The organism is Ruminococcus sp. OA3 (assembly GCF_022440845.1).
Lineage (GTDB): Bacteria > Bacillota > Clostridia > Lachnospirales > Lachnospiraceae > Ruminococcus_G.
In genome coordinates this window covers 1,094,147-1,151,817 of record NZ_JAKNTO010000001.1, presented here as the reverse complement: position 1 = coordinate 1,151,817, position 57,671 = coordinate 1,094,147, and the positions used below count along the sequence as shown (strand labels likewise).

General features: G+C 48.6%; 37 protein-coding genes, 4 tRNA genes, 3 rRNA genes and 2 riboswitches (1 of these 46 cut by a window edge). Of the genes, 6 read left to right on the top strand and 38 right to left on the bottom strand.

The window, feature by feature from the left end:
- Window positions 1-140: 140 nt before the first annotated feature.
- The 14 genes from MCG98_RS05255 to tsaE all read right to left on the bottom strand — a co-directional run bounded on the left by MCG98_RS05255 (window position 141) and on the right by tsaE (window position 11,302).
- A 23S ribosomal RNA gene (locus MCG98_RS05255) occupies window positions 141-3,034 on the bottom strand.
- A 308-nt stretch (window positions 3,035-3,342) separates the two neighbouring features.
- Window positions 3,343-3,415 (bottom strand) — tRNA-Ala (locus MCG98_RS05250).
- A 157-nt stretch (window positions 3,416-3,572) separates the two neighbouring features.
- Window positions 3,573-3,646: transfer RNA gene (locus MCG98_RS05245), tRNA-Ile, on the bottom strand.
- A 93-nt stretch (window positions 3,647-3,739) separates the two neighbouring features.
- Window positions 3,740-3,857, bottom strand: a 5S ribosomal RNA gene (gene rrf / locus MCG98_RS05240).
- A gap of 289 nt (window positions 3,858-4,146) precedes the next feature.
- Window positions 4,147-5,777 (bottom strand): 16S ribosomal RNA (locus MCG98_RS05235).
- Together the 16S, 23S and 5S rRNA genes with 4 tRNA genes alongside form the textbook arrangement of a ribosomal RNA operon.
- A 251-nt stretch (window positions 5,778-6,028) precedes the next feature.
- Window positions 6,029-6,118 (bottom strand) — tRNA-Ser (locus MCG98_RS05230).
- Between the two features lie 234 nt (window positions 6,119-6,352).
- Window positions 6,353-6,438 (bottom strand) — tRNA-Ser (locus MCG98_RS05225).
- A gap of 214 nt (window positions 6,439-6,652) precedes the next feature.
- Window positions 6,653-7,354, bottom strand: coding sequence for a 2-C-methyl-D-erythritol 4-phosphate cytidylyltransferase (gene ispD, locus MCG98_RS05220; protein WP_240300744.1), 702 nt, complete (start codon window positions 7,352-7,354; stop codon window positions 6,653-6,655).
- Window positions 7,354-8,385 (bottom strand): tRNA (adenosine(37)-N6)-threonylcarbamoyltransferase complex transferase subunit TsaD, encoded by a 1,032-nt coding sequence (tsaD, locus tag MCG98_RS05215; RefSeq protein ID WP_240300743.1) that lies wholly within the window; start codon window positions 8,383-8,385, stop codon window positions 7,354-7,356. The genes ispD and tsaD overlap by 1 nt, the downstream gene beginning before the upstream one ends.
- Before the next feature lie 5 nt (window positions 8,386-8,390).
- The gene (locus MCG98_RS05210; RefSeq protein WP_240300742.1) at window positions 8,391-9,302 is read right to left on the bottom strand and encodes a ribonuclease Z; all 912 of its coding nucleotides are present in this window, start codon (window positions 9,300-9,302) and stop codon (window positions 8,391-8,393) included.
- Window positions 9,303-9,354: 52 nt separating this feature from the next.
- The gene (locus tag MCG98_RS05205) at window positions 9,355-9,603 is read right to left on the bottom strand and encodes a hypothetical protein (protein ID WP_240300741.1); all 249 of its coding nucleotides are present in this window, start codon (window positions 9,601-9,603) and stop codon (window positions 9,355-9,357) included.
- Window positions 9,604-9,716: 113 nt separating this feature from the next.
- On the bottom strand, window positions 9,717-10,151 hold the full coding sequence (gene rimI, locus MCG98_RS05200) for a ribosomal protein S18-alanine N-acetyltransferase (protein ID WP_240300740.1): 435 nt from the start codon (window positions 10,149-10,151) through the stop codon (window positions 9,717-9,719).
- Window positions 10,148-10,867 carry a tRNA (adenosine(37)-N6)-threonylcarbamoyltransferase complex dimerization subunit type 1 TsaB gene (gene tsaB, locus MCG98_RS05195; protein WP_240300739.1) on the bottom strand — a complete coding sequence of 240 codons (720 nt, stop codon included), beginning with the start codon at window positions 10,865-10,867 and terminating at the stop codon, window positions 10,148-10,150. Before tsaB ends, rimI begins: the two co-directional genes overlap by 4 nt.
- Before the next feature lie 3 nt (window positions 10,868-10,870).
- Complete coding sequence (gene tsaE, locus MCG98_RS05190; protein ID WP_240300738.1) at window positions 10,871-11,302, bottom strand: tRNA (adenosine(37)-N6)-threonylcarbamoyltransferase complex ATPase subunit type 1 TsaE; 432 nt, start codon at window positions 11,300-11,302, stop codon at window positions 10,871-10,873.
- A gap of 193 nt (window positions 11,303-11,495) precedes the next feature.
- On the opposite strand from tsaE, the gene MCG98_RS05185 reads away from it, so the two are divergent.
- Window positions 11,496-12,014 (top strand): peptidylprolyl isomerase, encoded by a 519-nt coding sequence (locus tag MCG98_RS05185; protein WP_240300737.1) that lies wholly within the window; start codon window positions 11,496-11,498, stop codon window positions 12,012-12,014.
- On the opposite strand, the gene MCG98_RS05180 is transcribed toward MCG98_RS05185, so the two are convergent.
- Window positions 12,011-12,685, bottom strand: coding sequence for a YigZ family protein (locus tag MCG98_RS05180; protein ID WP_240300736.1), 675 nt, complete (start codon window positions 12,683-12,685; stop codon window positions 12,011-12,013). The genes MCG98_RS05185 and MCG98_RS05180 overlap by 4 nt on opposite strands.
- A 137-nt stretch (window positions 12,686-12,822) precedes the next feature.
- Between MCG98_RS05180 and MCG98_RS05175 the strand changes: the two genes are divergently transcribed.
- Window positions 12,823-15,519 (top strand): PBP1A family penicillin-binding protein, encoded by a 2,697-nt coding sequence (locus MCG98_RS05175; protein ID WP_240300735.1) that lies wholly within the window; start codon window positions 12,823-12,825, stop codon window positions 15,517-15,519.
- Window positions 15,520-15,760: 241 nt separating this feature from the next.
- Here the strand turns inward: MCG98_RS05175 and MCG98_RS05170 are convergent, their stop codons facing one another.
- The 4 genes from MCG98_RS05170 to ftsH form a co-directional block, all read right to left on the bottom strand.
- Window positions 15,761-16,696 (bottom strand): ROK family glucokinase, encoded by a 936-nt coding sequence (locus tag MCG98_RS05170; protein WP_275891251.1) that lies wholly within the window; start codon window positions 16,694-16,696, stop codon window positions 15,761-15,763.
- Entirely contained in the window at window positions 16,696-17,631 is a 936-nt protein-coding gene (gene hprK / locus MCG98_RS05165) for an HPr(Ser) kinase/phosphatase (RefSeq protein WP_240300733.1), read from the bottom strand. The genes MCG98_RS05170 and hprK overlap by 1 nt, the downstream gene beginning before the upstream one ends.
- 170 nt (window positions 17,632-17,801) lie before the next feature.
- Window positions 17,802-19,661, bottom strand: coding sequence for an excinuclease ABC subunit UvrC (uvrC, locus tag MCG98_RS05160; protein WP_240300732.1), 1,860 nt, complete (start codon window positions 19,659-19,661; stop codon window positions 17,802-17,804).
- Between the two features lie 2 nt (window positions 19,662-19,663).
- Entirely contained in the window at window positions 19,664-21,637 is a 1,974-nt protein-coding gene (ftsH, locus tag MCG98_RS05155) for an ATP-dependent zinc metalloprotease FtsH (RefSeq protein ID WP_240300731.1), read from the bottom strand.
- A 197-nt stretch (window positions 21,638-21,834) separates the two neighbouring features.
- Here ftsH and MCG98_RS05150 point away from each other — a divergent pair, with 197 nt between their 5' ends.
- Together MCG98_RS05150 and MCG98_RS05145 are read left to right on the top strand one after the other, a co-directional pair.
- Window positions 21,835-23,313, top strand: a complete 1,479-nt coding sequence (locus MCG98_RS05150) for a DUF1846 domain-containing protein (RefSeq protein WP_240300730.1) — start codon at window positions 21,835-21,837, stop codon at window positions 23,311-23,313.
- Between the two features lie 90 nt (window positions 23,314-23,403).
- Window positions 23,404-25,014, top strand: coding sequence for a CTP synthase (locus MCG98_RS05145; RefSeq protein WP_240300729.1), 1,611 nt, complete (start codon window positions 23,404-23,406; stop codon window positions 25,012-25,014).
- Between the two features lie 136 nt (window positions 25,015-25,150).
- On the opposite strand, the gene MCG98_RS05140 is transcribed toward MCG98_RS05145, so the two are convergent.
- Both MCG98_RS05140 and galE read right to left on the bottom strand, forming a co-directional pair.
- On the bottom strand, window positions 25,151-25,540 hold the full coding sequence (locus tag MCG98_RS05140) for a 4Fe-4S binding protein (RefSeq protein WP_240300728.1): 390 nt from the start codon (window positions 25,538-25,540) through the stop codon (window positions 25,151-25,153).
- 132 nt (window positions 25,541-25,672) lie between these two features.
- Window positions 25,673-26,689: a UDP-glucose 4-epimerase GalE gene (gene galE, locus MCG98_RS05135; RefSeq protein WP_240300727.1), complete on the bottom strand. Its 1,017-nt coding sequence runs from the start codon at window positions 26,687-26,689 to the stop codon at window positions 25,673-25,675.
- A gap of 168 nt (window positions 26,690-26,857) precedes the next feature.
- On the opposite strand from galE, the gene MCG98_RS05130 reads away from it, so the two are divergent.
- Window positions 26,858-27,790, top strand: coding sequence for a LysR family transcriptional regulator (locus MCG98_RS05130; protein WP_240300726.1), 933 nt, complete (start codon window positions 26,858-26,860; stop codon window positions 27,788-27,790).
- Window positions 27,791-27,795: 5 nt separating this feature from the next.
- Here the strand turns inward: MCG98_RS05130 and MCG98_RS05125 are convergent, their stop codons facing one another.
- The 17 genes from MCG98_RS05125 to MCG98_RS05045 form a co-directional block, all read right to left on the bottom strand.
- Window positions 27,796-28,647 carry a leucine-rich repeat domain-containing protein gene (locus MCG98_RS05125; protein WP_240300725.1) on the bottom strand — a complete coding sequence of 284 codons (852 nt, stop codon included), beginning with the start codon at window positions 28,645-28,647 and terminating at the stop codon, window positions 27,796-27,798.
- Between the two features lie 19 nt (window positions 28,648-28,666).
- On the bottom strand, window positions 28,667-31,090 hold the full coding sequence (locus MCG98_RS05120) for a transglutaminase family protein (protein WP_240300724.1): 2,424 nt from the start codon (window positions 31,088-31,090) through the stop codon (window positions 28,667-28,669).
- A 13-nt stretch (window positions 31,091-31,103) separates the two neighbouring features.
- On the bottom strand, window positions 31,104-32,273 hold the full coding sequence (locus tag MCG98_RS05115) for a DUF58 domain-containing protein (protein ID WP_240300723.1): 1,170 nt from the start codon (window positions 32,271-32,273) through the stop codon (window positions 31,104-31,106).
- A gap of 10 nt (window positions 32,274-32,283) precedes the next feature.
- On the bottom strand, window positions 32,284-33,213 hold the full coding sequence (locus tag MCG98_RS05110) for a MoxR family ATPase (RefSeq protein ID WP_240300722.1): 930 nt from the start codon (window positions 33,211-33,213) through the stop codon (window positions 32,284-32,286).
- 34 nt (window positions 33,214-33,247) lie between these two features.
- A complete protein-coding gene (locus MCG98_RS05105) occupies window positions 33,248-33,940 on the bottom strand; it encodes an ECF transporter S component (protein WP_240300721.1) in 693 nt (230 codons plus the stop codon).
- Entirely contained in the window at window positions 33,843-35,627 is a 1,785-nt protein-coding gene (locus tag MCG98_RS05100; RefSeq protein ID WP_240300720.1) for an ABC transporter ATP-binding protein, read from the bottom strand. The genes MCG98_RS05105 and MCG98_RS05100 overlap by 98 nt, the downstream gene beginning before the upstream one ends.
- Window positions 35,600-36,481 carry an energy-coupling factor transporter transmembrane component T gene (locus MCG98_RS05095; RefSeq protein ID WP_240300719.1) on the bottom strand — a complete coding sequence of 294 codons (882 nt, stop codon included), beginning with the start codon at window positions 36,479-36,481 and terminating at the stop codon, window positions 35,600-35,602. Before MCG98_RS05095 ends, MCG98_RS05100 begins: the two co-directional genes overlap by 28 nt.
- Window positions 36,474-37,040: a DUF4430 domain-containing protein gene (locus MCG98_RS05090; RefSeq protein WP_240300718.1), complete on the bottom strand. Its 567-nt coding sequence runs from the start codon at window positions 37,038-37,040 to the stop codon at window positions 36,474-36,476. Before MCG98_RS05090 ends, MCG98_RS05095 begins: the two co-directional genes overlap by 8 nt.
- 2 nt (window positions 37,041-37,042) lie before the next feature.
- Window positions 37,043-38,998: a prenyltransferase/squalene oxidase repeat-containing protein gene (locus tag MCG98_RS05085; RefSeq protein ID WP_240300717.1), complete on the bottom strand. Its 1,956-nt coding sequence runs from the start codon at window positions 38,996-38,998 to the stop codon at window positions 37,043-37,045.
- A complete protein-coding gene (locus MCG98_RS05080; RefSeq protein ID WP_240300716.1) occupies window positions 38,998-41,148 on the bottom strand; it encodes a DUF4430 domain-containing protein in 2,151 nt (716 codons plus the stop codon). The genes MCG98_RS05085 and MCG98_RS05080 overlap by 1 nt, the downstream gene beginning before the upstream one ends.
- Window positions 41,148-45,884, bottom strand: coding sequence for an InlB B-repeat-containing protein (locus MCG98_RS05075; RefSeq protein WP_240300715.1), 4,737 nt, complete (start codon window positions 45,882-45,884; stop codon window positions 41,148-41,150). The genes MCG98_RS05080 and MCG98_RS05075 overlap by 1 nt, the downstream gene beginning before the upstream one ends.
- Window positions 45,885-45,977: 93 nt before the next feature.
- A riboswitch (cobalamin riboswitch) is annotated at window positions 45,978-46,177 on the bottom strand.
- A gap of 107 nt (window positions 46,178-46,284) precedes the next feature.
- Window positions 46,285-53,001: an Ig-like domain-containing protein gene (locus MCG98_RS05070; RefSeq protein ID WP_240300714.1), complete on the bottom strand. Its 6,717-nt coding sequence runs from the start codon at window positions 52,999-53,001 to the stop codon at window positions 46,285-46,287.
- Between the two features lie 146 nt (window positions 53,002-53,147).
- Window positions 53,148-53,337, bottom strand: a riboswitch (cobalamin riboswitch).
- A gap of 132 nt (window positions 53,338-53,469) precedes the next feature.
- A complete protein-coding gene (iolG, locus tag MCG98_RS05065) occupies window positions 53,470-54,489 on the bottom strand; it encodes an inositol 2-dehydrogenase (RefSeq protein ID WP_240300713.1) in 1,020 nt (339 codons plus the stop codon).
- A gap of 207 nt (window positions 54,490-54,696) precedes the next feature.
- The gene (locus MCG98_RS05060) at window positions 54,697-55,167 is read right to left on the bottom strand and encodes a YbaK/EbsC family protein (RefSeq protein WP_240300712.1); all 471 of its coding nucleotides are present in this window, start codon (window positions 55,165-55,167) and stop codon (window positions 54,697-54,699) included.
- Window positions 55,168-55,192: 25 nt separating this feature from the next.
- On the bottom strand, window positions 55,193-55,867 hold the full coding sequence (locus MCG98_RS05055) for a DUF3786 domain-containing protein (protein WP_240300711.1): 675 nt from the start codon (window positions 55,865-55,867) through the stop codon (window positions 55,193-55,195).
- Between the two features lie 14 nt (window positions 55,868-55,881).
- Complete coding sequence (gene greA, locus MCG98_RS05050; RefSeq protein ID WP_240300710.1) at window positions 55,882-56,385, bottom strand: transcription elongation factor GreA; 504 nt, start codon at window positions 56,383-56,385, stop codon at window positions 55,882-55,884.
- On the bottom strand, window positions 56,382-57,470 hold the full coding sequence (locus MCG98_RS05045) for an endonuclease/exonuclease/phosphatase family protein (protein ID WP_240300709.1): 1,089 nt from the start codon (window positions 57,468-57,470) through the stop codon (window positions 56,382-56,384). The genes greA and MCG98_RS05045 overlap by 4 nt, the downstream gene beginning before the upstream one ends.
- 147 nt (window positions 57,471-57,617) lie before the next feature.
- Here MCG98_RS05045 and MCG98_RS05040 point away from each other — a divergent pair, with 147 nt between their 5' ends.
- On the top strand, window positions 57,618-57,671 hold the 5' portion of the coding sequence (locus tag MCG98_RS05040) for a GGDEF domain-containing protein (RefSeq protein WP_240300708.1). The gene runs 1,626 nt beyond the window's last position; the window shows 54 of its 1,680 coding nt (coding positions 1-54); the start codon lies at window positions 57,618-57,620; its stop codon lies off the right edge, out of view.

Below are 57,671 nucleotides of genomic sequence, written 5' to 3'. Positions count from 1 at the left end.
TACACTATTACATCCATCCACGCTTCTACCGTCTTCTTTCGGGTCATTCGATCTCCGCTTCTCTTCCTTCCTTCTGCTTATGCAGGGGAAGTTCGATCTCGCTTTGCTCTATCGAACGACCTTCGCACGCTTTGCGTGCTCAGGTCAAACCCTCGACCGATTAGTAGCAGTCAGCTCCATACATTGCTGCACTTCCACCTCTGCCCTATCTACCTCGTCGTCTTCAAGGGGTCTTACTACTTTACGTATGGGATATCTCATCTTGAGGGGGGCTTCACGCTTAGATGCCTTCAGCGTTTATCCCTTCCCGACTTGGCTACCCGGCCATGCTCCTGGCGGAACAACCGGTACACCAGTGGTCAGTCCAACCCGGTCCTCTCGTACTAAGGTCAGCTCCTCTCAAATATCCTACGCCCACGCCGGATAGGGACCGAACTGTCTCACGACGTTCTGAACCCAGCTCGCGTACCGCTTTAATGGGCGAACAGCCCAACCCTTGGGACCTACTACAGCCCCAGGATGCGATGAGCCGACATCGAGGTGCCAAACCACTCCGTCGATGTGAACTCTTGGGAGTGATAAGCCTGTTATCCCCAGGGTAGCTTTTATCCGTTGAGCGATGGCATTCCCACTTAAAACCACCGGATCACTAAGTCCTACTTTCGTACCTGCTCCACCCGTCGGTGTCGCAGTCAAGCTCCCTTCTGCCTTTGCACTCTGCGAATGGTTTCCAACCATTCTGAGGGAACCTTTGAGCGCCTCCGATACCCTTTCGGAGGCGACCGCCCCAGTCAAACTCCCCACCTGACATTGTCCCCCAGCCGGGTCACGGCTGTTGGTTAGAAATCCAATACTGCAAGGGTGGTATCCCAACATTGACTCCACACAAACTGGCGTTCGTGTTTCTTCGTCTCCCACCTATCCTGTACATGCAATACCGAATCCCAGTATCAAGCTGGAGTAAAGCTCCATGGGGTCTTTCCGTCCTGGCGCAGGTAACCAGCATCTTCACTGGTACTTCAATTTCACCGGATGCATTGTCGAGACAGTGCTCAAATCATTACGCCTTTCGTGCGGGTCGGAACTTACCCGACAAGGAATTTCGCTACCTTAGGACCGTTATAGTTACGGCCGCCGTTTACTGGGGCTTAAATTCAAAGCTTCGCCTTGCGGCTAACCTCTCCTCTTAACCTTCCAGCACCGGGCAGGCGTCAGCCCATATACCTCACCTTTCGGTTTTGCATAGACCTGTGTTTTTGCTAAACAGTTGCTTGAGCCTATTCTCTGCGGCCATCTTTCGATGGCACCCCTTCTCCCGAAGTTACGGGGTCATTTTGCCGAGTTCCTTAACAATGCTTCTTCCGTCGGCCTTAGGATTCTCTCCTCATCCACCTGTGTCGGTTTACGGTACGGGTACACGGTAAACAATAGCGGCTTTTCTTGATACATGGCTCATGCACTTCCCTACTTTATTTCGGTCCGCATCACGCCTTCGGATTGTAAAGCGGATTTGCCTGCCTTACTCCTACCTCGCTTGCCCCTGGATTCCATTCCAGGGCTGCACTTTCCACATATGTCCCCACAGTTCTGTTACCTTGCAGTACAGGAATCTCAACCTGTTGTCCATCGACTACGGCTTTCGCCCTCGCCTTAGGCCCCGACTTACCCAGAGCAGATCAGCTTTACTCTGGAAACCTTGGATATTCGGCCGAGAGGATTCTCACCTCTCTCTCGCTACTCATTCCGGCATTCTCTCTTCAAGACTCTCCACGGCTCCTTACGGTACCGCTTCTTCGCGTCTTCAATGCTCCTCTACCGATGGTATTGCTACCATCCCACGGCTTCGGTGTTGTGTTTCAGCCCCGGACATTTTCGGCGCAGGACCTCTCGACTAGTGAGCTATTACGCACTCTTTGAATGTATGGCTGCTTCTGAGCCAACATCCTAGTTGTCTTCGAAATCCCACATCCTTTTCCACTTAACACACACTTTGGGACCTTAGCCGGTGGTCTGGGCTCTTTCCCTTTTGACTATCCAACTTATCTCGTATAGTCTGACTCCCATGAATCATCTTACTGGCATTCGGAGTTTGATATTCTTCGGTAAGCTTTGACGCCCCCTAGGAAATTCAGTGCTCTACCTCCAAAAGACTCTCATGAGGCTAGCCCTAAAGCTATTTCGAGGAGAACCAGCTATCTCCGGGTTCGATTGGAATTTCTCCCCTATCCACACCTCATCGCCACCCTTTTCAACGGATGTGCGTTCGGTCCTCCATTGCCTTTTACGGCAACTTCAACCTGGACATGGATAGATCACCCGGTTTCGGGTCTACTCTGACTGACTATTTCGCCCTCTTAAGACTTGGTTTCCCTTCGGCTCCACACCTTGAAGTGCTTAACCTTGCCAGCCAGCGTAACTCGCCGGACCGTTCTACAAAAAGTACGCGGTTCCACCTGTAAAGTGGTTCCACAGTTTGTAAACACAGGGTTTCAGGTTCTCTTTCACTCCCCTCCCGGGGTCCTTTTCACCTTTCCTTCACAGTACTATGCGCTATCGGTCACTAAGGAGTATTTAGCCTTGGGGGGTGGTCCCCCCGACTTCCCGCAAGGTTTCTCGTGTCTCGCGGTACTTTGGATCCTGCTCGCTCTCGCCTGCTTTCGTATACGGGGCTTTCACCCTCTCTGGCTGGCTTTCCCAAAACCATTCTACTAGCATTGAAGTCACTTTCTGCAGTCCGTAACCCCAGCATGCTCGCATGCTGGTTTAGGCTCCTTCCATTTCGCTCGCCGCTACTTTGGAAATCGATGTTTCTTTCTTTTCCTCCGGGTACTTAGATGTTTCAGTTCCCCGGGTTCCCCTCCATACGTTATGAATTGGCGTATGGATACATACCGTTTGGGTATGCAGGTTTCCCCATTCAGAGATCTCCGGATCGTAGGATATTTGCTCCTCCCCGAAGCTTTTCGCAGCTTATCACGTCTTTCATCGGCTCTTAGTGCCAAGGCATCCACCCTGCGCTCTTTCTTGTTTGACCTTCCTGCTCCAATAGCGTTTGGAACAGTCGGTACTTGCGATGCTTTCGCATCGAGCGTTTCGTTTCATTGCGTTTACAATGTTTGATTCACCACATGCATCTCTGCCTGTGGTTCCTCGGATGTCTTTTCCTATCTCTAACGTTTCTTGCTTATCAGCTTCGCTGATAAGAGATGTTATCAATATAGATATTTTCGTATATGCGGTTTTCAAGGTACATCTGCACAATCAGATCCTAAGAGACTCTGGAAGCTTGCTTCCATCTGCTTCTTCGTATTTGATTGTATTCCGGTATGTTTCCATACCGAATGGAGATGGAGGGATTCGAACCCTTGACCCCCTGCTTGCAAGGCAGGTGCTCTCCCAACTGAGCTACACCCCCATGGGTCTTATTTATTATTGCTTTTTCAAATGGATTTTTCCTGTTTTAGGAAGTTTCACCTAATGGGCTTAAGTGGGCCTTTCCTCCTCTATTGAGAAGTTTCCACTTAATGGGCTTAAGTGGGCCTTTCCTCCTCTACCGAGAAGTTTCCACTTAATGGGCTTAAGTGGACTCGAACCACCGACCTCACGCTTATCAGGCGTGCGCTCTAACCAGCTGAGCTATAAGCCCTTTTTTCGGAAGTTCGCTTCACTTCGTTTTGCGAACGACCTGAAAAACTAAATTCATCCTTCGCTCTCGCTCGGATTCATTAACTTTTTTATGGTCTGGCAGCCACCTACTCTCCCACACCGTCACCAGTGCAGTACCATCGGCCGCTTAAGTCTTAACCATCGTGTTCGGGATGGGTACGGGTGTTTCCCCTAAGCGCATCGCCACCAGAAACATTGAACACTTAGCGAGGCCCTTCCGAGCTTAGTGTGAAAGCTGTTCTACGTCAGTGGAACTTCTTCTGCTTACGTTGTGTAGTAAGCTGCTCTTTTTTTCCTCACCAGTGCGTTATCTCTTCGATAACTCAACAGTAAAACACATCTCTTCACCGTGGTCACTAACCTCATGCTTCGCTTTCGCTCGCATTCGCTAAGTGTCCAGGCGGGCTTTCGCACTAGATTCGACCTTCGCCTTCCGGCTCGTTCTCATCAAATGCTCAATGCCTACTTCTTCTTCCTTAGAAAGGAGGTGATCCAGCCGCACCTTCCGATACGGCTACCTTGTTACGACTTCACCCCAGTTATCGGCTCCACCTTCGACTGCTCCCTCCCTCATCACTAAGCACGATCCGCTACGTTTTCTTAAAACGAATATTAGCTTGCTTCGCAATCTAATCTTCGTACATAGCTCCTCTCTCATGCTTACTGATGAGGGTTGGGTCACAGGCTTCGGGCATATCCGACTCCCATGGTGTGACGGGCGGTGTGTACAAGACCCGGGAACGTATTCACCGCGACATTCTGATTCGCGATTACTAGCGATTCCAGCTTCATGTAGTCGAGTTGCAGACTACAATCCGAACTGAGACGTTATTTTTGGGATTTGCTTAACATCACTGTCTCGCTTCCCTTTGTTTACGCCATTGTAGCACGTGTGTAGCCCAAATCATAAGGGGCATGATGATTTGACGTCATCCCCACCTTCCTCCAGGTTATCCCTGGCAGTCTCCCTAGAGTGCCCACCTCATATGCTGGCTACTAAGGATAAGGGTTGCGCTCGTTGCGGGACTTAACCCAACATCTCACGACACGAGCTGACGACAACCATGCACCACCTGTCTTAACTGCCCCGTAGGGAAGGCCCCGTTACGGGCCGGTCAGTTAGATGTCAAGACTTGGTAAGGTTCTTCGCGTTGCTTCGAATTAAACCACATGCTCCACCGCTTGTGCGGGTCCCCGTCAATTCCTTTGAGTTTCATTCTTGCGAACGTACTCCCCAGGTGGTATACTTATTGCGTTTGCTGCGGCACCGAAGGGCTTTGCCCCCCGACACCTAGTATACATCGTTTACGGCGTGGACTACCAGGGTATCTAATCCTGTTTGCTCCCCACGCTTTCGAGCCTCAACGTCAGTGATCGTCCAGTAAGCCGCCTTCGCCACTGGTGTTCCTCCTAATATCTACGCATTTCACCGCTACACTAGGAATTCCACTTACCTCTCCGACACTCCAGCTTAATAGTTTCCAATGCAGTCCAGGGGTTGAGCCCCCGCCTTTCACATCAGACTTACTATGCCGTCTACGCTCCCTTTACACCCAGTAAATCCGGATAACGCTTGCCCCCTACGTATTACCGCGGCTGCTGGCACGTAGTTAGCCGGGGCTTCTTAGTCAGGTACCGTCATTTTCTTCCCTGCTGATAGAGCTTTACATACCGAAATACTTCTTCGCTCACGCGGCGTCGCTGCATCAGGGTTTCCCCCATTGTGCAATATTCCCCACTGCTGCCTCCCGTAGGAGTTTGGGCCGTGTCTCAGTCCCAATGTGGCCGGTCACCCTCTCAGGTCGGCTACTGATCGCGGGCTTGGTGGGCCGTTACCCCACCAACTACCTAATCAGACGCGGGTCCATCGTATACCACCGGAGTTTTTCACACCGAGCCATGCGACTCTGTGCGCTTATGCGGTATTAGCAGTCATTTCTAACTGTTATCCCCCTGTATACGGCAGGTTACCCACGCGTTACTCACCCGTCCGCCACTCAGTCACATAATACTTCTTTCCGAAGATGTCCGTTTTATGTGCTTCGTTCGACTTGCATGTGTTAAGCACGCCGCCAGCGTTCATCCTGAGCCAGGATCAAACTCTCAAATTAAGTGTTCGTTCCAGTTCAAGATAACTCTTGGCTATCTTATCCCTTTTACTGTTGGTTTTGACTTTTCGTCAATTTAATGAAATTCTTTTTTAGAATTTTCAAGGATGTGTTTTACTGTTCAGTTATCAAAGTTCGTTGTTTGCTGTGCCCGTATTTCTCGACGACAGCTATAACAGAATATCATGTTTCTTTTTCTCTGTCAACACTTTTTTTAAACTTTTTTGTCGTTTTTCCAAAGCGTTTCCAGCGAACGGAGAAGGAGGGATTTGAACCCTCGCGCCGCTATTAACGACCTACTCCCTTTCCAGGGGAGCCCCTTCGGCCAGCTTGGGTACTTCTCCAAATTGCCCTGTCTATGTTCACTCAACTAACCTCGTGCTTTGCACTCGCTAAGGTTCGTGAACCGCCTCGCACTAAGTTCATGCTTCGCCTGCGGCTTGCATTCACTAAGTTGCTTTTAAACTGTATGTTCACTCAACTAACCTCGTGCTTCGCACGCGCTAAGGTTCGTGAACCGCCTCGCACTAAGTTCATGCTTCGCCTGCGGCTCGCATTCACTAAGTTGCTTTCGGCGACGGAGAGGGTGGGATTCGAACCCACGCGCCCTTGCGGACAAACGGTTTTCAAGACCGCCTCGTTATGACCACTTCGATACCTCTCCATATATGGTGTAAATGCCCGGTTTCGTGCGCTATTTGATGCGCAAGCACTACCGTGACGCAAATGATATTCTACCATTATTATCCGGCAGTGTCAATATACTTTTTTACATTTTTTTAATTTTTTCAACAACTGTTATCAGCACGCGTCAACTAACGTTATTTTCCACAAATGTTAGACTATAAATCAAAGTTCCATGACTCATTAAATTACACTCATAACGACTCATTTACGAACAATTCAGCCAGCTTCAAATCATCCGGTGTGGTAATTTTTATATTATAATAAGAACCTTCCACAAGCTTCACAGGATGATGCTCTGTCTGCTCTACCACCATGGCATCATCTGTGATACCTTCAATCGGGTTCGCCATCAGATCATCATATGCTCTGCGGATTAAAGTGTAGGAAAACACCTGTGGTGTCTGTATCGTCCATACCGTACTCCTGTCTGGCGTGCATTTCACAAACCCATCCCCATCAGCAATTTTCACTGTGTCTTTAGAAGGCATCGCCGCGACGCAGGCATCGTATTCCTGCACGGCTGCGTACGTCCGCTCAATAACTGCTTCATCGACAAACGGCCGCGCGCCATCGTGAATAAATACATACGCACAGTCTTCACAGCACAGAAGCCCCCGGTACACGGAATCAAAACGTTCGTTTCCTCCGCTTATCACCTTCCGCACTTTATCCAGTTGATAACGCTGTACAATTTCCTCTTTGCAGAAAACGATTTCTTTTTCACCTGTCACCAGAATGATTTCATCAATAATACTGCTCTTCTGAAAACTTTCCAGGGCATAGTATACCACAGGTCTGTCCTGAATATGCAGATATTGTTTCTGAACTTTTGTTCCCATGCGTCTGCCCTGGCCTGCAGCCAGCACAATCGCGATGCATTTTCCTTTTTCCATCACCGTTCTCCAAGTTTCAGATTCGGTACAGCATTCAGATCCCAGCCATGACGGGTCCCCTTGAGATATTCATAATAAGCAGCCACCCCAATCATCGCCGCATTATCCGTACAGAAGATGGAAGATGGATGATAAAATGTAAGTCCCTGCTGTTCACATGCTTTCTGCATCGCTGCCCGCAGTGTCTGGTTCGATGCCACGCCGCCTGCAATTGCAAATTTCTTCATATGATACGCCTCTGCCGCTTTCATCGATTTTTCCACCAGTGTATCCACGACTGCCTTCTGGAAAGAAGCCGCGATATCTGCCTCCTTGATCTGAATATTCTGCATGCGGCAGTGATTCAGATGATTCAGCACCGCTGACTTCACACCGCTGAAGCTGAAATCATACGGTCCATCCTCAAGCCTGGCCTTCGGAAAAACAACGGCATCGGCATTTCCCTCTTTGGAGATTCTGTCAATCTTCGGACCTCCGGGATAACCAAGCCCGATTGCACGGGCGACTTTATCAAACGCTTCGCCTGCTGCATCGTCGCGAGTCCTTCCCAGTATCTCAAATTCCCCATAATCCTTTACAATCACGAGATGTGTATGGCCACCCGACACGATCAGACACATAAACGGCGGTTCCAGATCCGGATGCTCGATATAATTTGCCGATACATGCCCCTCGATATGGTGCACGCCGACCAGCGGCAGCTTACGGGCATAGCAGATCGCTTTTGCCTCAGCCACTCCGACGAGAAGTGCCCCAACAAGTCCGGGACCGTAAGTAACCCCGACCGCATCGACGTCATCCAGGGTAACTTTGGCTTCTGCAAGGGCTGCTTCAATGACCTGATTGATTTTCTCTATATGTTTTCTGGAAGCAATCTCCGGCACTACCCCTCCATACAGCTTATGGAGTTCAATCTGAGAAGATATAACATTAGAAAGAATTTCTCTTCCCCCCCGCACGACAGCCGCTGCCGTCTCGTCACAGGAGCTTTCAATTGCCAAAATCAAAATATCGTCTTTTTGTTTTTCCATATCCGTTAATCCTCTTCAAACTGCAGTTCGCATGACTTGCCGTCATGACCCGGCTTTGCATTCGGGAAAATCGCATTCACGTCTTCCATATAATCTTCCGGCCGTACAAGTGACGGGCTGTAATGTGTCAGCCACATCTCATTTACTTTCGCCGTTTTTGCCAGACCGGCTGCTTCCCTGAACGTCATATGCTTATACTCTTTTGCTTTGACCGCTTTTTCAGCCTCACCATACATGCCTTCGCAGATAAATAAATCCGCCCCGGCCGCCTGCTCTGCGATCGCCGGTACCGGACGGGTATCCGTACAATATGTCAGTTTGATCCCCTTTCTCGGCGGGCCCATCACCAGATCCGGCGTATACCTGACTCCATCATATTCGACCGTCTCGCCATTCTGGAGCTGTCTCCAGAGCTGTACCGGAAGCCCCTGCTCCTTGGCACGCTCCACCTGGAATTTCCCCTTCCTGTGGATCTCCAGCGTGTATCCGTAACATGTCACATTGTGATTCACCCGAAAGGCCGTGATATGATAACCACAGATATCGATCGTCTCTACCGCCTGCCTAAGCTCGATAAATTTCAACTCAAATGGAAGTTCCGGTGCAATGACACGAAGGGCGGAAACAACACGTTCCAGCCCTTTCGGTCCGATCAGCACCAGCGGTTCGGTCCGGTCTGCATTGCCCATCGTGAGCAAAAGTCCCGGAAGACCACTGATATGATCCCCATGATAATGGGTAAAACAGATCACATCGATCGGTTTGAATACCCAGCCTTTTTCTTTTATCGCAATCTGTGTGCCTTCGCCGCAGTCGATCAGAAGACTGCTCCCGTTATAACGCGTCATCAGCGAAGTCAGCCATCTGCGCGGCAGCGGCATCATGCCGCCGCATCCCAGCAAACATACATCTAACATGATAAAACCTCATTCCCAATTTCAATTTTATTATTCTACCACAGGAATGAGATTACAACAACTCTTTTCTTTCTCTGACTGTCACAGGTATCGCAAACTCTTTTATAAATTTACGGTAACATTCCTCGCACAGGTCAAAACTGTGAACTTCTCCGTCCATCTCTGAAAAATATCCCCACGGTACTTCAATATGGCATACCCCTTCTGCCTCCATACCGTTTATAAGCTTAATGGATTTTCCGCAGCGATTGCAGGAAAGCAGTTCGAGTTTTTCTACTGTTTCGTTTCTGTATTTTCTCATATCGTTCCTCCTTTGGAGTCGCTGTCTTTCGTTCCACAATTGCATTATATATCATTTCAAATGCAAATCCCAGTGGGAATGGTTTGCAGATTTAGAAAAAGATAGCACCTCTGCTATCTTCTGACCATCATGATACCGTCTTCAGCCGGTGCTTCATAATAGTTCCTGCGAACTCCAACCTGCACAAATCCAAGCTTTTGATACAGCCCGATCGCCGGTGTATTGCTCTCGCGGACTTCCAGATGGAGGGTGGTAACCCCTGCATCAGAAGACTTTTTGATCAGCTCCTGCACAAGCAGTTTCCCGATACCCTGGTGCTGCCTGTCTTTTTTCACTGCAACATTCGTGATGTCTCCCTCGTCAGGAACCATAAGTACTCCGCAGTAGCCAAGGATCTCCCGCTCCTCTTCTGCCACAAGAAATATTGCATCCTCTCTTATTAAAAAAGAAAAAAAACCAGTCTCTGACCAGGGAACGGAAAAGTTTTCAGACTCAATAGGCATCACCTGTTCCAGATCATCAATCTGCATGTCTCGTATTGTAATCATACCGTCTTCTCTTCCTGTTTCAGTTTTTCTGCACGTTCCCGCTCTGCCTGGGACATCCGGAGATATTCCGGCTGATGCTCTTTGGCATCCTGTATTTTACCCTGCGCATAGTAGATTTCACCCAGCGCCGCCACTGCACCGGCCCTCTGTTTATTGACATGCGCAGGTGCAAACGAATACGGCACGCGCATCTTTCGCTGTATTAAATCCCGGTATACCGGTACACCGTCTCCAAGAAAGATGACTTCTCTTCCCATCTCATTTAACCACGCCGCCACATCCGTCACAGCCGCCGCAGTCTGTTCCCGAAGCACTTTCAGCTGATGCTCCCTGAATGTATAGAATCCTGTATAAACCTGATTTCTCCGGGCATCCATCATTGGACATATGATTTTTTCACAGTCATACAGATTATATGCCAGCGCATCCACTGTCGGCACCCCTATGATTGGCTTACCAAGGGCAAGACCCAGTCCTTTTGCGGTCGCAGATCCAATGCGAAGGCCTGTAAAAGAACCCGGTCCCGCTGCAATGGCGATCGCATCAACAGTACTCAGATCCAGATCTATCATGGCCCCGATCGTATCAAGCATAGGAAGCAGAGTCTGTGAATGTGTCTTTTTGTAATTTACTGTATATTCCGCAAGCAGCACTTCATCTTCCACAAGCGCAACCGACGCCACAAGTCCGGAACTGTCCAGCGCCAAAATCTTCATAATTTATTCATCCGTCCCTTCTATTATAATTCGCCGGTAATCAAAACCCTTTTCCGGCTCTTTCAAAATGGTGATCCGAATGCATCCGTCAGGAAGAAGTTCTTCGATCAGTTCCGCCCACTCCACCAGGCAGATACCCTCTCCGAAAAAATAATCATCATAACCGATTTCTTCCATTTCCTCTAAATCACCAATCCGGTAAACGTCAAAATGATACAGTGGCAGACGCCCTGTATCGTACTCCTGTACAATCGTAAAGGTGGGGCTGCAGACAGGCTCTGTTATGCCAAGTCCTTTTGCAATTCCCTGTGTAAATACTGTCTTGCCGACACCAAGGTCCCCGGTCAGCGTATAAATCTGTCCTGCTTTCGCCTGTCGGCCAATACGCACGCCAAGTTCAAGCGTCTCATCGGGCTGATACGTTTCAAATATCATCTGTTCCTCCAATCACCCGTTCATCGGATTTCTAAAGTTACACTGGATTATAGCACACCCATTCTGAGCTTACAACTGCCTGCCCTTGCAACTTTTTCCAAAAACCCTTATAATGTTCATATTCTATGATACCAGGGGGAAAATACCTTTTGACCCCGGCATCATTCTACAAAATAAAAAGGAGAACGATACTATGGCAAATCCAATCGTTACCATCACAATGGAAAACGGCGATGTCATGAAAGCTGAATTATATCCGGATGTCGCGCCAAACACAGTCAACAACTTTATTTCACTCATCCAGAAGGGTTATTACGATGGCCTGATTTTTCACAGAGTCATACCGGGCTTCATGATTCAGGGCGGCTGCCCGGACGGAACCGGCATGGGAGGTCCTGGCTATTCCATCAAAGGTGAATTCGCTCAGAACAATTTCAAAAATGACCTCTCACATACACCAGGCGTTTTGTCCATGGCACGCGCTATGCACCCTGACTCTGCAGGATCCCAGTTCTTTATCATGCATGAAAAATCACCGCATCTCGATGGCGCTTATGCAGCTTTCGGGAAAGTAACCGAGGGTCTCGACGTGGTAGACAAGATCGCCAACGTTTCCCGTGACTACAATGATAAGCCGCTGACTCCTCAGCGCATTGCATCCATCACAGTGGATACATTTGGCGAGTCGTATTCTGAACCGGAAAAATGCTAAATTTCTTCCGCTAACAATGCATCACCGGTGAGGATCTTCTTATCCTTCACCGCAAAATATAGTTCCTCCTCCCTGTGAATTTCGGCTTTACCGCTGGTGGCTTCCGTGATGTCAGCCCGAAGTTTTTCTGCCAGACTCACAGGCAGGAGGATTTTCATATCTACACCTTCTCCATAGATCACATCCATAATCGGAATATTCTGCTGTCCAAGCAGATACTGTATCTTCCCCAGCCCATTATAATCTGTCTGCACGAAGAGCAGCGCGCCATACTGCCGCTCGATGATCTCGCATGCCTGCAGCCCCTCCTGCACTGCTCTGGAATATGCACGCACCAGACCCCCGGTGCCAAGAAGTGTACCCCCAAAATAGCGGGTCACCACGGCTGCCGCATAGCACACCCCTGAACCGAGCAGAACATCCAGCATCGGCTTGCCGGCTGTCCCCGACGGTTCCCCGTCATCACTGCACCGCACCTTTTCCTGACGTTCCCCGATCACATAAGCCCAGCAGTGGTGTCTGGCATTCCAGTGCTGTTTTTTTATCTGTTCGACAAATTCCATCGCTGATTCTTCATTTTCCACATACCGCAGGGCTGCTATGAACCGTGACTTTTTCTCCACGATCTCGGCTTGTCCGCCCCGGAAAATTGTCTTATATTGTTCTATCATGTCGCCTCCCCGTTCTTTTTCTTTTTTCCTGTCAAAACCATTGTACACGCTTCTAAAGAAATTGTGAAGTTTTTATTTGGGGGCTTTCCTTAGTATTTCTATTTTGCTATAATGAACGCAGAATAGGAGGTTCTTTCATGAATTTTGGAAAAAACAAAACCTTAAAAAAGCAGAAAGCTCTGAACTCTTCCGCTCCGATGCTTGGCAATAAAGCGGGAGTTTCTTTTTTAAAGGTACTGTTTATCGCTTTGATTTCCTTCGGCGTCATCTGCATCAGCCTTGTGTTCGGCGTTATTAACGGTATGATAGACAGCGCTCCTGATATCAGTGATGTCAATATTATGCCCAGCGGCTACGCAACGTTCGTGTATGATACCAATGGTAATCAGCTGCAGAAACTGACTTCCTCTTCCTCAAACCGTATGTCCGTATCCATCGACAAAATAGCGCTCGATATGCAGCATGCGATCGTAGCAATTGAGGATGAGCGTTTTTATGAACACGAAGGCATTGATGTGCGCGGAATTCTGCGTGCTTTCGTAAATGGTGTTTCCAACGGCTTTAATTTCAATGAAGGTGCCAGTACATTGACACAGCAGCTGCTGAAAAACAATGTCTTTACCAACTGGACCGATGAAGGTAAAATTGAACGCTTTAAAAGAAAATTTCAGGAACAGTATCTTGCGCTTCAATTAGAAAAATCTCTGAACCGCCAGGGAAAAGACACAAAAAATATTATTTTAGAGAACTATCTCAACACGATCAACTTCGGAGCAGGCACCTATGGGATTCAGGCCGCCTCCCAGAGATATTTCAATAAGGATGCTTCTGAGCTCACCCTGTCAGAATCTGCAGTTCTGGCTGCGATCCCTCAGAACCCGACAAAGTATAATCCCATCAACCATCCGGAAGAAAATATCGAGCGCCGCAACAAAGTCTTATCCAATATGCTAAGCCAGGGATATATCTCTCAGAGCGAGTACGAGACGGCACTCGCGGACAATGTATATGACCGGATTCAGGAGACCGATTCTTCACAGGAACAGGCTGCTCCGTATTCGTATTTCATCGATGAACTCATCGACCAGGTCATTAATGATCTCCAGATCCAGAAGGGCTATACCGAAGTCCAGGCACAGAATGCACTTTACAGCGGAGGTCTCCGAATTTATACGACCCAGGATCCTGTCATCCAGGGAATCTGCGATGATGAATATACCAATCCTGACAATTTCCCGGAGGAAAGCCAGGTCGGCATCGACTGGGCACTCTCTGTCAAAAAGACGGATGGAACTGTACAAAATTACAGTGTAGAAATGATGCGTCTTCATTTCAAAGATATCGATCCTGATTTTGAACTTCTGTTTGATTCACAGGAAGAAGCACAGAGCTATATCGATGCTTACAAGCAAAGTGTTGTCCTTCCGGGAGAAACCGTAATCGGTGAACGAACCAGCTTTTCTCCACAGCCGCAGTCATCTCTCACGGTTATCGATCAGCATACGGGATATGTAAAGGCGATCGTCGGCGGACGAGGTGAAAAAACTGCCAGTCTGACGCTCAACAGAGCGACAAACACTTACCGTCAGCCCGGTTCCACATTTAAGATCCTGGCTGCGTATGCACCGGCACTCGATCAGGGCCTGACCCTGGCAACCACTTACGAGGATGAGCCATATGAGTATGAAGACGGCACTAAAGTACGGAACTGGCTGTCTGACAGTTATAATGGTACGACAACCATCCGCCATGCGATCGAACAGTCTATTAATGTCGTTGCTGTCAAATGCCTGACGGAGATCACGCCCCAGCTTGGTTTTGATTATCTTCAGAATTTTGGATTTTCAAATCTGATCACCTCCAAAACCATCAACGGCAAGATATTTTCAGACATCTATCAGCCCCTGGCACTTGGCGGTATCACATACGGTGTCACCAACCTGGAACTGGCATCAGCCTATGCTGCCCTGGCCAATGGCGGTACGTATATTAAGCCGATGTTTTATACAAAGATCCTGGATCAGGACGGCAATGTCGTTCTGGAAAACACTGCGCAGGAGACAACCGTTACCAAGGAAAGCACTGCATATCTGCTGACAAACGCCATGGAAGATGTTGTGACCGAAGGAACCGGAAAGAACCTTCGCCTGGATGATATGACAGTCGCAGGTAAAACCGGTACAACCTCTGCATACAACGACGTATGGTTCGCCGGATACACTCCTTACTATACATGTGCGGTATGGGCAGGATATGACAACAACGAAAAATTATCACCGAATGGAATCGGCAGGACTTATCACCAGGTACTCTGGCGAAAGATCATGAATCGGATTCATGAAAACCTTCCGGACAAGGATTTTGAGATGCCAAACAGTGTGACTGAGGCGACTGTCTGTCAGATTTCAGGTAAACTGGCATCTTCCGGATGTCCGACTATTAAGGAATACTTTGAAAAATCCACCCTTCCAACAGAACGCTGTTCTTCACACCAGAAGACGAATACAGATTCCACTTCGCATAATACCTATGGAAGCGGCAGTTCCAGGAACAGCAGTTCTTCCAGCAGTTATGATCGCAGTGATTACGGCAACAGCCCATCCAATGGCTATGATTCTACGGATAACAATGGCAGTGACCGTTATGATGATCCTGACGATGCTGAGAACGATGATGACCGCGAAGATACAAACGGAAACAATAATTCCGACGACAGTGATGGTTCCCCCGGAAACAGCGATTCTGACGACAGTGGCGACTCCCCCGGCAACAGTGATTCCGGCGGAAACCGGTATGATGACTGGCGGGATTATATTGAGAATAATACAGATTAACGAAAAGAAAGCCGCCTGACGTTAGCGGCTTTCTCATAAATAGGGAGAAATTGGGGTGTTATCCCCGATTGGGTATGAAAAAGGGCGTTGTTCTCCAAGAGAACAACGCCTTTGTTGCAAGCTGTTTTCCAGCTCACATATATTGTATCCGACCGGTGATTTCCTGTCAATCATCCCCATCACCAAATTATATGCTGTATTTTACATGTCTTTCGTCAAACTGTACAAAGACGCTTTGTTTTTACGGCAGTACCAGCTTGGCGGATCCGTAAATGCCTGCGTCATTTCCCAGTTCTGCCAACACGATCGGCGTATCTTTGCATGCCGGAAAAGCATCCCGTTCATAATATTTCCGTATCGGCCCGATCAGTACTTCACCAGCTTTTGACACGCCGCCCCCTATCACAATCCTTCCGGGATCTACAACGCATGCATAGATAGAGAGTGCATTTCCCAGATACTGTGCAAACTTCTCTACGACTCGTCCTGCAAGTGCATCCCGCTGTTTATACGCATCAAAGACATTCTTCGCCGTCACTTCCTGAGCGCGAAGCAGAGATTCCTCATCGCATCCCGCAAGTTCCATTTTCGCGAGTCTTACAATTCCGGTTGCTGAAGCCATCTGTTCCAGACAGCCGTGATTTCCACAGTTGCAAACGGCTGTTTCCGAAGGTTCTACGCAGGCATGGCCGATTTCTCCGGCTGCTCCGTGTTCCCCCGCTACAATCTTTCCGTTTACTATGATACCACCGCCTACGCCGGTCCCAAGCGTCACCATGATCATATTACGGCACCCTTTGCCTGCACCCTGCCACAGTTCCCCCAGAGCGGCTGCATTGGCATCATTGGCAGCCTTCACCGGAAGATTAAGCATATCCCCCAGTTCTCTGACAAGGTGTTTGTATCCCCAATGCAGGTTCACCGCCTGTGAAGCCTCTCCTTCGTCGTTAACAGGACCCGGAACGGCAAGGCCGACACCGCAGACCTGTCCATTTTCCAATCCTCTTTCACGGATCACCCGCTTTACTTCCCCGGCTGCATCAGAGAGTATATATTTTCCCTGTTCCTCCAGCCTTGTAGGAACTTCCCACTTTTCCAGAAGCGTACCATCCGTCATAAAACAGCCCAGTTTAATGGTCGTTCCCCCTACATCGATACCAAAACAATACTCGCCCATCAACGTTCCTCTCTTTTCCGGGTCATATTTGCCTGCACACGGTTGTAAAGTTCCTGTGCGGCATTATAACCCATCTTTTTCTGACGATGGTTGACTGCTGCAGACTCTACAATGATAGCCAGGTTACGTCCCGGGCGGATCGGAATTCCATGGCATGCAACCTTATTGCCCAAAAACTCCGTATATTTTTGTTCCAGACCAAGTCTGTCATATTCTTTATCCCTGTCCCATTCCTCCAGTTTGATCACCAGATCAATGGACTGTGTATTCTTAACGCTTCCGACACCAAACAGCGTCTTTACATCAATAATTCCGATTCCGCGAAGCTCTATAAAATGACGCGTAATATCCGGAGCTGAACCCACCAGTGTCTCATCACTCACCTTTCTGAGCTCGACGACATCATCACTTACCAGACGATGTCCACGTTTGATCAGTTCAAGGGCTGTCTCGCTCTTTCCGATGCCGCTCTCGCCCATGATCAGTACACCTTCACCGTATACATCCACAAGAACTCCATGGATGGAAATGCAAGGTGCCAGCTGAACATTCAGCCAGCGGATGATCTCCGCCATAAAATTAGAAGTCGTACGCTCCGACTGAAGAGTCGGTACTTTGTATTTCTCGGCAAGTGCCAGCATGTCCTCATCCGCTGTTGTCTGTGTGGTAAATACAACACACGGGATTCCCTTTGAGATAAATCCCTCATAGGATTTTATTTTCTCTTCTCTTGTCAGATGCATCAGGTATGTATACTCCACATATCCGATAATCTGCACACGCTCTGTTGCAAAATGCTCCAGATACCCTGCCAGCTGCAGTGCCGGACGGTTGATGTCAGGCATCTCAATTTTAATCTGGTCCAGGTCGATATCCGGAGTCAGGTTCTTCAGATTCAGTGTTTCTATAATTTTGCTGAGTTCAACTGCCTTCATATCATGCTCCTTATCCTTTTTCTTTTTCTTTTAAAACGCGTTTCCTGTTATTCCCATGATTCCGCGTGTGGCAGAAAAACAAGCAGCCCGCATGGATATTTGTTTTTCAGATCGCGGCTTGCCAGGTATCATCTGCTGTGCAGTTATTATACCATAGGCACCCTGCCGCATCAAGAATTCTCTGAATCTTCCGGGTGGAAAAACGCATGGACTTTCCGTGCACTGTCCGCATTCATGGAGGGCAGCTTCGCCAGCTCTTCCTCACTGGCTGCCTTGATATTGTCCAGCGACTGATAATGTTTCATCAGAGCCTTCCTGCGTGCCGGTCCCACTCCCGGAATATCATCCAGAATCGAATGGACCTGCCCCTTGCTGCGCAGCAGGCGATGATATTCGATCGCAAAACGATGTGCTTCATCCTGAATCCGTGTGATCAGCTGAAATCCCTGCGACGAATGGTCGATCGGAATTTCTTCATTTTGAAAATAAAGTCCTCTCGTCCTGTGTTTGTCATCCTTGACCATACCGCAGACCGGTATATCAAGGTTAAGTTTCTGCAGTACCTCACAGGCAATATTGACCTGACCGCGTCCTCCGTCCATCATAACCAGATCCGGAAAACGCAGGAATCCTCCCTGATTTTGTTCAGTTTCCTGCTCCTTCAGGCCTCTCGTAAACCGGCGCGTCAGTACTTCCTCCATGCTGGCATAGTCATTGGCACCTTTCACAGAACGGATCTTAAATTTCCTGTAATCATTTCGCTTCGGCTTTCCTTTTTCATAGACGATCATCGAACCGACCGATTCAAAACCGCTGATATTGGAGATATCGAACGCCTCAATACGGTTCAGGGAATCCATATTCAGCCAGCGGGCAATCTCTTTGAGCGCACCGATCGTACGTCCTTCCTCACGTTTCAGCCGTTCCTTATCCTGGTTCAGAACCAGCCGGGCATTTTGTTTGGCGAGCTCCACAAGCTTCTCCTTGGTCCCTTTTTTCGGTACCCGAACATAAACCCGCTGCCCTCTCACCTTAGTGAGCCATTCCTCGATCACTTCCCGATCATCAATGTCGTACTGAATCATCAACTCTTTAGGCACGAACGGCGTCCCGGAGTAAAACTGTTTTAAAAAACTGGAAAGGACCTGCTCTTCGCTGTCCTCCCGTGCAACCCGGAGATAAAAATGGTCTCTCCCGATCAGACGTCCTTCCCTTACAAAAAACACCTGCGCAACCGCATCATTTTCATCAGCGGCGATGGCGATCACGTCCTTGTCCTCTCCGTCGCTTCCCGTGATCTTCTGGCGTTCACCGATCCGTTTTACACTTTTCATAAGATCCCGGTATTCCATCGCCTCTTCAAAGCGCAGTTCATCTGATGCTGCCTGCATTTTTTCTTCCAGTTCTTTTAACACGGCTTTAAAATTGCCGTTCAGGAAATCCAGCACACTTTCGATATTCTTCCGATAATCTTCCTTTGAAATGTTGCCCTGGCACGGGGCCATGCACTGGCCAATATGGTAATAGAGACACGGTCGTTCTTTTCCCTGGTCCTTCGGAAGATTCCTGCTGCATGAACGTATCCTGTACAGCTTCCTCATCAATTCGATCGTATCTTTTATCGCGCCCGCACTCGTATACGGCCCGTAATATTTACTTTTGTCTTTCTGCATGCGGTGCGAAAAGAGCACCCTTGGGTACTCTTCCTGAATCGTCACTTTTATAAAAGGATAGCTTTTATCATCTTTCAGCATCGTATTATATTTCGGCCGATGCTCCTTAATCAGATTACATTCCAGCACAAGCGCTTCCAGCTCTGAGTCTGTAATGATATACTCAAAGCGGGCAATCTTCGTCACCATCTGCTCAATTTTCACGCCTTTGTTTCTGCTGCTTTGAAAATATTGACGCACACGGTTTTTCAGACTGACCGCTTTTCCTACATAGATGATCTCATCCTTTTGATCATGCATAATATAGACTCCCGGCCTGGCCGGGAGTTTTTTCAATTCTTCTTCCAGATTAAACATAATTATGGTTCCATTGGTGTTGTATTGTCTGCAGTTGTTGAAATCTCTTCATCTGGTCCATTTTCCCCGGTTATAGCCGGCTGTTCCTCAGACATGGCGTCAGATTCCTCGATGCCATTTACCCTGCGGAAGATTTCCATGAATTCTTTTCCGGTAATGGTCTCTTTCTCAATCAGGAAGGCTGCAATTTTATCCAGTGCCTCCCTGTTGCCCGACAGCAGAACTTTTGCCTTTTCATAGGATACGCGAAGAAGTTCCATCACCTCATGGTCGATCTCAGTGGCAGTATCATCTCCGCAGTTCATCACAGTCCTTCCATCCAGATACTGGTTCTCTGCACTTGCAAGACCCATCAGTCCGAATTTCTCAGACATTCCGTACTGCGTGATCATCGCCTTGGCAATACTGGTTGCCTTTTCAATGTCATTGGCAGCTCCCGTCGTAATATTCCCAAATACGATCTCCTCTGCCGCACGCCCCGCCAGAAGTCCCACAAGCATCGCTTCCAGCTCGCTTTTTGTGTTCAGGTACTTTTCCTCTTCGGGAACCTGCATCACATAGCCGAGCGCTCCCATTGTTCTTGGGACAATGGTAATCTTCTGAACCGGTTCTGAATCCTTCTGAAGCGCACTTACGAGTGCATGCCCTACCTCATGGTATGACACGATCCTGCGCTCTTCCTGACTTAAGATACGGTCTTTCTTTTCTTTTCCGACCAGAACGACCTCTACCGCTTCCAGCAGGTCTTTCTGCGATACGGCTTTTCTCCGATTCTTCACTGCGAGGATCGCAGCCTCATTGATCATGTTCGCCAGATCGGAGCCGACCGCTCCTGAAGTTGCAAGCGCAATACCGTCAAGGTCTACCGTCTCATCCAGCAGTACATTTTTTGCATGTACCTTTAAGATATTGACACGTCCCTTTAAATCCGGTCGGTCAACGATAACACGGCGGTCAAAGCGTCCGGGACGCAGCAAAGCCGGGTCCAGAACTTCCGGGCGGTTGGTCGCTGCAAGAATCAACAGGCCTTTGGAGGTATCAAATCCATCCATCTCTGCCAGCAGCTGATTTAATGTCTGTTCACGCTCATCATTCCCGCCTCCGTAACGGCTGTCACGGCTTTTACCGATGGCATCAATCTCATCGATAAAGATGATGCACGGAGCATTCTTTTTAGCCTCTTCAAACAAGTCACGCACACGCGATGCACCGACACCTACAAACATTTCCACAAAATCCGAACCGGAAAGCGAAAAGAACGGTACGTGTGCCTCACCGGCAACCGCCTTCGCAAGCAATGTCTTGCCGGTTCCGGGAGGTCCGACCAGAAGTGCCCCTTTCGGAAGCTTCGCACCGATCGCAGTATACTTCGTCGGGTTGTGCAGGAAGTCAACTACCTCCTGAAGAGACTCCTTGGCCTCGTCCTGTCCTGCCACATCCTTAAATGTGACACCTGTTTCTTTCTGCACGTAAGCCTTGGCTTTACTCTTCCCGACTCCTCCCATCATGCCTCCGCCTTTGTTTAAATGCTTCATCAAAAACGAAAGTCCTACAAACATCAGTACGATCGGCAATACAAGGCTTAAAATCGTTGACATTACGGAGGCTGCCATGTTCGGCTCTTTTTTCTCGAATGTGATATCTTTGCCTTCCAGACGTTTGGTCAGGGCGCTCCCGTCCTCTGTCATGACAACCGTATAATTAAACTGAATCCCCTCAATCTTCTGTTCTTTCGGGGTAATCGTCAATTTATCAGATTCCTGCACGACCTTGGTTACTTCTCCGTTGTCTACCATCTCAATAAATTTATCATAGGTAATTTCCTGATTTGCCGATCCACTTAAAAACACGCTGAAAACATTCCATAAAACCAGGATAACCAGCGTGCTGATCAGCAGTATAAGCAGGGACTGCCTGTTTTTCGGTCCATTGCCGCCAGGCCCTTCCGGCTTTGTATTCTTTGGGTCTTGTTCCATTCTTTATCCTCCTTGTAATAACACCTTTTAATTATAAAGATTAAACCCGGATAAATCAATACGCAGTTTGTGAAAAGCCGGACACAATTCTAAAGTTTTCCTAAAAAAATAAGAATTGTCACTGGCACTGTTATTCTCTCTTGTAGTATACTGTTTTCATAGATAAATCATACCACATGGAAGCGAGAAGGAAACTTATGAAAAAAGGATTTGACAATGAAAAATATTTGGAGATGCAGTCCCGTCATATCAGGGAGCGCATTTCCCAATTCGATGATAAGCTTTACCTGGAATTCGGGGGCAAACTTTTTGACGATTATCATGCCGCCCGTGTTCTTCCTGGTTTTGAGCCGGACAGTAAACTCCGTATGTTGCTGCAGCTTGCTGACCAGGCAGAAATCGTAATTACCATCAATGCCTCAGATATTGAAAAAAACAAAGTGCGCGGTGACCTTGGCATCACATACGATACTGACGTGCTCCGTCTGATTGATGAGTTCCGCGATATGGGACTCTTTGTCGGGAGTGTCGTGATCACACAGTATTCCGGCCAGGACAGTGCACTGCATTTTAAATCGCGCCTCGAAAAAATGGGCATTCCCGTCTACATTCATTATATTATCGACGGTTATCCGTCCAATATTCCACTCATCGTCAGCGAACAGGGTTACGGTAAAAATGATTATATTCAAACCTCTCGTCCGCTTGTCGTAGTGACTGCCCCGGGACCGGGAAGTGGTAAGATGGCAACCTGCCTGTCCCAGCTGTACCATGAACATAAACGGGGGATCTGTGCCGGATATGCAAAATTCGAGACATTTCCAATCTGGAATATACCACTGAAACACCCGGTCAATCTCGCTTATGAAGCGGCAACAGCCGACCTGAACGATGTCAATATGATCGATCCGTTCCACCTTGACGCTTACAATGTAACAACCGTCAACTACAATCGGGATGTTGAGATCTTTCCGGTATTAAATGCCATTTTTGAACGTATTTTCGGAAAAAGCCCATACAAATCACCGACGGATATGGGCGTAAATATGGCCGGCAACTGCATCATTGATGACGAAGCCTGCCGCGCGGCATCCTGTCAGGAGATCCTGCGCCGCTACTATCATGCACTCGCGGATATCGCCGCAGGAGCGGACAAAGAAGAAGAAGCTTTTAAAATTGAGCTGATCATGAAACAGGCACAGATTTCCACCGAGGACCGCAGTGTCATCGCTCCTGCTCTGGAACGCGCAAAGACCACCGGCGCACCTGCCGCTGCGATCGAACTTGCGGACGGAACCATCATTACCGGAAAAACTTCCCGCCTTCTGGGCGCATGTTCCGCACTTCTTCTGAATGCGTTGAAACATCTGGCAGGTATCGAACATAATAAACATGTGATCTCACCCGAATCGATTGCTCCAATTTCACGCCTGAAGACCAGGTATCTGGGAAGCATCAATCCACGGCTGCATATGGACGAAGTACTGATCGCACTCTCGACCTCCGCTGCATCTGATCTCTGCGCACAACAGGCCCTTGAGCAGCTCCCGAAGCTCGCCGGATGCCAGGTACACAGTTCTGTTATCCTGTCCTCCGTAGATATGAAGCTTTTTAACAGACTGTCGGTTCAGGTGACAACGGAACCTCAGTATGAAAACAAACAATTATTTTTCTGACAAAATAAATTTTTTTATTGTATTATTCTCCCTGTTTGTTGTATACTATTTCAGTATTTTTTAATGTACGACATGAAAAGGAGGAGAATTATGCCAGTAAAATATGTATTTGTGACGGGCGGTGTTGTATCCGGTCTTGGTAAAGGCATCACGGCAGCTTCTCTGGGCCGTCTTTTAAAGGCCCGGGGCTACAAAGTGACCATGCAGAAATTTGACCCGTATATCAACATCGACCCCGGAACCATGAACCCCATACAGCACGGCGAAGTATTTGTGACAGACGACGGTGCTGAGACAGATCTTGATCTTGGGCACTATGAACGTTTCATCGATGAGAGCCTGGACAAGAATTCCAACGTCACAACGGGAAAGATTTACTGGTCCGTACTGCAGAAAGAACGCCGCGGCGATTTCGGCGGAGGTACTGTCCAGGTGATACCACATATCACAAACGAAATCAAAAGCCGTTTTTACCGAAATTTCACCTCTGAAGATACACGGATTGCCATCATCGAAGTCGGCGGTACGGTTGGCGACATCGAAAGCCAGCCATTCCTCGAGGCAATCCGCCAATTCCAGCACGATGTAGGACATGAAAATGCCATCCTTATCCACGTCACCCTGATTCCTTATCTGAAAGCATCCGGCGAGATGAAGACAAAACCCACCCAGGCCAGCGTCAAAGAGCTGCAGGGAATGGGAATTCAGCCCGATATCATCGTATGCCGTTCCGAACTTCCACTTGATCAGAAAATCAAAGACAAGATCGCCCTGTTTTGTAACGTTCCCAGCAATCACGTACTGCAGAACCTGGATGTGGAATATCTCTATGAAGCCCCCCTTGCAATGGAGCAGGAACACCTGGCACAGGTTGCCTGCGAATCTCTGCGTCTGGAATGTCCCAAACCCGACCTGAGCGACTGGATCTCCATGGTCAAAGCACTCCGCAATCCGACGCAGGATGTTACGATCGCGCTGGTCGGCAAATATATTGCCCTGCATGATGCTTATATCAGCGTCGTTGAAGCACTGAAACATGGAGGCATTGCCAGTCATGCAACCGTCAATATCAATTGGGTGGATTCTGAGCTGCTGAACAGCGAAAATGTTTCCGAAGTTCTCAAAGATGCCGATGGTATCCTCGTACCCGGAGGCTTCGGTGATCGTGGAATCGAAGGAAAAATTCAGGCCATCCGCTATGCAAGAGAACATAAAATACCTTTTCTGGGACTCTGCCTCGGCATGCAGCTGTCTATCGTGGAGTATGCGCGCAATGTGGCGGGCTGTACTGATGCCCACAGTATAGAACTTGATCCCGCCACCGCACATCCGGTTATAGCTCTGATGCCGGATCAGAACGGCGTGGAGGACATCGGCGGAACCCTTCGCCTCGGTGCTTACCCCTGTGTCCTGGACAAGACTTCCAGATCATATCAGATATACGGCGCGGAGACCATTTATGAACGCCACAGACATCGTTATGAGGTAAACAATGACTTCCGCAGTATGCTCACAGAGAGTGGCATGACGCTCTCCGGTCTGTCCCCGGACGGAAGGATTGTAGAAATGATAGAACTGAAGGACCATCCGTTTTTCATCGCAACCCAGGCACATCCCGAACTCAAGTCAAGGCCGAATCGCCCCCATCCGCTGTTTAAGGGTCTCGTTGCAGCGGCGATTGACAACAGGAAAAAAATCTGAAATGTTATTTCGGCTTTTTCCTCCCGGAAATACTGCCGCATATTGCCTCCCCTGATCCCCCAAAGAACGGGAGCGCCGTAAAATAACCATCACACAGTTATCTTACGGCGCCCTCTATGTATAACATACTGTTAAGTTAATCTTCTTTAATTGCGAGAACGTCCATCGGACAGGCTTTCACGCAGATACCACATGCGCTGCATTTACCTGCAACTTCACTGTCTGCCGCCTTTACCATTACATTGAATGGACATGCTTCCACACATTTTCCGCATCCGGTACATTTTTTCTTGTCTACCATATAAACGCCCTTCGCATTTTGTGTGATGGCTCCGGCTTCACAGGCCTCCGCACATTTTCCACACTGCGGACATGCCAGCACCTGAGGAGATCCGTCCTTCTTTGCTCCGATCTGCAGATATGCCACGGAAACATCCGGTCTCTTGTAAAAAGCCTGAGAACATGCATTTGCACACTCAAGGCAAGCCATACATGCGTTTTTATTCACCGCTACTAATTTTTTCATTGTAAACCTCCTGTGGTATATATTTTATTGATATAATTTCTCCATAAATCCTATTATATAGGATTATTCGTCGGTATTCAACAAAAAATATGGCTATTTATAAAATTGTGTTGTGCAAAGTTTTAGATATTCTCAGGAATCGTATCCGTCAGGATTCATCGACTGCCATCTCCAGGAATCAGCACACATCTCTTCAATTCCAAAATGCGCCTTCCAACCCAGTTCCCGCTCCGCTTTCGACGGGTCCGCATAACAGGCAGCGATATCGCCTGCTCTTCTCGGCTTAATCTCATATGGAATCTTTTTACCAGATGCTTTTTCGTAAGCTTTCACCACATCCAGAACGCTGTAGCCGATTCCTGTCCCCAGATTATAGATAGAAACTCCCTTTGACAGGGCCAGTTTCTCCAGCGCTTTGACATGACCATTTGCCAGGTCAACAACATGAATATAGTCCCTGACTCCCGTTCCATCCGGCGTGTCATAGTCATCACCAAACACACCCAGGCATTTCAGTTTCCCGACGGCCACCTGCGCGATATAAGGCACGAGATTGTTCGGTATTCCCTTCGGGTCCTCTCCGATGAGACCAGACTCATGAGCGCCGATCGGATTGAAGTAGCGCAGCAGCATGATATTCCATCTGGGATCTCCTGCATTTAAATCTGTCAGGATCTGTTCGAGCATCCCCTTAGTCTGTCCGTACGGATTCGTGATCTGACCTTTCGGACATGCTTCTGTGATCGGCACGAATGCGGGATCACCATATACGGTCGCAGATGAACTGAATACAATATTAAAGCAATCATGGCTGCGCATCACATCACACAAGATCAGGGTTCCGGTAATATTGTTATAATAATACTCAAGCGGCTTTTCGACAGATTCACCTACAGCCTTCAAACCTGCAAAATGGATAACTGCATCTATGCTTTCCGAGTCAAATACCTGTTCCACAAATGACCTCTCCAGCAGGTCCCCCTGGTAAAACCCAGGCTTTTTTCCTGAAATCTGAGCAATTCTATCCACCGCCTTCGGACTGGAATTGCACAGATTATCCAGTATCACAACATCATAACCATGATTCAACAGTTCCACGCAAGTGTGGCTCCCGATATAACCTGCACCGCCGGTTACTAAAATTTTCATAACGTTCCTCCTTGTGTAATGGTAAGTTTGGGGTGACACTACCTGCTTATTATACCACAGTCCCAAATATACACACAGTTTTTTTTGCAGTACTCTTGTTATCATGGCTGCTGTTCTGATACAATGCCTTTATAATGAATAATCTGCATCCGCAGGAGAGGAGCAACTATGACTTTACGCCATCTTCGCATTTTTATAGCAGTAGCCGAAACAAGGAGTATGAGCGAGGCAGCCCGCCAGTGCTTCATCACCCAGCCCACCGTCAGCCAGACAATCCACGAGTTGGAAGAACATTATAACACACAGTTATTTGAGCGCCTGTCCAGAAAACTGTATATCACAGATTCCGGCACACGGCTTTTATCTTATGCCCGTCAGGTCATCGATCAGTTTCAGATCCTTGAGAGCAGCATGCTGGACAATCCGGCCAGAGAAATACTTCATATTGGTGCAACCATCACAGTCGGCACCTGCCTGCTCCCACAGATTCTGAATGATTTCGAAGATAAAGTTCGGGATGTCGGCACGTACGCCTGCATCAGCAATACGGCAGAAATCGAACAAAAATTATTGGATTCCAGTCTGGATATCGGTATTGTCGAAGGCAATGTACAGTCCCCTGACCTGGTTGCCATTCCTATGATTGAAGATTACCTTGTCCTTGTCTGTGACCGCAACCATCCGTTTGCCGGCCGTAAGGTGATAAAGGCAGAAGAATTGGAGCACGAGAAATTTGCAATGCGTGAATCCGGAAGCGGAACCCGTGCACTGTTTGAACATTATCTGCACCGTCATAATCTGCAGGTTACGATTGGCTGGGAAGCCAACAGTCCCCTGGCGATCAGAAATGCCATCTTATACAACAGGGGACTTTCCGTTATCTCTGTCCGCCTGTTCGAACAGGAAATACTTGCAGGCGACATCCGTGTGATATGTCTGGCCTCAAGAGAATGGGAGCGGACCTTTAAACTTGTCTATCACAAAAACAAGTACCTGACCCCCTCAATAGAAGCCATACGCTGTATCCTGCACGATTACCGCAGGCCTGATTTTCTGGACGGTATCCAGGTTGGTCTGCTGCAGGATACGATGTATGAATAGTTTTTTTATACGTACGCTGTCTTAAAACCGTATTCCTGGCAGTATTGATCGACTGAGGAGCCTCTTCGGCAACGGATCGTCGCACTCCTGTTGATAATCCATTCACCGATGCTGTCAGGGTCATGCAGGATTTCAAGAGTCTGCAGACGGTTGCAGCCGTGAAAAACCCACCGGCCGATCCGCCGGACACCCGGAGGTATCGAAACCTCCGTCAGCATATTGCATTTAAAAAATGCACTGTCCCCAATCTCCACCAGTCCTTCGGGCAGCTTAAGATGATCTATCATGGTAAAATAAAACGCTTCCTCACCGATATAGCGCATCGTCACTGGCAGCTCTGCGTCTGTAAGCTGTTTGCAGCGGTACAGTGCTCTCCTCTCAATCCTCTGCAGGTGGTCCGGAAATTGTATCGATATCATACCGGTACAGCTGTCAAAAACACCATCTCTTAATATCTGAAGCTGAGAATTTTTTTCGAATACCACATGTCTGAGCTTTTTACATTCACGGAATGCACCTTCCCCAATACGTTTCACACTTTTGGGTATAAACATCTTTCTGAGATTTGACGTATGGGCAAATGCCTTTCTCCCTATGACTTTCACTGTCGGCGGCAGGATGATCTCCCGTTCAATCTGTGAGCCCTCAAAAGCACTGTTACCGATAATGGCACATGCCTTTGGAAGCTCCAGCGAACGTACCTTCATATTATTACACAAAGCCCTGTCTCCGATAAACTGATAATATTCCGGAATCTGCAGCACATGGCTTCTGTGCTTGACCGCCATATCTCTGCGGTATGTACCCTTCATTTTTTGAAGCTGCTGCCAGTTTTGTTCATTGAATATTACTTTCACCTATTTCCCCCTGTGTCTGTCAGTACATAAAATCCCATAATTTCATGCGTATTTTCTTTCTGAATTTCGTTTTCTTCAGGATGTTTTTTCTCATTTTACCGGTAAATTCCACTGCCTCGCGTCGTTCCTCACCGCTGATATCCCGGTCACTGTACGCTCCCTTCTGGACAATATCAACCATATGCCGATATTCCTGGGCAACTGCCTCGCCATAATGCTCAGTCAGCACACCGCACACTTCATAGCGGGAACCGCTCCCGTTCCATAGTCCGGCATAGCACAGCCATTTTTCGAGATATCTGCCCAGCAGGCAGACTGCAGTTCTGTCATCCGCCGATTTGATCGCCTTGAGCTCTTTATACATTGCATGACGTTTTGCCAGTATATAGATGATGAACAGCAGCAGCCACAGCGCCAGCATGGTGAGCGCTCCCATCAGCACCCAAAATCCAATCCTGGAGGCTTCTTTCTTCTTTTGTTTTTCCTCGTCAGGAGGCGTATCCGGGGTGTCATCCTCCATCTGCTCGGATTCACCATCCCTGGCTCCGCCTTGTTCCCCGTCATCTCCAAACATGGAGGATGGGGCAATTTCATAATCCGGCCGCTCCATCTTGTCAAGATAGGGCGGTGTGACCTCCATCGGCACCCAGCCGATCCCATCCTGATAGATTTCCACCCAGGCGTGGGCTTCCTTGCCGGTCACACTGATCTCATCGTAACTTTCTGCATCCTTTACCAGTTCGGGGGTAATCAGATACCCCTCCACGTAACGTGCCGGTATGCCAAAATACCGATACATCATCGTCGCTGCAGTGGCATAGTGTACAGAATATCCTTTTGCTGATACTTCCAGGAAGTTTTTCAGAAAATCACCGCCTGTAAATTCTGTAATTTCCTCCGAATATGTAATCTTTTTATTTAAATATCCCATCACCGCCGCATTTGCATCCTCATAAGCCAGATGGGTTCCCTCTCCGGCAGGTTCCATTTTCAGATGCGTCTGCAGCAGTGTCATCATATCCGGGGATACCTCTGTGTACTGCTGATAAACATACGCATTATAATAGCTCTCAGCCTGTGCATAATCACTGAATTCGTTTTCATCTTTGCGATTATAGTATTCAGTTGCTATCTGTGGATACTGTCTGACCATATTGAATGAAGTCTGATACTGGTACAGGCGGTTTCCGAACAATCCTTTTGCCATGATCCGTTCATCTCCAAGCACTTTGGACTGCCCAATCTCATTGGGATCACTTTCAAGCTCATACGGTACATATATGTATTTGCTGCCTGCATTTACATTCTGTATCTTTATCTTAACCTTTTCATCTTCTGTGTCCGGCTTTTCCAGTCGGTAAATATCCGGCAGCTGTGTCAGCGCATTAAAGTTTTTCTCATGCAGGCCCGCCAACAGCTCTTTGTTCTCATAAAAGACGGGTTTGTCCGTTTCTTCCCATCCTTCCGAGGTATAAACACTTCCCACGTACCCTTTCAGATACATGGATGTCGGCTTATCCATTACAACCTTCAGCGCTGTCTTGTCTGTCAGCTTTAAATCTTTCAGCCCAATGAACTGTCCCTGTGTAAAAGAATTCGTCTTATCTTTTTCATAACGTATGTTTTCTATTGTACTGTGGATTTTTTCCCGAAGAGCAGTGACAAATCCGGCTGTCTGATACGAAGTCACAGGCAGCGCCGCCTGCAGTATGAGCAGCACTGCCATAAAGATTACTGCCAGCATCCCAAGCATCTCCGCCAGGGCCGCATTTTTTGTAATACCTGCATTTTTCTTAGTATTTGTCCCACCGGCACTGCTTGCGGCAATGCTCAGGATAATACCAAGCAACAGCAAAAGCAGCGGCCAGGATGATTCAGACACGCCAGACACCATCTGCAGCACAAGCAAGGGCAGCAGAAGCAAAAACAACAGATAATTATTTCTGCTCTCCGCCACGCTATAGCAGATTAAAGCCAGAAAGACAGAAACTGTCCCCACAAACATCACGTAACATAAAAAATATAATGTTTCCGGTGCCGTAACCTCAAACGCATCCTTCATCACGCCCAGATGATGCCCAAGCTGCGCAAGCGCATCATTGCAAACCAGCAGCAGGCCCTGGTATACCGGTGTTCTCTTTAGCAAAATAACAATCAGGAATGCTGCAAACAACAGTGTGCATATCACATAACCAGCTTTTTTAAGTTTCCCGCCTGCCAGCAGCAAAACCATCACCGCCACCCCGCCGGCAGCGGCTCCCCAAACCTGTTTCGGAACAGCAAACATGGACAGAAGTGACAACATAATCCCCGCATAGAGCACAAAGACGCTTCCCGCCTCATTCAGCCCCTTCAGAAACCGTCCTTTTGCGGAAAGTTCCTGTACAATCTCCATATTTAATCCTTGATTCTTTTTCTTTGATTTTCTTTTTGTCTCACTCATAACAGTCATTCCCCTAAACAATCAGCTGGCACAGCGCTTCCTCCATATTATCCGGCGAAAACAACAGATGTGTACCCTGTGCTTCCTGCTCTCTTTCAGAAAGTTTTTCCCTGCACAGCAGAACACTTACTGTACAGAACTGCATCAGCCGGTCAAGTTCAGCCCCCGGCTGATGTGCCGTAATATAAAGGATATGTGCAAACGGATTTTCAATATAATCCTGCAGATAATAATGCAGGGTGCTGTATCCGTTCACACCGGGCCGAATCGCCAGTAATCCGCCAAGCATAGCTGCAAGATCATCCTCCGTTGGCACTTCCTCACAGGTAAACCGCTCTTTCTTCTGGTCATACCATCCCAGCGCATGGATATGTCCGTTTTCGATCAGCGACTGCGATACCGAAAGAAATGCCTCCATCATGGCATCACGGACACAGGATTTCTCAGGCTTTTCACCCAGGATCCCCGTCTCATAAACCACCAGAATGGAATTTTCCACCGGCAGGCTCAGTTCTTTGACATACAGTTCATCCAGCTTCCCGGAAAGCTTCCAGTGTATACTTTTTAAGCTGTCCCCAGGCATATATTCACGGATTCCAAATATTTCACTGGGGTCATCACCCTTTTTCACACTGGAATACGTTACGCTTTCCCAGTTGGCAGTATTGCTCTCGGTAATCACAACTTCCGTGGGGAAAATATCCGGCAGTACAATTGCCTGCCCTTTCGTTTCCGGCATTTCTTTCACAGAAAACATGCCAAAAACATCAAAACACCGAAGACTGTCCACCGTGATTCTGATATTCCCACAGTAACTGCTCTTTAACTCCCAGTCCACCCGCTCTGTTCTGGCAGCCGGAAGTGAACAGTACAGGAACTGCGTCTGCGTCTCTCCGGTCATCATATTCTCAATGCGCAGCCGGCAGCCGGCTTTCGGAATCGGCAAAAACCCCCGGTTCGTCATGCACAGTACGCCGCGTATCGGTTTTTTCTTACTTGTCATCCTGCGTATTTCAAACGTACATTCCACCTTTTTTTTCATCAGAAGCACACTGATTTTGCCAAACACCGCCAACAGTACTGTCGCTGCTACCAAAAACAGCGCCGTCCAGGAATCAGACCAAAGATACAGCAGGAGTGTAAGCAGAAACCAGATCCCATAACAAATCCTGGATTTTGCCATCGTTTTATCCTCAGGCGACTTCCGCCGCTTTTGTCTCCTTTACAATTTCTTCCATAATCTCTTCCGCAGTCGTATTCGCCACTTTTGCTCTCGGATGCAGAATCACACGATGCGCACATACATTTGTAAAAATCCGCACGATATCTTCGGGTATCACGTACTCTCTTCCTGAGACATATGCCGCCGCTTTCGCCATATTATTGATCGCAAGTGCTCCACGCGGACTGACCCCCAGCTGAATCAGCTCATGTTTTCTCGTATTTTCCACAAGTGTGGTGATATACCGCAGAATATTGTCCTTGACTGTCACCCGTGCTACTTCCTGCTGCATGTTCACGATATCTTCTTTCGATGCCGCCTGTCTTAAAGAATCCAGCGGCTGCTCATTCTGGCGGTCACGCAGGATATTGACCTGACTGTCGAAATCCGGATAACCCATGCTCAGCTTCACCATAAAACGGTCCAGCTGGGACTGCGGCAGCATCTGGGTTCCCGCAGAACCAAACGGATTCTGTGTCGACAATACGGTAAACGGCTGAGGCACCGGATATGTCTTACCATCCACCGTAACGCTTCCCTCTTCCATTACCTCCAGCAGCGCTGCCTGCGTTTTGCTGGAAGTGCGATTGATTTCATCAGCAAGCAGCAGATTGCACATAACAGCCCCCGGCTTGTAAATAAAAGAATCTGTTTTCTTATCGTAAACCGTAAAGCCTACGACATCCGATGGGATGACATCCGGCGTAAACTGAATTCTCTTATAGTCCATTCCAAGTACTTTGGAAAACGCAAGTGCAAGTGTCGTCTTTCCAACTCCCGGGATATCCTCCAGCAGGATATGCCCTCTCGCCAGGATGGCCATCAGTACATTCTGGATGACTTCCTCCTTACCAACAATAACTTTTTGAATTTCTGTTACCAAGCTTTCTGTCTGATTCATAATTCCCTCCAGAGGCGCTTTTTCCGCCCGTTTTCTAGTCATCAAAAATACCGTGTTTTATACGAATGCGTTCTAGTTTAGTCCCGATCGGGCCGATGCCAAGCATCAGAAATACAACATTCGCAACCATATACTCGATCGTCACCGGAATGGCAGTAAAAAGGGCCATTCCATAGCGAAGCCAGTTGAACGTCCCATCCATGGAGAGGACAGTCCAGATGTCCATAATTGCCGAATACATAAATCCTGTGATCACCCCATATATGGCGAGCACCCATTTTTTTTTCAGTGCTTTTCGTATTCCCGGAAGTCCTGCGACCATACCGGTCATTCCCCATGCCAGCATCTGGAACGGCGTCCAGGGCCCCTGTCCGAAAAACATATTGGAAATGACGGCAACCAGTGAACCTGTCAAAAATCCTGCCTCAGGTCCCATGTACATGCCTGCGATGATCACAATTGCCGTTACGGGTTTGAACCCGGGAAGTACGACAAAGATAAAACGTCCCACGACGGCGATTGCCGTCATAACTGCCAGGACCACCATTCGCCGGATATTTCCATCCTTTTTTTCATAGGCATAATAAAAAGGAACGCAGGCGAACAGCACCATAATTATGGATATCAGATTATATCGCCGATCCTGAAACGCTGTGACTCCGCAGAAGATGATTCCCGCCGCACAGGCAATCAGCAGCAGAATCCCCGTTAACCGTTTTACCTTCATGCCTTTCTCCTTTTCTTCCATTAATACGGCACAGACTGACAATATCCCCGCATACCACAACATCATCGAACATCTGCCTCGCAATGCGGTTGGCAGCCGTTGTGTAGAAGCTGTTGCCGCAGAAGAATTCCGCCGGCGGATCTACCGAAGTCAACTCCCTGTCAAAGAACATGGCACAGCGGTTCGACACCTGGGCTGCGAATTCTACGTCATGTGTTACCATCAAAATCGTCATGCCGCCGGTCTGCAGCTTTTTCATCAGTTCCACCAGGCGGTGCTTTGAATAGGCATCGATTCCTTTCGTCGGCTCATCAAGCAGCAGAATCTTCGGCTGCAGCAGCAAAATTTTTCCAAGTGCCGCCTTTTGCTGCTCTCCGCCGCTTAAGTCATACGGATGTTTATCCATCAGAGCGGAGATTCCCAAAAGCTCTTGCACCTCTGCGACCTGATTTTCCATCTCGGAATCAGAATATTCCATGACCTTCTTCATCTCCAGATAATCCTCCCGCACACTTTCTTTTATAAATACAGTCTGCGGATTCTGCGGCAGCATCGCAAGTGTATGCTTATATAATTCATTGCCTTTGTAGGCCTTTAGTTTTTTTCCAAGAATACGAATCTTTCCTCGATATGCATGATTCATATCTGAAATCACACTTAACAGCGTTGTCTTTCCAGAACCGTTTCCGCCCAGTATGCTGACGATTTCCCCGGTCTTGATCTCCAGCGCAACTCCTTCCAGAACATCCGGCAGCTCCCTTTTATAACGGAACCAGACATCCTTCAGCATAACTGCTGTCTTTCCTTCCACCAGAGAGTTTTCATGCGAAGCTCTGCGCTGTTTTTCATTTGAAAAATAAGTTTTCAGAAATTCTCTTCCGTCACGCACAGTCACAGGACATGGTGCATCCGGCACGTCAAGCGCATTGTAAATGCGCACGGCGCTTGGAAATCCCACCAGCATCCTGTGATTTTCCCGGATTTCCTTCAGCCGCTTTCCTGCTGCCCGGGGAGGTTCACACAGCAGTATGCTCCCCTCTTCCATCACCACAACTCTGTCGGCAATGGGAAACACTTCTTCCAGCCGGTGCTCAACCATCAGAATCGTCGTCCCAAGCTCCCGGTTCAGCTTTCCAACTGTAGCAATAAAATCTGCAGCTGCAATCGGGTCCAGCTGTGAAGTTGGTTCATCTAATATCAGAATCTTTGGCTGCATCGCCATGATGGAAGCCAGATTCAGCAGCTGTTTCTGTCCTCCTGAGAGCTGCGCCGTTTCTTTTCGAAACCATTCATCAATCCCGAAAAAGCAAGCCATCTCTCCAACCCGCCGCCGGATCGTCTGCTGCGGAAGCCCCATATTTTCCAGTCCAAAGGCAAGTTCATGCCAGACCTTATCCATTACGATCTGATTTTCCGGATTCTGCATCACATAGCCGATCTCGCAGGCCGATACTTTCTCATCGAGTTGTTCCTGCTCACAGCCCCTGTAGACAATCTTACCTTCTTTTTGTCCGTGTGGGGCAAGCTCACGTTTCAGCAGTCGCAGAAGCGTTGTCTTTCCACATCCGGACTCACCGCAGAGTACGATAAACTCTCCTTCTCTGACAGTCAGCGATATCTCTCTCAGTGTCTTCTCACTCTGACCGGGATATGTAAAATTCAGATTTTCGACTTTAAGTAATTCCATCGAAGTTTCTCCTTTATCTCAAGCAGTGACGGCAAAACCATGTAAATCAGCACAATCGCATAGATAAATACCGCCTGATTGGTATTCTGAATATGATCCACTACCGGATAAAACGCAAAATCCAGCGGCAGCAGAAAATATCCTGCCCAGATGACCGCAGTCAGTACAGCGATTGCCCCCATCAGGATTCCGTCCCGTTTCCGGAACTTAAACAGCGAAAAATTTGTTCGTCCGGGAAGTCCGTAACCACGTGCCTTCATCGCATCCGCCGTCTCCAGGGAGTTTTCAATCGCCCATGACAGAATACTGTTGAACACCCGCATCCCACTCATCAGCCGGTCCGTCCGGCTGTCCGTCGAATAAAGTCCCAGCACTTTCTGCGTCTGATTAATTTTATGGATCTGTGTCTTAAACAGTGGAATAAAACGAAGTGTCAGAGACAGCACCAGAGACAGACGCGGAATCGCTTTTCCAAAAAGATAAATGAATTTATCCGATGTCATAATCAGATTATAGTTTTTGCACCAGAACATCACTCCCACGATCATGATGGACAGCGCTGCACCGTACGCGAGAGCTTCCATCGTGATTGGATTATCGTTCATAAAAAACAGGATTGTTTCACCGTTATGCGAAAACAGCGGATTGGTTACAGCCAGAAGCAGAAAAAAGAACAGGTAATAAAGAAGATTCCTTGCCAGCACCCGAAGAGGATTCAGCACCCCAAACAGCAGAATTCCCCCCAGCAGCACGAGAGACAGCATGATGGGGTGTACGGTGAACATGGCAAAAACAAGCACCAGTACGTAATAGGCAAACAGCACCGCCGGATGGTAACCTGCAAATTCATTCATTACTCTTCTCCTCCTTCTGTTCCCCGAAATTACCTCCCACATCACGCCCCAGATCACAGGTGTACACCAGCTCCAGCTGGTCCTTATCCTTCAGTTTATATCTGCTGATCCCATAAGACGGAAACTGTCCGTTCACCCGGTACATCCAGCCACTCAGATTTCCACAGGAGAATTCATACAGATAATTGATCCCCTGAATATAAGCGCTTCCATAGGCATTGTCTTTTGCCCCCTGAAACTCCATATGAATCTGTTCATGGCGTACCGCACGGTTCAGCACATCGAAGGCGGTGTCCCCCGGACGCAGTACGTATCTGGTCGGTTCCAGAATCACACCATCCGCCGGCACGTACTTTTCATCCTGCAGCCTGGGATCCAGTTTATCGTAATGATCAAGTATTGTGTCACAGCGAATAGAGACAGTAACTGTCTCCGAATCCTCTGTGATATCATCCACATGTGTCAGATAATAATCCTCCACAGACTGGATTTTTGTTCCCCTGAGGACCAGCACGATCAGCAGCACAACAAACGCCAGTACCAGCAAATCCTTCTTCACGGTCAGTCCTCCCCGTCATCATATTCGTCATCGTCGTCATATATCTCGTTATCATATCTCTGTTCCTGACGGATCTTTTCGGCTCTGCGTTTCTTTATCCGAATCATTACAATGATCAGCAGAACAACTGCCAGCACCATCGCTGCCGCAGCGATGCAGATTGCCGTCACCTGATTCCTGATCCGCGCGGAAGCCTGCTCAATATCTTCATACTGCAGTATCTGCTGTCTGTCATAGTCGCTGAGCGCGGCAATCCTGTGCTCAATATGTTCCACCGCCTTTTTATCCCCCAGAGATATCTGGTCTACAGGATATAAAGTCTCCGTCACGGTACCATTGATATCGTTGATCTCCTGCTGTGTAGCAGCGATGGCTTCCTTTTTTTGTTCCAGCAGCTTTCGCGTTTTATTATGCTGGTCTGCATTTTCTGCCTTATCCAGCTTGTCCAGCAATTTGATAACATCCACATAATATTCCGTTGAGCCATTGTCAGGGATATTTGTTGCTTTCTGTACGTCTTCCTCTGTGAATGTAATATTTGCAGTCATGGATACATCCTGTCCGAACAGAGATATAACGGTACCGTTTCCGCCCGTATTCTGCTCCATAGCAGCCGCCAGATATTCTGAATCATTCGGAAGGTCCGCTGTCTTCATAAGATCAGCCAGCTTGTGATAATTATATATATAGCTGCGCTCTTCCACAGGAACTTCCAGATATGCCAGATATGCAGCCGTCAAAGCCTCAGGCGCCGCATCCTCCTTCAGACCGTCAATCGCCTGGCGTGCCGCCTCCGCCTGAGCCTTTACCTTGTCATCCATCTCCGGACGGAAATCATACAGCGTGCGCATATCGCCGTAATACCGGCAGAGTGCCGTCAGCGCATAGAATGCCTGCTGAGTTGCCATGCCATTGGATTTGTCCGGATCCGCGTCTGGGTTTTCCTCATCATACTCATGCGAATGAATAAATCCACCGTCATCATTCTTATACCCCATCAGTGCGTCCAGCACCGTATTTTCACCTTTGATAAAACGGCTGTCACCGCACGGGTCGATGCCCAGCGAACACAGCGCCACGATCACCTGACAGCAGCTCTCACTGTTGCTCATACTCCAGCTGACAAAGCCTCCGTCGTCCTGCTGGCTTTCAGACAAACACGCCAGAGCGGCATCCACCGCCTGACGTACTGTCTTCGTCTCCTGATTTTTATACCGTTTGATCTCATACGTCTCTTCGCTGTTGTAGTACGGCGCCAGCGCCTGAACCGCCATGGCAGTCAGATCCACATCAGACGCATTGCCAGAAGATGAAGTATCCAGCGCAAAGTCTCCGTCATCAAGCTGAAGCTTCAGAATCTGGCAGATGATATCCCGCCTCGTATCAGATGCCCCTTCCGGCACCCGATAGCGCAGACTGTCCAGTGCTATGAGACCATAGACCCATCCGTTAATTCCCTGCTCGCCCAGTGATTCCGTCCTGCCGCGGTCATAAACACCATCCGCGATCAGATTGACTGCATTGCCGCCGGCATCTTTTCCAAACGTGGTCGGGTCTCCGCCCAGGCTGAGAACCGTCAGTGCCATTCTGTGCCATTCCGTCGCCTTGTCACTGGACAGCTTCCTGTCGTCTGTATACTTTTTCGTCACCTGATCCGCCAACACCGCCAGATATGCATTGTAATCGTCTGCGCGGCCACATCTTCCCATTGCGAGTGCCGTCCAGTCCGTGTTTGTCGTCCCAGCGATCTGCAGGAAGGCATTGTTAAACAGATTGTCGTCCGCAGCAGCACCGACCTGACGTTTCTCCCAGGCAATGATGTCCTCCGCTGTTTCCAGCAGTTCCCGGGGCGTGTAGTCGGTATGCCCGTCCGCATATGCCAGGTGAAGCGGCAGCATGCCGAATGTCAGACACAATGCCACCAGGAAGCTGCAGACTCGGACCCGTACATCATGCATCACCATTCTCCCCAATCTCCGTCACCTTCTCCTTCATTTGTTCCATTTCCCATGGCTCCGCTTCCTCCTATATCAGAACCATAGTACGTCGTATAGCGAATGCGTACGACATCTCCGTCCTGCGGATAGTACTGGTCCATCCCGACATTCGGGTACCCCAGCGTGCTCACCCAGTACATCCATCCGCTGCCCTTGCAGAAGTCAAATTGACCAAGCTGATTCGTACGGTATTTTGCAGGATTATAGACCACCTCATCCGAATCCGGATCATTCAGGGCAAGCAGGTGTTCTTCCAGATCAGCCGGAATCGCCGGAAATACAAAATCCTGGGGATTGGAGATCGATTCCAGGTAAAAGCTGCTGTAAAGCGTACCTGTATAATGCGCTTCAAATCCCAGATGCCCCGTTATCTCGTCAAAATTCTCAACCAGAAGCTGCGAGAACGGGGTGTCTTTTTTAATCTCGACCGGATAACTATCCGCCAGATAACCGATTCCGATGGTGGTCCCCTCAATGGAAACGGTCACGGTGCCAAGCGTCTCCTCCGGCTCGTTGTATGTCACCTGATACGTCGCAACCCTTCGGAACCCGTCCTTATCCCACGCCTGAACTGTAAAGGTATTGACCCCCGGGTCCAGCTGCACCGAATAACTGATCTGATCGTTATTACTATATACTAATGTAGCCGGGACACCGTTTCTCGTCACATCATAGTTGGATTCCGGTATATAATTGCCTCTGTAATCTGTCGCATATACCCAGAAATTCAGGGTACTGTTCGAGACCTCAGCCACATCTGACAGCGAACTGAAAATTGTAGGACCGTCCTCATCCGATACCGGTCCGTCACCGTTGTCATCTTCCGGTTTTCTGGGACCATACGTAACAGTATAAGGTCCCTTTGTAACGGGGTCCCCGGCGCTGTCCTCCGCCTGCAGATAGAATGTGTTGTTTCCTATTTCGAGGGTCACTTCAAAATTGCCGCCCCCGAGGTCCGTCAGTTCCTGATCATTCCAGAACACCTTAAACGGTATCGGAGTACCGCCCATCTCTGCAAATGCACTGAAAGGAAAATCCGCTCTGCTGACTTTTGTATTATTCGCCGCCTCCAGATCTTCCGACCACAGCGTGGGTGTGCCTGCTTTCGGATCGGGCTCATACATGATAATATACGGACCTTTGGTCGTCTTAGCACTCCCTTTCCCCGCCGAGAGAGTCACTTTATTGATCCCCTCAGAGAGTTCTCTCACCACATGCCTGTCTTCCGTGGAAGTGATGCTTTCTGTCACATTGCCGCGTTCCACATTGATCGTCAGTTCCGTCTGCCTGCCGCCCAGGGTGGCAATTGCCGAAAATGAATACTCATTTTTTAAGGTCTTCTGACTGTTTGTGAGGTCCGTCTCTATCCTGGCTTTTTCTATATTCTCCTCATTCTTTTCATAATAAATCGTATAAGTTTTAACAGCGGAAAACGTCTTTCCGTCTGTCCCCCGATAGGTGGCTTTGACGGTGATCTGATTTTCACCCTCTGCCAGTGCAAATTCCCCCGTATAGTTTGTGAACTTCCCTTTGTTCACCTTATTCTGAACCTGGAGCACCTCGAGTTCTTCCTGCTTGTGCATGATCGTGTAGGAATAATTACTCTCATTCACTACCTCGTTATCCTGGATGGATGTCGTAAAAAATTCACCTTTTTTGATTCCCTCGTCTTCCAGATTTTTATCATCTTTGTCTTTATCGGAAGAATTGCCGCCGTCACCGCCAGACGCCTGGCTGCCGCCTTCATTCTGTCCGCCCCCGGAGCTCAGGCTGTTTGCCGAGGAGGTATTATTTCCGGTATTGGCCTGCGACTCGTTCGCCTGCTGATCCTCCGCTGTCGGCTGGTCGCTGGCATCTGTATCATTCTCAGCCGTCAGTGCCATGCCTTTCGGAGCCTCGGCCACCACCTCTGTCGTCCCGCTCAGCTGAACAAGCGAGCTCTGGTCTGAAATTCCCTGAACCGGATTTTCCATCGCAGCCGACACCTGCGTGCTCAGGGTTCCAAATACGGACACCGAGAACAGAACCACAACAAGCAGCCCGATGGCTGCCGCTGTGACTTCTCTGTGTCTCCTTACCCATAAATTAATTTTTTCTAATATCTGGCCCATTATTTAATACTTCCTTTTGTTTCCGATGAGTTGGCACCCAGGACCTTATTGCCGTTCACTGTCCGGTATGCGCGTACCACATACGTATAGGTGATTCCTTTCTTCAGGCCTTTTTCCGTATAGGACGTCGCGCCCGCCTGATTTACCTGTGTGACAAACTGATATTTTCCTGTCGCAGGATTTCTGCGGTAGATCTGGTATCCGCTCGCCCCGTTTACCTTTCCCCAGCTGATCTTCATGCTGGTGGAAGATGCCTGCCTGACCGTCACATTTTTCACCTGTGCCGGTACAGGCTTCCCGCTCACGATATTGCTGTTTGCTCCGATATAGTTTTTGTTTTTCACGGTACGATACGCACGCACCACATAATCATATGTCTTTCCGGATGTCAGATTGCCGTGTAAATAGGAAGTTGTGTTCCCGTTTGCAATCTGTGTGACCTGCTTCCAGGGTCCGGTTTTGGAACTCCTCTGGTAGATCTGATATCCACTCGCACCGCTTACTTTTTCCCAGCTGAGCTTCAATGTCTGAGAGCCCCAGGACTGAACTTTGGAGAGCACCGTCTTCTCAGGTATCACCAGTGCGACGCTTTTAACTGCGGTATAGGAACCGAAGATCGTCTTTCCGGCAGAGTCCTTCTTGTAGGCGCGCACTTTCACATAATAAGTCTTCCCCGGTGTCAGCGATGTGATCGTCTTTCCTCCCCACATGGTTGTGTAGAGATTCTTCGCATTTTTCATACTGCTGTTATCGGCATAAAGCACGTGATAACCGACTGCCCCGGAAGGTTTTCCCTTTACAACAATCTTTATGCTGCCCGCCGCTGTATTCGTCAGGCTCGTGATTTCCATTTTCCCCGGAGCCGTCACTTTGATCCATTTTGCATAGAGGGTATAGTCTTTGTTACTTCCCTTTTGTATCATGGTGATTCTGTTTTTAAAGTTCTTGTCTGTGTACCAGCCGCCAAAGGTATAACCGGCCCTCGTCGCATTCTTCAATGTCACATTCCACGGACCACTGTATCTCACGGGATTGGTACTGTCATTCGTTCCGCCGTTCAGCTGATATGAAATCTTATAATTGTATACCTGAATTTTACAGGATACCTGGAATTCCCCGACACTGGCTGTGATCGTCGTCGTTCCGTTGGCAACCCCCGTCACTTTCCCGGCAGAGGAAACCGTCGCCACTTTCGTGTCTCCACTTTTCCATATTACCGTCTTATCATCCGTCGTATTTTCCGGAAGGTAGCCAACCTGGAGCAGTGCCACTTCCCCTCTTGTCAGCGCCATGCTTTTCTTGTTGATGGTGATCCCCGTCAGCGGAACTTTTACGTGTACCGCACAGGTAGCCATGATTCTTTTATTCGCCTTTGCCCTGGCTACGACTGCGGCGTCGCCGGCACCTACGGCTGTAATCACACCGTCTTCGACAGTGAGTACTTCCGGATCACTGCTGCTCCACAAAATCTCCTTACTCGAGAGTGTATTTTCAGGTTCATAGCCTACTGTGATCTCTTTTGTGCCGCCGACAGCCAGCGTAATATCTGACTCACTCAGTTCAATGCCTTTCAGTACCAGACCCTCCAGCCTGTCATACTCTGTCCTTGCATCGGCAAGCACTTTCAGCAGTTCCTCACTGATAAGGCCCTTCTGGGCATCTGTCAGTTTATCGTATGACTTCTCCGCTTTGAGGATCGCATCCAGGCTGTCCAGTGTTACATTTCCAATCGCCTCAATCTTATCGATCGTCTTCTGTGCCTGCTGTCTGTTGTTGCGCAGCACCGACAGCGCCTGCTGTGCAGCGACCAGATCTCTGTAATTTCCCACAAGCTCCTTCTGACTTGCGGTCAGAGTGCGGTATGCAACCCCGGCTGCGACAACCTCAGCCTCTTTTTCGAACGTTACCTCACCGATTTCCGCGATCATTGCCTCAACCTCGGCGGCAGCTTCCACATCCAGATGCAGTGAGACCAGCATCTCCTCCAGTGCCACCAGTGAATAATAATTTTCCACCAGGGCTTTCTGCACGTTGGTAAAGCCGTCATACGTCGCCCTGATCGCCTGAATATCTTCCTCGTCCTCAAGTTTTGCCGTACCGCCGTAATTTGAAATCTTCGTAACCAGCTCTTTGCTGACCTCGATATCCTCCCACTGTGCATTCTGCTGTGCCAGCGCATTCAGTGTCTGCTGGGCGTCCACTATCATCTGCGCCTCCTCCACTGTAATCTCCTGACGTTCCTCGTTAGTCAGTGCAACATAGGCAGCTTTGGCATCCGATACGATCTGGAAACTGTCATCCTCTATACTGAGTGTTTCCGGTATCAGAGCGATCAGATCACGTACATTCTGTATTCTTTCCGCCTGTTCCTTAAGCTGTACGAACGTCAGCTCCGCCGACTCAAGCTGGGCAATATCGCTTTCCTTTATCAGCTGCTGCTGCTCTGCGGTCAGCTGGTCGAAGGCTGCACGCGCTTTGGCAATCGCCGTTTCTGATTCCAGCGTCACCTCGCCGATTTCCCCGATCAGAGCAGCTGCCGCATCGGCCGCTGCCTGATTTTCCTGTAAGATGGCAAGACTCTCTTCCGCCGCAATCAGGTCAGCATAATTCGTCACATACGCCTTGTCTTCCTCCGCCAGGGCATCATACGATTCCCGTGCCTCCTTGATGTAAGCTTCCCGTTCTAAGGTCACCGGCGTACCGATGTCTGTGATCAAGCTGATCACAACTTCTGCCTGGTCCATGCTTTCTTCCAGTTGTTTCAGTGCCTCTTCAGCGGATACTAATTTTTCATAGTACGCCCGGCAGGTAATGTTCTTCTGTTCTGTCACACTCATACTGTCATAGATCGCACGTGCCTGGCGTATAACAGAGCGGTCAGAGATCCGGATTTCCTTTCCCAGGCTTGAGATCAGCACTCCAAACGGATTAATCTTATCAAAAGATACCCGCCACCCTGCATAATATTTCTGGTTTCCATACGTTCCTTTGGGAACCGACGTCACCGTTGTCCCGGACAATTTATCCGCAGCGGAAGCGCTCAGATACCATCCGTTGAATATGCAGCCTTCTTTCGTGATCTCATCCGCCGTCGGGAGAATAATGTCCGCATCCATCGGTGTAAACATATCCGGCACCGATACACCGTCCGCCAGTACACCCTCGTTTAATTCCAGCTCCAGGGTAAAATCAATCTGTCCGAACATGGCATACAGTGTCACATCCTGTTCCGGCATGGAAAGTATTTCCCCCGGACGATATGTCGTTCCCGTTCCGTCCGCCTTCGTGTTCCACGCCACAAACGCCTCATCACCCGTAGACTGCACAACCGGCAGCATAACTTCCGCGTACGGTGCATAAGACTCTGTGCTGGAAGCGGCAGATCCGTTGCCGTCATACGTGAGGGAATACGTATCTGCTGTCATACCCGTATAACTGCCGTCCGTCATATCGGTCATGTCATACAGCGTATTCTCCCCGTTGAGAAAACGGTCGTAGGAAATCAGGGCATAGAGAGCCTGATCAGTCGCCATTCCATTAACCGAATCACCGCTTCCGCCTCCGCCGTCGTCACCTGCCGTGACATGTTTGAAGCCTCCCACCGCCTCGCTGGATCCGCTGTTTTTCTCCCAGTGCATCAGCACTGCGTCAATCATGTTATTGCAGCTTGTGCCGTCCCATACGGCGCCTTTTGGGAGAAACCCGCATTCTTTTCCTATATTGGAGAGTACAACACGTTCGGAAAGCGGATCGATGCCAAGCTCCGTCAGGGCTACGATTACCTGGGCCGTTGACTCCGTATTAACGTCACTTCCCCAGCCCTTGAAGCCTCCATTGTCCAGCTGCATCTGATGCAGCGTATAGATGCCGCGTTCCACCGCCTTCACAAACTCAGAATACGGCGTCGTTGCGCCCGACTCTTTGTATTTCAGTTCATCCAGATAATAGGGCGCCATTGCCTGAAGCGCCATCCCTGTGATATCGGCATCAGCGCCCTTCTCAGCAGCATTGGCGTCATTCAATGCCCAGCCACCGATCGTCTTGTCCGAACTCAGGATCTCATGGCGCACAATATAATCCAGCATACGGCCTTCGGTGTTGATATCACCCTCCTGATAATCAGAAGGTGTCTCATAGAGCTGATACCCGCCGGTATTCAGGGAGATCAGGCTGAATACCGGACCGTTGATCCCCTGCCAGTATGTGTCGTTATATGATTTTGACAGCTTATCCAGGAAATCATATCCTCCCACATCTTCCGGTGATTTTCCGAGCGCACTCAGCGCAAGTATCACTCTGCACCATTCCGTGATCTTGTATGCATCAAGTACACCGTTTTTGCTCTGTACCGTTTCCACCATACGCTGATAATAGCCTTCGAAATAATCATCCGGTATATAGTTCAGATAATCCATTCCGGTATACATCCCGCGCAGCAGGCTCATCACCGTCCACTCACCTTTATCTGTCCCAAATCCGGGTTCCCTAACCGTCTCCAGTTCATACCGCGCGGCAGCGTTGATATAAAAGCGTATGCCCGGCTTTTCATCCTCCCAGAATCTCAGCTGCTGGAAATTGTCATCTGTATCTGCATTTGCATTCCATGCAACCGCACCTGCTTCCATCAGGCATGCTGACATCGTCAGTACCAGAATCAGCACGACCGCGGTAAGCCTGTGTACACAATGCCGCACACATCCCCTTCTCCTTAAACCATCCCGTTTCTTCCTCTCCATAATCCGTCTCCTCCCTGCCGTATGTTACTTCTGATACTCCTGTTTCTCTGTTTTTTGGCAACAAAAAAAGCATATTTTCTTCACCCGAAAATATTACTTCGTTCGATCTATGGCAGTTCTCCTGACTTCGCTTCATCCTTGGGAATGCCTTCCCGGGCTCCGGGCCCAGTGGTATATCATTCCTTCGTCCACGTTACAGTAGTGGTGACTGTTCCGGATTCACACCGGATTCTCTTTTAACGGATTTATGCTTTCCTCCCTGCAAAAATCCGACCATAAATACTCATCTTATGAAATTGGTTACAGTATAGCACATCCACTTTTTCAAGTAAACTGCAAATCCTGCACTATTTTGCCAAAACGGCGGGGTATTCCAAAATGGAATCCCCCGCCGTGATCATTAGTTGATACTTCCTTTTGTTTCAGTTGAGTTGGCACCCAAAATCTTGTTGCCGTTTACGGTACGGTAAGCACGCACCACATACGTATAGGTAATCCCTTTCTTCAGGCCTTTTTCCGTATAAGCTGCCACATTTCCATTCCCGAGTTGTGTGACGAACTGATATTTTCCTGTATCAGGATTCCTGCGGTAGATCTGATAGCCACTGGCTCCGTTCACTTTGCCCCAGCTGATCTTCATGCTGGTGGAAGAAGCTTTCCTGACCGTCACATTTTTCACCTGCGCCGGTACAGGTTTCCCGCTCAGTATATCGCTGTTCGCACCAATGTATTTCGTGTTCTTCACGGTGCGATACGCACGTACCACATAGTCATATGTATTTCCGCATATCAGATTGTAATGCATATAGGACGTTGTATTTCCATCTGCAATCTGTGTGACGTATTTCCATGGACCGTTTTTGGATGTCCTGTGATAGATCTGGTATCCGCTGGCTCCGCTTACTTTTTCCCAGGTAAGTTTCAATGTCTGAGATCCCCAGGACTGAACTTTGGAAGTCACTGTTTTCTCCGGCATCGCTTTTCCGCTGATTCCAGATTTCACATAATCTCCAAGCTGTTTCTCACCTCCAAGCGTATACACGGCACGCACAGTGTAGGTATAAACCGTTCCCGTAGTCAGCCCGGTATCTCTGTATGCCGTTGTTTCGCGTCCGCTCACAGCTGCGATCTCTTTGTAACTTCCTCCTGCTGTCTTTCGGTATACCTGATACCCTTCTGCACCGTTTACGGATTTCCAGGTAACATTCACCGTATTATAATTTACTGACTTTACAGAACTTAATGTTACCGGACTTCTCATCACTTCCTGCAGTTCATACAACTTATCCTCTGCATCAAACAGCTTCTGATCATTCTCTACATATGCTTTCTGCATTCTGGTCAGTTTGTTGTAGGCCGTACGGGCTGTTTTAACTGCATCCTCACTGTCAAGCGTCACCCCTCCGATCTGATCGATCAGTCCTATGACCTCAATTCCTGCCACCTCATCCCCGGAGAGGGTCACAGTAATTTCACAGGTCGCAAAGGCGTTTCCTGCCGTTCCATAGATGCTTGCGCTTCCAACGCCCACTGCCTTTACGATACCATTTTTGACTGTCAGCACGTCCGTATTGCTTGACGCCCAGCTGAACTTGCTTATATTGCCGTCCGCAGGCGTAAAATCAATGGTATCCAGAGAGATGCTGCTTCCTTTCAGCATACCGATTCTCGATGCACTGATGGTCACCTCCGTAACCGGATTTGGAACCTTAACCTTACAGGAATACACGCTTTTGTCCTTCAGTTCTGCCGTGATCGTCGTCTCACCGAATCCAACTGCTTTCACACTTCCGGTGCCTGTAACGGTCGCCACATCTTTGTTGCTGGAGTCCCAGGTGATCGAACTTGTGTCACCATTTGACGGCCATTTTATAATTTCATACAAAAAGTTTTTGCTCGCGCCTTTCGCGATCTCATAGACCGCCTGCGGAAATGCCACAGCCTCAATAAAGTTTTCTTCCACGGTCACTTTGGTAGAAGCCGTATAGCTGCGTCCGTCCTTTGTTTTGACTGTCAGCGTGATGACTGCCGATCCTGCCGCCTTAGACTTAACGGTTACGCTCGATGTGCTGGCTGACTCGACGGTCACGATATTGCTGTCTCCTGACACGGCACTAACCGTCAGCGCATCTGTATGATCGCCCGGAGAAGCACTGAAGCTCAGCCAACCTGATTTTTCCAGTCCCTGTATCTTTGTGTTTTCTTCTTTGAAGTATACACCCTCTAAGGGAATCTCTGCCGCCGTTACTTCACACGCCGCCGTCAGACGCTCATCATACGTCGCTGTGATCGTTGCTTTCCCCTCACCGACAGCCTTTACGCTGCCATAGCTGCTGACTGTTGCCACTGACTCATCTGATGAACTCCACTTCAGAAGTTTTGAATTATAGTCTGACGTTGTCGGAGACGCCTGCACTGAAAGGGAGGAAGATTTTCCAATCCCCAGCTGGAATTTGTCTTTATTGAGTGTAATGCTTTCTACTGTAGGCACTTCATGGACATTGACAACACAGGTGGCCGAAAACTCTCCCACTTTTGCTGTCAGATTTACCGTACCTGCTTTCTTTGCCGTAAAACTTCCATACATTGAAGATCCTGTCACTTCCAGGACATCGGTATCACTGCTTGTCCATGTAACGTCTGTTGATGCCGTGGTATTGGATGGACTCACAATCACTCTCACTGAGGAATTATATTTTCCTACATAGGCATCTACACTTTCTTCTGTCAGCGTGATTCCGGTAATTGGAATATCCAGGACTGTCACATCAAAGGAACGGCTGATATCACCAAGTACTGCTGTTATTGTTGCTGTTCCGGCACTTTTTCCCGTGATCTTCATCTGGTATCCCTGTGTTCCGTCCAGGCTGACCACCGCCGGGTCACTGGTACTCCACTGCACATCATACCGGTTATCCGGTGTGCTTACGGGCTTGAAACTGAGGGAAACCGTTGCACTTTTTTTGATATTTAAAGTCTTCGGCGGATTGCTGAAATCAAAATCCGTCGCATTGATCTTCTCCACCGATACATGGTAGGAAATACTCTCTTTTCCAATCCGTACGATCACATCGGCTTCACCTTCAGAAACACCCTTGATCGTCTTGTTGTTTGTGACCTGTACAATGTTCGGATTGGTGGAAATTGCCGTTGCTGTCTTATCCTCTGTCGTATTCTCAGGAAGCACGGAATAAGACAGTCCCAGTGTCTTTCCAACCTGAACCTTCAGGTCTGTGCTCTGCCCCGGGTCAATGCCTGTAATCGGCACATCCGTAACCGTGACTTCACAACTTGCGGTAAATTCACCTACGGTTGCGGTAATTGTCGCGGTCCCCGCGTTGATGCCGAGAATGCTTCCATCCTTTCGCACTGCCACGACCAGCGGGTCTGAAGAACTCCACTTCTCATCGCGCGGATCCGTCGTATTCTCCGGCGTATACACGACGGAAAGTGTTTTTTCTTCCGCTCTAGCAATGGTAACATTACGTTCACTGAAGGCAATCCCCGTCATTGTCACCTCTGGGACCGTCACCTCACAGCTTGCCTTCATGCCGGCACCCTCTGCCGTGATGGTGGCTTTTCCAACGCCCGCTGCAGTTACCGTTCCATCCGCCGCTACTTTTGCCACGCTGCTGTCGGAAGATGTCCAGGTAAGCAGAATCGGCACTTTGACCTCCTCCGGCGTATAGGTAACGTTCAGTTTTTTACTGCTCATATTAGCCAGCGTGATTTCCTTTTCATCCATTTCCATGGAGGTTGGCGCTTCCCCTGACACGGCATTTTTAAGCGCCTCATACGCCGTATTCACCTCTTCCTGGGATGCCGGAAGATTCAGCATTACCGCGTTTGCAGCATCATAAGCACTTTTAATTGCATCGTCACCAAGCAGGGTCTCCCTGTTCTGCGCGCTGTTGACAGCCGCAATCTGTTCCACCAGGTCATCTTTATTGGCACGTGCTTTTCCACTGTCCCCGCCACCGGTTGAGTATCCGCCACCGATGTCAGAACCATATGCAACCGTAAACTGCACACGCACCACGTCTCCATCCGAGAGATAACTGTCAGCAAATCCAACATTCGGGAACACATTGTTCAGACAATACATCCAGCCTGATCCCTGCGCATAGTCAAACTCACCCAGCTGGCCTTCTGTCCCTTCTGTCCAGGAAATGCCCAGGTCTTTGAGATCTTCATTCAATGATGCATCTAAAATTAAATCTTTTGTCGCTGCCTTTGGATTCCTTGCATTTGCTCCGATGATCGAGGACAGATAAAAACCACTCTCTACCGTTCCTGTATTACTGTAATCGTAACCACTTTCCCGGATCAGGCGGGTCAGAGCCTGCGCCGCATTGTCGCCTTCATACACCGGTATCTTTACCGGCTCAACGATATATCCGCTGTTGATACTTGTGGCTTCGATTCCCATCGTCGCATAGCCGATCAATTCGCCCTTTTCTGCCTTCTGGTAATTGATGGTGTATGTCTTTGACGCTGTCTTTCCAGCGCTGTCCGTCACTGTGATCTCTACGGTATGATCACCGTTTTCTTTACCCGAAAAATTCAGCGTATAACTCGTCTTTACATCGTCATTCCAGTTAAAATCAACGTTCTTGCCGTCAAATTTAACCGTGGCATCGATCTTATTTCCATCTCCATCACGGGCAATGACATCAAACGTCTTTTTGCTGCCGCGCTGAACCATGCCGTCCTGGAGGGTCGTCTCAATGGTAGGCATGACCGCTTTCTCCAGCGCCATCATGTAACCGGAGTCATTTTTATAGTAAATCGTTCCTTCTCTGTCACAGATCGCACTGGTGATGCAATAGTTTTTCATGCCATCTTCAGGCGTATACAGGATCCCGCTTCCCGGATCCGCCTCCGTAAGCCCCGGTTTGTCCTTTACGACATAGATCTCACCGTTTTTGGAATTGACGGTAAAATATGCATACACATAGCCGTCGCTCTCGTACGCTGTTGTCAGCAGTGCGGAACTCTGCGGATAAGCGGTCAGCGGTATGGTATATGCCTCCGATGCTGTACCGTCAGCCGCCAGATCCAGCACTTTGATACTGTGTCCGTCAGGACTGAAATTGCTCGCGCCGCTGACTCCGATATAGATCCTGCTGTTATAGATAAGCGGTGTGCTGGTACTCATGCCGCCCAGCGCAAACGATGTGACAGAAGCTTCATCGATCACACCCGACTCTGACACTTTTGCCGAGTACAGGTATCCGCCCTTGGACGCAAAATACACACGGTCCGTCGCCGCATCATAGGCAATATCGGTCCGGATATCACCCACGAATCCGCTGACCTTACTGATCACCTCGCCCGTCTCTTTGTCAAAGGAGTACAGGGACGCCGTCTCGCTGGTAGAATTGTTCTGCCCGTCATCGGTGCCCACCATCACATACTGACCCGAAGCGTAAGCTCCCGCCCAGTATACGCCTCCGGCAATTGTCTGTGTCCATTCTGCGGTTTTGGTTTCTGTCTTCTTCGCATCCGCCTTGACACATACAAAATTGGCATCCCTCGTCTCACTGTTCCAGAAGCCTGTATAAATATAGCCGTCAGAATACCGGATTGGAGAATTCGGCTGTCCGCCGAGTTCATCTTTGTACACCCAGAGAGACTCCAGTGTACTGGCATTAAATGCCTGGATACGTCCGTTCGAGAGACCGACAAAGATCATCCCCCCGCCGTAAGTCGGAGGTACAATGGAGAAGTTGCTGCTTCCCGCCATGGTCCCTGTCGCAACGACATCGCCGGTCTCTTTATTAATCTTCATAATACTGCCGTCATAATAGCAATACATGTAACCGTCCACGAGAATCGGTGAGCTGACTGCTTTCCAGCCATAATCCGCACCAATCTTCTTCCCCCACTTCAGATGGGTCTCTCCCGCTGCAGTCGGAGTCAGCGCCTGAGTGATCGCCATATTATCCTGGCTGTTCCTGTAATCATACCACTCTGCATCTAACTCCGGGAGTGTAGTATCTTCTGCCTCATTCACCGTAACTGTCAGATACGGAGCAACCAGAGGATTGTCATATTCACCATCACATTTCGCCGTAACATAATATGTTCCAGCCGTATCAAATTTTAAGGTGACATTTCCATCGGCATCTGTCACGGCCCCTTCAATAGCTTCGGAGGTCCCTAGATAGCCTTTGGGATCCGCTGCATCCGGTGTCACCAGTAAAAGCTGTGCATCTTCCACCGCTTTTGTCTGCTGATCAATCATGCTCTGCGCATAATTCCCAAAGTATGCATAGCAGTAACCTTTCAAATTCAGTGAAATCTCATCACCCGTCTCAGCCTCAAGGCTGCTAACCTTCTCACCGTCGGCAAAAAACATGCCGTAGTTGTCCAGGAAGTATTCATCATCCTGGTAGAAAAAGAACTCCAGCTCATCACCCTGTCTGATGGCACAGTTATTTGCCGAATAACCGGTATATCCATAGGCAGTCTCAACATCATCGTGCGGCATCGCACCGTTGACCGCGAAGCTGATACTGCTCGTTGAAACGCCATTCAGTTTGGTAATAAACCCGTCAGAACTGACTTCCAGATATTCACCAATGTTTTCTTTTGTCGCATCATACAGATCAATATGCATCTGTACCAGGGCGTCAAGAGGCGTGATATCTCCCTCGCTGACATTTGTTCCGTATGTAAAACCATAGGATTTTGCCAGATTAGAGGAAATCTCTGACACCTTTGGAAGATAGAAGAAGGTATCCCCCTGTTTCATTGACATCCGTACTTCGGCCCTGCTGGCTCCCACTGTCACTTCTTCCGCCGTAGCAGGGACCTGACTCTGCAGCTCATCTGCCGTAGCTTTGGGAGCCTCTCCTTCAATTTTCTGCCCTGCATCTTCCTGTTCGCCTTCCTCCTTCAGATTGTCTTCTTCCTGAAGACTTTCATCCGGTTCCGGCTCGCTCTCCGATGATGGTTCCTCCACGGAGACATCATCGTTCTCAGTCTCTTCCATACCTCCGGTTATGGGAACCGGCAGATCTTCCGCCGCACCAAATGCTGCAGTCGGAACAGACGTCAGGATCATCAGTGCTGCCAAAATCATACTGATGACCTGTTTTTTAAGCTTCTTCATACACATTTGCTCCTTTTCTCTTTTTTTGACCATAGAAAAAATCGCACAAAAAAAGAGCCGTAACAGGCTCTACCTTTAAAAAGGGACCTTTTTGCATACCACAAAAAAAGGTCCTGGATTCTCTTCTCAATCCGCCTTGCTTACGAATCTCTTTTCACAAACCGCGTTGTTGTATCCTGACTCGGGTTCGTCCTACTAAAAGCGCCTTCCCGGATTTCATCCAGTGGCATCCTGCTTTGTTCGTCCCCCATACAGTAGAGATAGGCTGTCCCGGATTCTCACCGGGTTCCGTTTAAACAGACACGCTGTGCCTGACCGCAGTTTTTATTCAGTTAATACTATGGTGTTAATCATTAATTTAGATGATTTTGTTTTATTTGTCAAGATATATTACAAAAGCCGAATGTTTTTTTAGATTTAAAAATGGGAGCGTCTTTATCAGACACTCCCATACCCCTCTGACAAATATCAGATTTTAACAACGCCCTTTGTCACCAGTGCTTTCTGTGCTGCTTCACAGATCTGTGTTGCAGCTGTTCCGTCATGTACGACAACACCGGGTTTCTTTCCGTTCTGTACACAGTCTACGAATTCTTTCATCTCCTCAACGTATGCCTGCTGGAAACGTTCCGGGAAGTTGCGTACACACTCCTGAACAACACCGTGTTTGTCATACATTACTGCAAGATTCTTAGCCGGAACCGGGCTGACACGGATACTTCCCTCTGTTCCGATGATCTCTGTCTCGATATGATAACCATGTACTGCCGCTCTGCCTACATGAAGCTGTCCCATAGCCCCATTCTTAAAGGAGAAGGTAGCGCATGCTGTTTCAACATCGCCCTGCTCTGTAAATCTTGGATGTTTTACTGTGCTTCCGATCGCGTATACCTCTTCCGGGTCGTCACCCAGGAACCAGCGCATCAAGTCAATGTCATGGCTTGCCATATCCATCATGATACCTCCGCTCTTCGGAACGTATCCGCTGTCCAGTAAGCTCTCGGCATCTGCATCCGGGTCAACACCGGTAGCCTTTACAAGGTAAGGTTTTCCGATAGCACCTTCATCGATTTTCTTTTTTGCATATGCGTAGGACGGATCATATCTGCGCATGAAACCGAGCATAAATACGAGATCGGGATACTGCTCCACTTCCTTTTCTGTTGCGTAGCATTCATCGAGTGTAACGGCAAGCGGTTTCTCACAGAAGATATGTTTTCCGGCTTTTAATGCCAGTGAAATCTGCTCCGGATGGAAGGTGGACGGGGATACGATCACGACTGCGTCGATGTCCGGATCCTGACACATCTCACCGAAATCAGCATATGTTTTCGCCACACCCAGTTCATTTTTTGCATACTCAAGTTCCGCCGGTACAACAGAGCAGGCTGCAACCAATTCAGCCGCCGGTACACCGAACGCCAGATTGTTCGCATGTGCTCGTCCAAGTCTTCCCAACCCAACAATACCAATTCTTACTTTCTTCATTCTCCAATTCCTCTCTTCACTGTGATTTCTCTCTTCCAAAGTTCAGATCTATATAAACCGTACGCCGATTTATACATTAATCATATCATAACAAATACTTTTTCTCAATTCTTTAGTAATATTGCACGGTTACAATTTTCTTTCAGCAGAAACTTCAGGTCATTATCACGAGGACGGGACAGACTTTCACATTCTTGCTTACCATCCTTATTCCCAGTTTTTACAGACATCCACCCATTTTGAATAACCTGAATGTTTCTCAAGCTCTGGGATCGTCAGCTCAATCGCACTGCTGCTGCTCCCGCATGCGGGGAAAACTGTCTCAAACCTTTTCAACGACTCATCGAGACACACCTCGACCTCTCTGTTGACTGCAAACGGGCAGACCCCTCCGACGGAATGTCCGACCATATTCTCCACTTCCCCGGGCGTAAGCATTTTTGCCTTGGTATGAAAGGTCCCTTTAAACTTGCTGTTGTCAATTTTCGCATCTCCTGCTGTCACGATCAGCACACACCCGTCGTCAACTTTAAAAGAAAGGGTCTTCGCGATTCTTTCCGGTTCGCAGCCGACAGCCTGCGCCGCCAGTTCGACCGTCGCTGATGATACCTCAAACTCCTGCACTCTCTCTTCCATACCATACTGCCTGAAATATTCTTTTACCTTTTCTAATGCCATTTTTCATTCTCTCCCTGCTGTATACTCAGTTCTTCACCCAGCCCCGGTACGAACGGTTCATTGGTGCCTCTTTTCCCGGATCTGCAGCCTCCGTCAAGCGCTTCAGGCCGTCAGATGCGACCATGACAACGGTCTCCTCATGCATGAAATCCGTGATATTGGCATCAAACAACACATTTGCCTTTGCCGGAAATTCTTCATCGCCGTCCCAGAACAGAAAGCGGATCGGCAGGCAGGAAAATGCCATCGCCTGAAATCCTGCATCCGAATAACGGATTCTTTCAAATCCCAGTTTTTCCCCCGCTCCCAGAAGCTCGTGAAGCCTGCCACTGAACACACGGGCAAACGGATTTACCGTCTGTTCAAAAAATGCCTTCGTGAACACGCTTGCACGCGGTACATCCTGAAACGCCACCCAATGTCCGGACAGCACCGGTTTTTCTTTGGAATAGTAAAACAAATGGTAAATGTCCATCAGTGTGAAAAAATCAGGGACCTGATCTGGATTCACTGCATCCGTGATGCTTCCAGTTTCCCGGTCGATCTCATATTTTTTTCCATAGTAAGTGACGGGCAGTTTTCCATGCTCCGAATAACCCGTGAGGCCAAGTGCGTGATACCTTTCCTTATAATCCCAGGTTACCGCCTTTTTCTTCCAGTCCTCCCGGACTTTTTCATAATTATCCTGATATTCCGCCACGGTGTTCCTACCTCCTAAAAGCTTCTTATCTTATCGTTATCCTCATCACTTGTTTTCTCAATCTGCTGAATCACAACGTGATAGCCAGCAGTATCATTTACCCTGACAAAGACCCGCTCTCCGGCCTTATGTCCCAGTATGGCTCTCCCGATTGGCGATTCTGTGCTGATTTTTCCATCCAGAGAATTTCCCCGTATGGAAGTCACCAGCTTAAAAGTCTCCGTCTCATCATCATCTTCAAAGTACAGCTTCACCGTATTGTTCAGCCCCACTTCGTCCTCCCCGGAATTATCCCTGACAATCTCTGAAGTTTTCAGCAGACGTTCCAGATACCGGATTCTGCTTTCGTTGCGGTTTTTATCCTTTTTGGCGGCATGGTACTCGAAATTTTCACTCAGGTCCCCGTGGGCCCGGGCTTCTTTCACCGCCTCCAGTGCCTCTTTCCGAACGACAAGTTTCCGGTGTTCGATTTCCTCCTGGATCTTTTTTACATCCTGCTCAGTCAGTTGATTTTTCATTCTTCGTCTCCACTTTTTGTCTGCGTCAATGTTGCTTTCACCATAACAGGGTTATGGTCAGAATACGTAAAGCCCCGCTCCAGAGTCTTCACCCCTTCCAGCTTTACGTTCGGTGAGAGTATAAAACCGTCGATCACGTAATACTGTGTATTTTCAGATTTCGGATCGTAAGGTTCGTTCAGGAGACGCGAGGTCGGAACTGACGTATCATTAACAAAGTTCCACCCCTCACCCAGCGCCGAAGTATCGATGCGTCCTGGTTTAAAATACTTATCGTTGTTCAATGGATATTCCGTTTCTCCGGCACCATCAAACGTCTGATTAAAATCGCCTCCCGCAATACAGTAATTTCCTTTTTCATACTCGCTTTGCAGAAAATCAAACAGCACTTTCGTCTGAGCTTCTTTTCCCGTTCCGTCGTCATACGCCTCCAGGTGCAGATTCACCAGTACCAGCTCTTTGTCCGAATCTTCCAGCCGAACCCGCTCCACCAGCAGACAGCGTTTCAGCTGCGCCACGCGCACGGGCCACTTAAATGAGGTGGGAAGTGAGATCCGTGTGCTTTCCTCACCCCCGTAACTGTTTAATGTTGTGAGCCCGCCCTCGACTTTCCCAATTGTGGGGACAGGATACGGTACATACCGGCACCTGAAGTTCGCCGCATATGTCATTGCATATCCCGGATTTGCCTCCATCAGGTAATTTGCCTCATCCAGATAGTAAGAACGCCTGGAATCCCGGTCAACCTCCTGCAGAAAGACAACATCTGCTTTTATATCGTAAATCGTGTCAGCGATCCCCTGCATGTTGTCAAGTACAACCTTTCGTGATTCAACATTTACGGTCTTTCCGCCGTCCATAAAAAAATCATGCGCTTTATCCAGCGCACCATATCCGATGTTAAAAGTCAGCACCCCCAGGCTGTCTCCTTCTTTGATCGTCTTTGTCCCCATTCCGCTCTGTTTTACCCGCTCCTGATCGTCCGGCTTATATTCTGTAACCGTGAGATACGTGGCAAGTGCTGCAAAACCCAGCACAAAGACTCCAAGTACCGCTGCCGCGGTGATCCATATCTTTTTTTTCATAAACACCTCTGTCAATTTGTATGGCACCCTTTTGCTGCTTTTTTTATTATAACGCATCATAAGGATTTTTGAAAGTTATTTCCTGTGCCCTCCTGTTATGATATACTGAGTGCATGAAACATACACATTATCGGGAGAAGAATTATTATGAAATCAAACCGGAAAACATACCCGAAGCAGTCCAACTGGCATTACTATCTG

What these genes read in the sequence shown, in the direction of transcription:
- MCG98_RS05210 (WP_240300742.1), bottom strand. Translation starts at nt 9,302, where the DNA reads ATGTTAGATGTATGTTTGCTGGGATGCGGCGGCATGATGCCGCTGCCG.
- MCG98_RS05105 (WP_240300721.1), bottom strand. Translation starts at nt 33,940, where the DNA reads ATGAAGGTAAAACGGTTAACGGGGATTCTGCTGCTGATTGCCTGTGCG.
- MCG98_RS05150 (WP_240300730.1), top strand. Translation starts at nt 21,835, where the DNA reads ATGAAAAAAGGATTTGACAATGAAAAATATTTGGAGATGCAGTCCCGT.
- rimI (WP_240300740.1), bottom strand. Translation starts at nt 10,151, where the DNA reads ATGATTACAATACGAGACATGCAGATTGATGATCTGGAACAGGTGATG.
- MCG98_RS05100 (WP_240300720.1), bottom strand. Translation starts at nt 35,627, where the DNA reads ATGGAATTACTTAAAGTCGAAAATCTGAATTTTACATATCCCGGTCAG.
- MCG98_RS05110 (WP_240300722.1), bottom strand. Translation starts at nt 33,213, where the DNA reads ATGAATCAGACAGAAAGCTTGGTAACAGAAATTCAAAAAGTTATTGTT.
- MCG98_RS05140 (WP_240300728.1), bottom strand. Translation starts at nt 25,540, where the DNA reads ATGAAAAAATTAGTAGCGGTGAATAAAAACGCATGTATGGCTTGCCTT.
- MCG98_RS05045 (WP_240300709.1), bottom strand. Translation starts at nt 57,470, where the DNA reads ATGAAAAAAAAGATATGGATCACCGCGGCAGCGGTACTTGGAGTCTTT.
- MCG98_RS05115 (WP_240300723.1), bottom strand. Translation starts at nt 32,273, where the DNA reads ATGGCAAAATCCAGGATTTGTTATGGGATCTGGTTTCTGCTTACACTC.
- tsaD (WP_240300743.1), bottom strand. Translation starts at nt 8,385, where the DNA reads ATGGAAAAACAAAAAGACGATATTTTGATTTTGGCAATTGAAAGCTCC.
- MCG98_RS05075 (WP_240300715.1), bottom strand. Translation starts at nt 45,884, where the DNA reads ATGGAGAGGAAGAAACGGGATGGTTTAAGGAGAAGGGGATGTGTGCGG.
- MCG98_RS05170 (WP_275891251.1), bottom strand. Translation starts at nt 16,696, where the DNA reads ATGGGCGAGTATTGTTTTGGTATCGATGTAGGGGGAACGACCATTAAA.
- MCG98_RS05085 (WP_240300717.1), bottom strand. Translation starts at nt 38,998, where the DNA reads ATGCATGATGTACGGGTCCGAGTCTGCAGCTTCCTGGTGGCATTGTGT.
- MCG98_RS05080 (WP_240300716.1), bottom strand. Translation starts at nt 41,148, where the DNA reads ATGGGCCAGATATTAGAAAAAATTAATTTATGGGTAAGGAGACACAGA.
- hprK (WP_240300733.1), bottom strand. Translation starts at nt 17,631, where the DNA reads ATGAAGGCAGTTGAACTCAGCAAAATTATAGAAACACTGAATCTGAAG.
- greA (WP_240300710.1), bottom strand. Translation starts at nt 56,385, where the DNA reads ATGAAAAATCAACTGACTGAGCAGGATGTAAAAAAGATCCAGGAGGAA.
- ispD (WP_240300744.1), bottom strand. Translation starts at nt 7,354, where the DNA reads ATGGAAAAAGGAAAATGCATCGCGATTGTGCTGGCTGCAGGCCAGGGC.
- uvrC (WP_240300732.1), bottom strand. Translation starts at nt 19,661, where the DNA reads ATGTTTAATCTGGAAGAAGAATTGAAAAAACTCCCGGCCAGGCCGGGA.
- MCG98_RS05205 (WP_240300741.1), bottom strand. Translation starts at nt 9,603, where the DNA reads ATGAGAAAATACAGAAACGAAACAGTAGAAAAACTCGAACTGCTTTCC.
- MCG98_RS05060 (WP_240300712.1), bottom strand. Translation starts at nt 55,167, where the DNA reads ATGGCATTAGAAAAGGTAAAAGAATATTTCAGGCAGTATGGTATGGAA.
- MCG98_RS05175 (WP_240300735.1), top strand. Translation starts at nt 12,823, where the DNA reads ATGAATTTTGGAAAAAACAAAACCTTAAAAAAGCAGAAAGCTCTGAAC.
- iolG (WP_240300713.1), bottom strand. Translation starts at nt 54,489, where the DNA reads ATGAAGAAAGTAAGAATTGGTATTGTTGGGTTGGGAAGACTTGGACGA.
- tsaE (WP_240300738.1), bottom strand. Translation starts at nt 11,302, where the DNA reads ATGATATTTGAAACGTATCAGCCCGATGAGACGCTTGAACTTGGCGTG.
- ftsH (WP_240300731.1), bottom strand. Translation starts at nt 21,637, where the DNA reads ATGGAACAAGACCCAAAGAATACAAAGCCGGAAGGGCCTGGCGGCAAT.
- MCG98_RS05070 (WP_240300714.1), bottom strand. Translation starts at nt 53,001, where the DNA reads ATGAAGAAGCTTAAAAAACAGGTCATCAGTATGATTTTGGCAGCACTG.
- MCG98_RS05120 (WP_240300724.1), bottom strand. Translation starts at nt 31,090, where the DNA reads ATGAGTGAGACAAAAAGAAAATCAAAGAAAAAGAATCAAGGATTAAAT.
- MCG98_RS05130 (WP_240300726.1), top strand. Translation starts at nt 26,858, where the DNA reads ATGACTTTACGCCATCTTCGCATTTTTATAGCAGTAGCCGAAACAAGG.
- galE (WP_240300727.1), bottom strand. Translation starts at nt 26,689, where the DNA reads ATGAAAATTTTAGTAACCGGCGGTGCAGGTTATATCGGGAGCCACACT.
- MCG98_RS05180 (WP_240300736.1), bottom strand. Translation starts at nt 12,685, where the DNA reads ATGATAGAACAATATAAGACAATTTTCCGGGGCGGACAAGCCGAGATC.
- MCG98_RS05145 (WP_240300729.1), top strand. Translation starts at nt 23,404, where the DNA reads ATGCCAGTAAAATATGTATTTGTGACGGGCGGTGTTGTATCCGGTCTT.
- MCG98_RS05095 (WP_240300719.1), bottom strand. Translation starts at nt 36,481, where the DNA reads ATGAATGAATTTGCAGGTTACCATCCGGCGGTGCTGTTTGCCTATTAC.
- MCG98_RS05185 (WP_240300737.1), top strand. Translation starts at nt 11,496, where the DNA reads ATGGCAAATCCAATCGTTACCATCACAATGGAAAACGGCGATGTCATG.
- tsaB (WP_240300739.1), bottom strand. Translation starts at nt 10,867, where the DNA reads ATGAAGATTTTGGCGCTGGACAGTTCCGGACTTGTGGCGTCGGTTGCG.